The organism is Bacillus sp. CH140a_4T, from assembly GCF_008923725.1.
In the GTDB taxonomy this organism is placed as follows: Bacteria; Bacillota; Bacilli; order Bacillales; family Bacillaceae_G; genus Bacillus_A.
Genome location: NZ_WBPF01000021.1, coordinates 254,748 through 312,418 on the forward strand (window position 1 = coordinate 254,748; position 57,671 = coordinate 312,418).

At 34.4% G+C, this 57,671-nt stretch carries 53 protein-coding genes and 4 pseudogenes (1 of these 57 only partly in view); 12 read left to right on the plus strand and 45 right to left on the minus strand.

What is annotated here, in order from left to right:
- Positions 1–135: the 3' portion of an HU family DNA-binding protein gene (locus F8162_RS23095; protein WP_001043960.1), read on the plus strand. Its footprint begins 138 nt before the window's first position; only the last 135 of its 273 coding nucleotides appear in the window; its start codon lies off the left edge, out of view; its stop codon occupies positions 133–135.
- Positions 136–172: 37 nt separating this feature from the next.
- Here the strand turns inward: F8162_RS23095 and F8162_RS23100 are convergent, their stop codons facing one another.
- The 10 genes from F8162_RS23100 to F8162_RS23145 all read right to left on the minus strand — a co-directional run bounded on the left by F8162_RS23100 (position 173) and on the right by F8162_RS23145 (position 16,789).
- Positions 173–715, minus strand: a complete 543-nt coding sequence (locus F8162_RS23100) for a cold-shock protein (RefSeq protein ID WP_151630316.1) — start codon at positions 713–715, stop codon at positions 173–175.
- Positions 716–750: 35 nt separating this feature from the next.
- Positions 751–1,500 carry a 4'-phosphopantetheinyl transferase Sfp gene (sfp, locus tag F8162_RS23105; protein WP_151630315.1) on the minus strand — a complete coding sequence of 250 codons (750 nt, stop codon included), beginning with the start codon at positions 1,498–1,500 and terminating at the stop codon, positions 751–753.
- Positions 1,501–1,533: 33 nt separating this feature from the next.
- Positions 1,534–2,976 (minus strand): MDR family MFS transporter, encoded by a 1,443-nt coding sequence (locus tag F8162_RS23110; RefSeq protein ID WP_151630314.1) that lies wholly within the window; start codon positions 2,974–2,976, stop codon positions 1,534–1,536.
- A complete protein-coding gene (locus F8162_RS23115; RefSeq protein WP_000184070.1) occupies positions 2,976–3,200 on the minus strand; it encodes an MbtH family protein in 225 nt (74 codons plus the stop codon). Before F8162_RS23115 ends, F8162_RS23110 begins: the two co-directional genes overlap by 1 nt.
- Positions 3,197–10,354, minus strand: a complete 7,158-nt coding sequence (locus F8162_RS23120) for an amino acid adenylation domain-containing protein (RefSeq protein WP_151630313.1) — start codon at positions 10,352–10,354, stop codon at positions 3,197–3,199. Before F8162_RS23120 ends, F8162_RS23115 begins: the two co-directional genes overlap by 4 nt.
- 33 nt (positions 10,355–10,387) lie before the next feature.
- The gene (locus F8162_RS23125; RefSeq protein WP_087980364.1) at positions 10,388–11,281 is read right to left on the minus strand and encodes an isochorismatase family protein; all 894 of its coding nucleotides are present in this window, start codon (positions 11,279–11,281) and stop codon (positions 10,388–10,390) included.
- A gap of 30 nt (positions 11,282–11,311) precedes the next feature.
- A complete protein-coding gene (locus F8162_RS23130; protein ID WP_151630312.1) occupies positions 11,312–12,928 on the minus strand; it encodes a (2,3-dihydroxybenzoyl)adenylate synthase in 1,617 nt (538 codons plus the stop codon).
- 13 nt (positions 12,929–12,941) lie between these two features.
- A complete protein-coding gene (gene dhbC / locus F8162_RS23135) occupies positions 12,942–14,141 on the minus strand; it encodes an isochorismate synthase DhbC (RefSeq protein ID WP_151630311.1) in 1,200 nt (399 codons plus the stop codon).
- 26 nt (positions 14,142–14,167) lie between these two features.
- A complete protein-coding gene (gene dhbA / locus F8162_RS23140; protein ID WP_151630310.1) occupies positions 14,168–14,953 on the minus strand; it encodes a 2,3-dihydro-2,3-dihydroxybenzoate dehydrogenase in 786 nt (261 codons plus the stop codon).
- Between the two features lie 633 nt (positions 14,954–15,586).
- Complete coding sequence (locus F8162_RS23145) at positions 15,587–16,789, minus strand: OFA family MFS transporter (RefSeq protein ID WP_151630309.1); 1,203 nt, start codon at positions 16,787–16,789, stop codon at positions 15,587–15,589.
- Between the two features lie 473 nt (positions 16,790–17,262).
- On the opposite strand from F8162_RS23145, the gene F8162_RS23150 reads away from it, so the two are divergent.
- Positions 17,263–17,448, plus strand: a complete 186-nt coding sequence (locus tag F8162_RS23150; RefSeq protein WP_151630308.1) for a YkvS family protein — start codon at positions 17,263–17,265, stop codon at positions 17,446–17,448.
- Between the two features lie 67 nt (positions 17,449–17,515).
- Here F8162_RS23150 and F8162_RS23155 read toward each other — a convergent pair whose 3' ends face one another.
- From F8162_RS23155 to F8162_RS23175, 5 genes are all read right to left on the minus strand, one after another.
- Positions 17,516–17,815 carry an ArsR/SmtB family transcription factor gene (locus tag F8162_RS23155; protein ID WP_151630307.1) on the minus strand — a complete coding sequence of 100 codons (300 nt, stop codon included), beginning with the start codon at positions 17,813–17,815 and terminating at the stop codon, positions 17,516–17,518.
- 568 nt (positions 17,816–18,383) lie between these two features.
- Complete coding sequence (locus tag F8162_RS23160) at positions 18,384–21,473, minus strand: AAA family ATPase (protein ID WP_151630306.1); 3,090 nt, start codon at positions 21,471–21,473, stop codon at positions 18,384–18,386.
- On the minus strand, positions 21,470–22,627 hold the full coding sequence (locus F8162_RS23165; protein ID WP_151630305.1) for an exonuclease SbcCD subunit D: 1,158 nt from the start codon (positions 22,625–22,627) through the stop codon (positions 21,470–21,472). The genes F8162_RS23160 and F8162_RS23165 overlap by 4 nt, the downstream gene beginning before the upstream one ends.
- Positions 22,628–22,642: 15 nt before the next feature.
- Positions 22,643–22,882: a DUF2584 family protein gene (locus F8162_RS23170; protein ID WP_088096366.1), complete on the minus strand. Its 240-nt coding sequence runs from the start codon at positions 22,880–22,882 to the stop codon at positions 22,643–22,645.
- Between the two features lie 183 nt (positions 22,883–23,065).
- Positions 23,066–23,323: a hypothetical protein gene (locus F8162_RS23175; RefSeq protein ID WP_001119409.1), complete on the minus strand. Its 258-nt coding sequence runs from the start codon at positions 23,321–23,323 to the stop codon at positions 23,066–23,068.
- 316 nt (positions 23,324–23,639) lie between these two features.
- On the opposite strand from F8162_RS23175, the gene F8162_RS23180 reads away from it, so the two are divergent.
- Positions 23,640–24,695 carry an enoyl-CoA hydratase/isomerase family protein gene (locus tag F8162_RS23180; protein WP_151630304.1) on the plus strand — a complete coding sequence of 352 codons (1,056 nt, stop codon included), beginning with the start codon at positions 23,640–23,642 and terminating at the stop codon, positions 24,693–24,695.
- Positions 24,696–24,902: 207 nt separating this feature from the next.
- Positions 24,903–25,535 carry a LysE family translocator gene (locus tag F8162_RS23185; RefSeq protein ID WP_151630303.1) on the plus strand — a complete coding sequence of 211 codons (633 nt, stop codon included), beginning with the start codon at positions 24,903–24,905 and terminating at the stop codon, positions 25,533–25,535.
- A gap of 70 nt (positions 25,536–25,605) precedes the next feature.
- Here F8162_RS23185 and F8162_RS23190 read toward each other — a convergent pair whose 3' ends face one another.
- The 8 genes and pseudogenes from F8162_RS23190 to F8162_RS23225 form a co-directional block, all read right to left on the minus strand.
- Positions 25,606–27,066 carry a CoA-acylating methylmalonate-semialdehyde dehydrogenase gene (locus F8162_RS23190; RefSeq protein WP_151630302.1) on the minus strand — a complete coding sequence of 487 codons (1,461 nt, stop codon included), beginning with the start codon at positions 27,064–27,066 and terminating at the stop codon, positions 25,606–25,608.
- Positions 27,067–27,102: 36 nt separating this feature from the next.
- The gene (locus F8162_RS23195; protein ID WP_120340731.1) at positions 27,103–27,993 is read right to left on the minus strand and encodes an NAD(P)-dependent oxidoreductase; all 891 of its coding nucleotides are present in this window, start codon (positions 27,991–27,993) and stop codon (positions 27,103–27,105) included.
- 16 nt (positions 27,994–28,009) lie between these two features.
- Entirely contained in the window at positions 28,010–29,719 is a 1,710-nt protein-coding gene (locus tag F8162_RS23200) for an acyl-CoA dehydrogenase family protein (protein ID WP_151630301.1), read from the minus strand.
- A gap of 154 nt (positions 29,720–29,873) precedes the next feature.
- Entirely contained in the window at positions 29,874–30,782 is a 909-nt protein-coding gene (prpB, locus tag F8162_RS23205; RefSeq protein WP_151630300.1) for a methylisocitrate lyase, read from the minus strand.
- A gap of 18 nt (positions 30,783–30,800) precedes the next feature.
- Complete coding sequence (gene prpD / locus F8162_RS23210) at positions 30,801–32,237, minus strand: 2-methylcitrate dehydratase (protein WP_151630299.1); 1,437 nt, start codon at positions 32,235–32,237, stop codon at positions 30,801–30,803.
- Between the two features lie 98 nt (positions 32,238–32,335).
- Positions 32,336–33,457 carry a citrate synthase gene (gene mmgD, locus F8162_RS23215; protein WP_151630298.1) on the minus strand — a complete coding sequence of 374 codons (1,122 nt, stop codon included), beginning with the start codon at positions 33,455–33,457 and terminating at the stop codon, positions 32,336–32,338.
- 395 nt (positions 33,458–33,852) lie between these two features.
- Positions 33,853–34,043 (minus strand): annotated as a pseudogene (locus F8162_RS23220) (hypothetical protein); the annotation flags it as partial.
- 68 nt (positions 34,044–34,111) lie between these two features.
- Positions 34,112–35,257, minus strand: a complete 1,146-nt coding sequence (locus F8162_RS23225) for an MFS transporter (protein WP_151630297.1) — start codon at positions 35,255–35,257, stop codon at positions 34,112–34,114.
- A 238-nt stretch (positions 35,258–35,495) separates the two neighbouring features.
- Between F8162_RS23225 and F8162_RS23230 the strand changes: the two genes are divergently transcribed.
- The gene (locus F8162_RS23230; protein WP_151630296.1) at positions 35,496–35,777 is read left to right on the plus strand and encodes a hypothetical protein; all 282 of its coding nucleotides are present in this window, start codon (positions 35,496–35,498) and stop codon (positions 35,775–35,777) included.
- Between the two features lie 237 nt (positions 35,778–36,014).
- On the opposite strand, the gene F8162_RS23235 is transcribed toward F8162_RS23230, so the two are convergent.
- Entirely contained in the window at positions 36,015–38,540 is a 2,526-nt protein-coding gene (locus F8162_RS23235; RefSeq protein ID WP_151630295.1) for a transglycosylase domain-containing protein, read from the minus strand.
- A gap of 466 nt (positions 38,541–39,006) precedes the next feature.
- Here F8162_RS23235 and F8162_RS23240 point away from each other — a divergent pair, with 466 nt between their 5' ends.
- Positions 39,007–39,216 carry a KTSC domain-containing protein gene (locus tag F8162_RS23240; RefSeq protein ID WP_151630294.1) on the plus strand — a complete coding sequence of 70 codons (210 nt, stop codon included), beginning with the start codon at positions 39,007–39,009 and terminating at the stop codon, positions 39,214–39,216.
- A gap of 68 nt (positions 39,217–39,284) precedes the next feature.
- Here the strand turns inward: F8162_RS23240 and F8162_RS23245 are convergent, their stop codons facing one another.
- The 4 genes from F8162_RS23245 to F8162_RS23260 form a co-directional block, all read right to left on the minus strand.
- Complete coding sequence (locus F8162_RS23245; protein WP_151630293.1) at positions 39,285–39,497, minus strand: YqaE/Pmp3 family membrane protein; 213 nt, start codon at positions 39,495–39,497, stop codon at positions 39,285–39,287.
- Between the two features lie 236 nt (positions 39,498–39,733).
- Positions 39,734–40,366, minus strand: coding sequence for a DUF6944 family repetitive protein (locus F8162_RS23250; RefSeq protein WP_151630292.1), 633 nt, complete (start codon positions 40,364–40,366; stop codon positions 39,734–39,736).
- A 186-nt stretch (positions 40,367–40,552) separates the two neighbouring features.
- Positions 40,553–41,260 (minus strand): SDR family oxidoreductase, encoded by a 708-nt coding sequence (locus tag F8162_RS23255; RefSeq protein WP_151630291.1) that lies wholly within the window; start codon positions 41,258–41,260, stop codon positions 40,553–40,555.
- Positions 41,261–41,491: 231 nt separating this feature from the next.
- Positions 41,492–41,827 (minus strand): hypothetical protein, encoded by a 336-nt coding sequence (locus F8162_RS23260; protein WP_073518359.1) that lies wholly within the window; start codon positions 41,825–41,827, stop codon positions 41,492–41,494.
- A gap of 209 nt (positions 41,828–42,036) precedes the next feature.
- Between F8162_RS23260 and gerPF the strand changes: the two genes are divergently transcribed.
- Positions 42,037–42,252: a spore germination protein GerPF gene (gerPF, locus tag F8162_RS23265; RefSeq protein ID WP_001141565.1), complete on the plus strand. Its 216-nt coding sequence runs from the start codon at positions 42,037–42,039 to the stop codon at positions 42,250–42,252.
- Between the two features lie 218 nt (positions 42,253–42,470).
- Here gerPF and F8162_RS23270 read toward each other — a convergent pair whose 3' ends face one another.
- The 4 genes and pseudogenes from F8162_RS23270 to F8162_RS23280 all read right to left on the minus strand — a co-directional run bounded on the left by F8162_RS23270 (position 42,471) and on the right by F8162_RS23280 (position 45,426).
- On the minus strand, positions 42,471–42,806 hold the full coding sequence (locus tag F8162_RS23270; RefSeq protein ID WP_151630290.1) for a YolD-like family protein: 336 nt from the start codon (positions 42,804–42,806) through the stop codon (positions 42,471–42,473).
- A 412-nt stretch (positions 42,807–43,218) separates the two neighbouring features.
- Positions 43,219–43,626: pseudogene (locus F8162_RS29145) on the minus strand (hypothetical protein).
- A 232-nt stretch (positions 43,627–43,858) separates the two neighbouring features.
- Positions 43,859–44,080 carry a hypothetical protein gene (locus F8162_RS23275; protein ID WP_151630289.1) on the minus strand — a complete coding sequence of 74 codons (222 nt, stop codon included), beginning with the start codon at positions 44,078–44,080 and terminating at the stop codon, positions 43,859–43,861.
- A 494-nt stretch (positions 44,081–44,574) separates the two neighbouring features.
- Entirely contained in the window at positions 44,575–45,426 is an 852-nt protein-coding gene (locus F8162_RS23280) for a peptidylprolyl isomerase PrsA (protein ID WP_151630288.1), read from the minus strand.
- A gap of 323 nt (positions 45,427–45,749) precedes the next feature.
- Here F8162_RS23280 and F8162_RS23285 point away from each other — a divergent pair, with 323 nt between their 5' ends.
- A complete protein-coding gene (locus F8162_RS23285) occupies positions 45,750–45,944 on the plus strand; it encodes a hypothetical protein (protein WP_151630287.1) in 195 nt (64 codons plus the stop codon).
- 852 nt (positions 45,945–46,796) lie between these two features.
- Here F8162_RS23285 and F8162_RS23290 read toward each other — a convergent pair.
- From F8162_RS23290 to F8162_RS23320, 6 genes are all read right to left on the minus strand, one after another.
- Positions 46,797–47,333: a C1q-like domain-containing protein gene (locus F8162_RS23290; protein WP_151630286.1), complete on the minus strand. Its 537-nt coding sequence runs from the start codon at positions 47,331–47,333 to the stop codon at positions 46,797–46,799.
- Positions 47,334–47,574: 241 nt separating this feature from the next.
- The gene (locus F8162_RS23300) at positions 47,575–47,886 is read right to left on the minus strand and encodes a hypothetical protein (protein WP_151630284.1); all 312 of its coding nucleotides are present in this window, start codon (positions 47,884–47,886) and stop codon (positions 47,575–47,577) included.
- The gene (locus tag F8162_RS23305; protein ID WP_151630283.1) at positions 47,868–48,890 is read right to left on the minus strand and encodes an anti-sigma factor; all 1,023 of its coding nucleotides are present in this window, start codon (positions 48,888–48,890) and stop codon (positions 47,868–47,870) included. The genes F8162_RS23300 and F8162_RS23305 overlap by 19 nt, the downstream gene beginning before the upstream one ends.
- Complete coding sequence (locus F8162_RS23310) at positions 48,880–49,380, minus strand: sigma-70 family RNA polymerase sigma factor (protein ID WP_151630282.1); 501 nt, start codon at positions 49,378–49,380, stop codon at positions 48,880–48,882. Before F8162_RS23310 ends, F8162_RS23305 begins: the two co-directional genes overlap by 11 nt.
- A gap of 605 nt (positions 49,381–49,985) precedes the next feature.
- A complete protein-coding gene (locus F8162_RS23315) occupies positions 49,986–50,231 on the minus strand; it encodes a DUF3947 family protein (RefSeq protein ID WP_151630281.1) in 246 nt (81 codons plus the stop codon).
- Between the two features lie 341 nt (positions 50,232–50,572).
- Positions 50,573–50,971 carry a CHRD domain-containing protein gene (locus tag F8162_RS23320; RefSeq protein WP_151630280.1) on the minus strand — a complete coding sequence of 133 codons (399 nt, stop codon included), beginning with the start codon at positions 50,969–50,971 and terminating at the stop codon, positions 50,573–50,575.
- Between the two features lie 200 nt (positions 50,972–51,171).
- Between F8162_RS23320 and F8162_RS23325 the strand changes: the two genes are divergently transcribed.
- A complete protein-coding gene (locus tag F8162_RS23325; protein WP_000443219.1) occupies positions 51,172–51,309 on the plus strand; it encodes a DUF3956 family protein in 138 nt (45 codons plus the stop codon).
- A 123-nt stretch (positions 51,310–51,432) separates the two neighbouring features.
- On the opposite strand, the gene F8162_RS23330 is transcribed toward F8162_RS23325, so the two are convergent.
- Positions 51,433–51,708: a hypothetical protein gene (locus F8162_RS23330; protein ID WP_000525902.1), complete on the minus strand. Its 276-nt coding sequence runs from the start codon at positions 51,706–51,708 to the stop codon at positions 51,433–51,435.
- 77 nt (positions 51,709–51,785) lie between these two features.
- Positions 51,786–52,064 (minus strand): hypothetical protein, encoded by a 279-nt coding sequence (locus tag F8162_RS23335; protein WP_151630279.1) that lies wholly within the window; start codon positions 52,062–52,064, stop codon positions 51,786–51,788.
- A gap of 726 nt (positions 52,065–52,790) precedes the next feature.
- Here F8162_RS23335 and F8162_RS23345 point away from each other — a divergent pair.
- Positions 52,791–53,399 (plus strand): hypothetical protein, encoded by a 609-nt coding sequence (locus tag F8162_RS23345; RefSeq protein ID WP_151630277.1) that lies wholly within the window; start codon positions 52,791–52,793, stop codon positions 53,397–53,399.
- A gap of 280 nt (positions 53,400–53,679) precedes the next feature.
- Here F8162_RS23345 and F8162_RS29150 read toward each other — a convergent pair.
- Both F8162_RS29150 and F8162_RS23355 read right to left on the minus strand, forming a co-directional pair.
- Positions 53,680–53,772: pseudogene (locus F8162_RS29150) on the minus strand (recombinase family protein); the annotation flags it as partial.
- 163 nt (positions 53,773–53,935) lie between these two features.
- Positions 53,936–54,169 (minus strand): hypothetical protein, encoded by a 234-nt coding sequence (locus F8162_RS23355; protein ID WP_151630276.1) that lies wholly within the window; start codon positions 54,167–54,169, stop codon positions 53,936–53,938.
- A gap of 353 nt (positions 54,170–54,522) precedes the next feature.
- Between F8162_RS23355 and F8162_RS23360 the strand changes: the two genes are divergently transcribed.
- Positions 54,523–54,660 (plus strand): DUF3956 domain-containing protein, encoded by a 138-nt coding sequence (locus F8162_RS23360; RefSeq protein WP_080377444.1) that lies wholly within the window; start codon positions 54,523–54,525, stop codon positions 54,658–54,660.
- A gap of 119 nt (positions 54,661–54,779) precedes the next feature.
- Here F8162_RS23360 and F8162_RS23370 read toward each other — a convergent pair whose 3' ends face one another.
- The 3 genes and pseudogenes from F8162_RS23370 to F8162_RS23375 form a co-directional block, all read right to left on the minus strand.
- On the minus strand, positions 54,780–55,136 hold the full coding sequence (locus F8162_RS23370; RefSeq protein WP_225990176.1) for a hypothetical protein: 357 nt from the start codon (positions 55,134–55,136) through the stop codon (positions 54,780–54,782).
- Between the two features lie 72 nt (positions 55,137–55,208).
- Entirely contained in the window at positions 55,209–55,463 is a 255-nt protein-coding gene (locus F8162_RS28900) for a hypothetical protein (protein ID WP_192797660.1), read from the minus strand.
- A gap of 753 nt (positions 55,464–56,216) precedes the next feature.
- A pseudogene (locus F8162_RS23375) lies at positions 56,217–56,786 on the minus strand (hypothetical protein).
- Between the two features lie 163 nt (positions 56,787–56,949).
- Here F8162_RS23375 and F8162_RS23380 point away from each other — a divergent pair.
- Positions 56,950–57,534 carry a collagen-like protein gene (locus F8162_RS23380; RefSeq protein WP_151630273.1) on the plus strand — a complete coding sequence of 195 codons (585 nt, stop codon included), beginning with the start codon at positions 56,950–56,952 and terminating at the stop codon, positions 57,532–57,534.
- Positions 57,535–57,671: the final 137 nt, after the last annotated feature.

Here is a 57,671-nt window from a genome sequence, read left to right on the forward strand (position 1 = left end):
TTTGGAACTTTTGAAGTGCGCGAAAGATCTGCTCGTACAGGACGTAACCCGCAAACTGGCGAAGAAATTCAAATCGCTGCTGGTAAAGTTCCAGCATTTAAAGCAGGTAAAGAGTTAAAAGAAGCTGTGAAATAAACAAGAAACCAGCCATTTTATAGGCTGGTTTCTTGTTTTATTTAAGTAATTCCTTTATATTCTCAGCATGATACACTTCACAAATATAAAATATGCATTTGCAATTACTTACAATTTGATATTTTCTAGTTGGATACACATTCGCCGTAACAGAGCATCCATCAAACAATTCAATAATATTCCCAGATGGCTGATATCCTTCGTATAGTACGTTTCTTCTTACTTCCATCTTTTCTATAAGTTTTTCAACTGGAATGTTTCCACTCTCTAACTCACTCTTAATTGTATTTGGTAAAAACGAAGTGTCCGCAAAAATTAGATTCTCAGATAACACTTTTCCTTTATAACTAACATTGGATACACGGTAAAGAAATGTTCCGTTTTTATCAAAGAAATTCTTTGCTTCTTTCGGGATGTACTGTCTATCAATTACCTCTTGTTCGAGAACATCAAACTGAACTGTATCATTCAAAAGCTTTTCTAAAGCATGAATAGACGATATATCTCCAGAAAATAAAATATTTTTAATTGCTTGTACATTATAAGTGAATTCATTTGTTCTATTTTCCGCTACTAACATGAGGAACACCTCTTCTATAAGATATTTTATTAAACCTATTTATAATTTAAAAGCGCTACTGCGTCTAACTGTGTGATTTTAGTTACTTCTTTACTAAATATTGCAATAGAAGCCAAATAATCTATACTTGGTCTTATATCTTCCATCATTGTATGTTCTACTAACTCTTCTCTATCCTTAAAAACCAACAAATTTGGAGGATCATTTGGAGCTGACACGGTAATATCCATTGGTGGAATCATTAGCCCTTCACCTGTTCCTTTTAACACTGCTTCTTTTCGAGTCCAATATGTTAAAAAACCTTCAATTTTCTGTTCATCTCGTAATTTCATAATTTGTGCTATTTCAATGTCCGTTAATATACCCTCTGCCATTTTCATAACATCTACATTTGGATTTATTTGTTCAACATCAACGCCTACAGGTGCAGATTTTGTAAATGCAACAACAACCCACTCACCCGAATGAGAAACAGATAACTGCGGCATGCCTTCTGGTAATTGTGGTCTGCCATGTTGTAACTTACATACTGGGCACATTCGATCAATAGGTACTTGAACTGGCGACATAGAAAGTATCTTTCCAAGGACTAATCTACTAATTACACAACCTATTATAAATCGTGCACGATCTGCCGAATGGTGATATGAATTTGCTTTCTCTCGTTCAACGCCATTTAGTAAATTGTAATGCCATGATTGTAAATCTGAAATTCTTCCCCACCATATTTGACAATCATTCTCATTAAGAGTTGGTATAGAATCTACAACTTTACTTTCTATCATGTAAACTCTCCTTTATACAACGAATATCAATTGTTATTCATTGACAAGTGCTTTCTGTTTTTTTGATACGGATAACATTTTTTCTTTCTTCTTTGACATTACCTCTTTATCAGAAATACGTAAAGAAAATAGTAATGCTACGAGTAAAAATATTGCTGATCCAATTAATGCCGCTTGATAGGGTAAGAAATCTGACTGAGCATTATTTTGTGCACTATTATTTCCAAAACCGGCTAGTATACTAGCTAAAACAGCGACCCCTATTGCAGATCCTAATCGATTTTGCACATTAAATATAGTAGTTGCTCTCCCCATAGAAGGTGGCATGATATTGTTAAATGCAGAAAATTGGACTGCTCCAACAGACTGACCTAAGAAAATACCTATACCAAACAATAATGCCCGTATTTGCCATGGATTCGTATCGTGATTTACAAAACTTAATAAAACGAAGATAACGGCCGTACAAACTAACCCAATAGAGATTACCTTGCGAGCTCCTAATTTCTTATATGACCATGGTACAATCTGTGACGATATCATTAATCCAATCGCCTCAGGGAACGTTGTAAGACCTGATTCCAGTGCGGAAACTCCTATTACATTTTGATACATAAGTGGAAAAATAAACAACATTCCTAGTAAACCAGCGGATGAAAACAATGAAATAAGACTCATTTTTCTAAAGACTGGTTCTTTTAATAAGCGTAAATCTAACATCGGTTGCTTTACTCTAAGTTCTACAATAATAAACAACGCAATGAATACAGTCCCAATTATTCCAGTACTTATAATCTCTGGGGAAGCCCATCCTTTTGACGGCCCTTGACTAAGTGCATAGATTAGCATCGCAAATCCGGGTGCTGAAAGAACAAAACCGAGAGAATCAAAGCGACCAGCTGATTTTTCAATATGCTCTTTTAAAAATAGAAGACCGAATAGTAACGCTACGATTCCAAACGGTAAATTAATATAAAATGCCCAGCGCCAAGACATTTGATCTACAAAGAAACCGCCAATAATCGGTCCTACTGCCGGTGCGACAGCAATTGGCAACACAATAAACCGTGAAATTTTCGGCCTTTCCTCTGGTGAAAATGTTCGAAATAACATCGCCATCCCGACTGGTGTTAAAAGCCCCCCGCCAGCACCTTGCATGATACGAAAAATATTCAATGAAGTAATATCGTTCGCTATTCCACATAATACAGACGCAGTTGTAAATACGAAAAGAGCGGTTAGAAATACCCTTTTCGTACCGAAGCGATCTCCTAGCCAACCAGAAATCGGAAGGAAAACAGCTAAGCTAACTAAATACCCAACATTAACCGTCCCCATTGCAGATGTAGGCACTTGTAGTTCTTTACTTATCGTTTGGAGTGCTACATTCACAATCGTTGCATCCATCGCAGCCATAAACATCGCTGTTATATATACGATACTTACAACTACTTTTGGATTTATTTTTGCCTTCATTATCGTTTTCCTACTAATATTTTTTCGCCAACTTGATTACTTTTTGGATTCAAATCTTTCCAGTTATTTTCAACATATTGTAAACAATCATTCCTACTAGCCTCTTCATGTACGACATTCCAACCAATAGGTACATCAAGAAAGACAGGCCAGAGAGAATACTGGCCCTCCTCATTTTTTAATACTTTATATGTGTAATTATCATTTTCAAACGGATTCGTCATACTGTACTTACCCCTTTCTTATTCTGCAAATATTTCGCTAATACTTGTCCAATTTCTGTAAGTGGTCCTGGTTGACATAAATCTTTATGTCTACAATCAATATCGTGTTGCACAATTTGCCCATCTAAATAATTTAGCCACGTATTTGGAGAAATAGGATCAAACCAGTCTGGTATAACAGTAGATCTAAAGAATAAAATATCTCCGTTATAAACTTTCGGTACATATTTCCCTAACAATCCTACCGAATTTACATATGTTTCTTTCAAGTTCAAAATAGTCTCTTCTTCCAGACTTGCTAATGCACTTCCATCTTTACGAAGTATTTCTACTGCACTTTCCATCGTAAGTGGTTTACCATCCATGTTATCTGGATCGTATCCACCTAAAGCAAGTAATGCGATTAACGCTTCTTCTTCAGTAGGTGCTTCCGTATTCGGTAAGAAGTGACCTGGATAAGAATCTAGCATAACGAGTAATTCTACTTCTTCCCCTTCATTTTGCAGTTGCGCCGCCATTGCATGCACAACATTTCCTCCGAGCGACCAACCGAGTAAACGATATGGTCCGTGAGGCTGTACTTCACGAACGTGTTTTAAATAATCCGCCGCCATCTCCTCTAAACTTTTTGGAAGTTCTTCATTTTTAGCGATACCACGTGCTTGGACACCGTAGATTGGATAATCTGTTCCTAAAGATTTCATAAGTCCTGCATAGCACCAACTTAATCCACCTGCTGGGTGTACACAAAATAGTGGTAATTGGTCTCCGCTTGCTCGTAATGGAAGCAACACATCAAGTGCACTTTGTCCATTTCCCATTTCAAGTCTCTCAGCTAATCCTGCAACGGTTGGTGCTGCAAATAAAGTTCCGATATTTAATTCCACTCCAAGCGCTTCTTTAATTCGGCTCATAAGCTGCACCGCAAGAAGTGAATGACCACCTAAATCAAAGAATCCGTCATCAATTCCAATTTGAGGTACACTTAAAATCTCTGTAAATAAGTCACATAACATTTCTTCTTGCGGTGTTCTTGGTCCACGACTAGAAGATGATGCGATAAATTCTGGAGCTGGCAATGCCTTTCTATCTAATTTACCGTTTGGAGTTAAAGGTAACTCATTTACTACTACAAAAGCATACGGAACCATGTAATCTGGTAAACTACCTCCAGCATACTGACGCATTTCATTCGTATCAATCATTTCATTATTAGATGCGACGATATAAGAAACTAACCGTTTATCCCCTGGTTGATCTTCCCGTACAATAACGGCTACTTGCTGAATTTTAGGGTGTTTCATTATGACCGCTTCTATTTCACCTAATTCAATTCGGAATCCACGAATTTTTATTTGATGATCTGCACGCCCTATATAATCTAGCGTCCCATCTTTACGCCAACGCGCTAAGTCTCCTGTACGATACATTCTTGTACCAGGCTTACCAAACGGATCTGCGATAAAGCGCTCAGCAGTTAATCCTGCTCTTCCTAAATACCCACGAGCAAGCCCTGCACCAGCAACATACATTTCTCCAACTACTCCAGGTGGCACTGGTTGTAAGTAGTTGTCTAATACGTATACTTTAAGGTCTGGTATACTGCAACCAATTAAGCTATTCGCGCGTAAAGAAACAATATTCTCATCTAACTCAATATAACTAACATGTACTGTCGTCTCTGTAATACCGTACATATTAATAAGCTTCGGTGCATTTTGAGGATGTCGACTATACCAATCTTCTAATCGACTTAGCTCAAGTGCTTCTCCTCCAAAAACAACATATCGTAAAGATAATGTTTGACCAATCTCTTCATTTTCACGATCTGCTTGCATCAATTGATAGAACGCTGATGGAGTTTGGTTTAAAACAGTAACCTTTTCCTTAACAAGAAGTTGTAAAAATTCTTTCGGTGAACGACTTACAGTATGTGGTACCACGACTAGACGCCCTCCATATAATAAAGGCCCCCAAATTTCCCAAACTGAGAAATCAAAAGCGTATGAATGGAACATCGTCCAAACATCGTCTGCGTCAAATTGGAACCAATGATCAGTTGCTCCTAAAAGTCTTACTACGTTTTGATGAGGTATCATAACGCCTTTCGGTCTACCTGTTGAGCCTGACGTATAAATAACGTAAGCAATATGTGATGGAGTTAACGGCTTCACACGCTCCATTTCATCAATATTATCTTCACTATATTTCTCAATTTCTTTTATTACTTTTTCATCATCAACTAAAATTTTCAGTTCTTCATCACATTCAACTTCCACATCTGAATTTGTTAAAACACATGATGGTTTCGCATCGTGGAGCATAAATGAAATACGATCAGATGGGTAATCTGGATCTAATGGAAGATAACCTGCTCCTGCTTTAAGAACCGCGAGTAAACTCACAACCATATTTAAAGATCTCGGCATTGCTAAAGCAACGAGTTGATCAGGACCAATTCCTTTTGCTATTAACAAACGAGCTATTTTATTCGCTTTTTTATTTAACTCTTCATAAGTTAACTTTTCATCTTCAAAGACGACAGCAATAGCATTTGGATTTATATGAGCCTGCTTTTCAAATAATTGTGATAATGTCATTTCTGGTACAATTTGAAAACCACCATTCCACTTTTCTAACACTGTATTTTTCTCTGCTAACGTTAAAATTTCTAATCTACCAATTGATTGATCCGGATTCTCTACTGCATCATCTAATAACAAAATGTATCGTTCTATTAATTTTTGCACCGTTTCACGTTTATATAAATCCGTACTAAACTCTAATAATCCGTGTAAGCCGTTTGGAGTACCATCAACGCCGTTACTCTCGCTAATTTCAAATGTTAGATCAAATTTTGCAGAGCCGACGCTTTGAATTTCAAGTTTCGCTTCTGTATCAGGAGCATCAAAGGTTGCTTCTGGCGTATTTTGGAAAGCTAACATAACTTGAAACAGCGGATGACTATTTCGAGTACGTACTGGGTTTAACACTTCAACAAGTCGTTCAAATGGCACATCTTGATTTTCATAAGCTGCAAGATTTACTTGCTTCACTCTATTCAATAATTCTTTAAAACTTGGATCTCCTGCTGTATTTGTACGCAACACTAATGTATTTACAAATAAACCGACTATGTCAGAGAGTGCATCATCGTTCCTTCCAGCAATCGGACTACCGATTGGTATGTCAGTACCTGCACCTAATCTTGTAAATAACGCACTAAGTCCTGCTTGCAACACCATAAACAAACTAACTCCGTTTTTCCGTGCAAGTTCTACTAACCTACTATGCATACCCGCATCTATTTGAAAATGAATTGTTTCTCCTCGATAACTCGTTTCAATTGGACGCTGGTAATCTGTAGGTAACTCCAATTGATCTGGTAACCCCTTTAGCTCTTTCTTCCAAAACTCTAATTGTGTTGAAATGAGACTCTTTTCTGTAGTTTCATCACCTAACAATTGCTGTTGCCAAAGTGCATAATCTGCGTATTGAACTGGAAGTGTCTCCAGCTGCGCTCTTTCACCTTGACATCGCGCTTTATATGCCGTTGTAAAATCTCTCGTTAACGGTTGTAATGACCAGCCATCCCCTACAATATGATGCAATAGTATTAGTAATACATGTTCGTTTTCATTCACTGTAAATAGATGCAAACGAACTGCTGGTTCAACATCGAGGTTAAAGCTATATCTTACCGCCTCAGCAAGCACACTTTCTAATTCCTCTTTACATGTTTTTGTTTTAATCATTTCTAGATTTAAATTTTCCATATCTAAAATTTTCTGATAGGAACTACCTAATACGTTAGGGAAAATTGTTCTCAGTGTTTCATGTTTCTCGACTACATCATAAAAAGCACCTTGCAATGCTTCCTCGTTCAACTTTCCATACAAACGAATGACTAACGGGATATTATATGTAGGGCTTGGGCCTTCTAAACAATTTAAGAACCATAACCTACGCTGTGCAAATGAAAGTGGAACTTCATTTGGTCTATTTACTTTCTTAATTGCTGGCCTTGCACTTTTCGCTTGATCTAATTGTTCCGCTAGTTCAGCAACAGTTGGCGATTCAAATAGTTTTCCAATTCCTAATTCCACACTTAACGTTTCACGAATTCTTGCCATTAAACGAGATGCAAGAAGCGAATGGCCTCCCATTTCAAAGAAATTATCATCAATGCTAATGCGAGAAACACCAAGTACTTCTGCAAATAAGTCACATAATATTTCTTCTTTCGGATTTCTAGCAACTCTCTCCTTGTTCATTTCATTAAAATCAGGAGCTGGTAATTTCTTTCTATCAACCTTTCCATTCGGTGTTAATGGTAATTCTTCTAACAACACAAACGCTGATGGTACCATATAATTCGCTAAACTTTCTGAAACATAAGATCGAATTTCTGCAATGTTAATTTTATCCTTCTCTTCAGCAACGATATACGCAATAATTCGTTTATCATTTGGGCGATCTTCTCGCACCATTACTACAGCTTGTTGAATATACTCATGTCGTTGTAAAACCATTTCAATTTCAGCTAATTCAATTCGGAAACCACGGATTTTTATTTGATGATCTGCTCGGCTCATGTATTCCAGCACACCATCGTTACGCCATTTCACAAGATCACCTGTGCGGTACATGCGCTTCCCTCGTTCTCCAAAAGGATTTGCTACAAATCGTTCAGCCGTTAACTCTGGTTTTCCTAAATAGCCGTTCGCAAGTCCTTCTCCTGCAATATATAGTTCGCCAATTACTCCAGGTGGTACTGGTTGTAATCCTGCATCTAATACATACACATCTGTACTCCAAATCGGTTTTCCAATAGGGGGTATACCAATTTCATTTTCGTCGATGTTCTTGAAAGTAGACCAAATCGTCGTTTCAGTAGGTCCATATAAGTTTGTAATAGAGCAACCTAATTCTTTTAATGTATTTGCTAAATGAGCTGGAAGAGCTTCACCACCAACGAGCGCTTTTAGCCCTTTTAGTCTCTCTGGATATTCCGTTACTAACGCCTGCCAAAGCGTCGGTGTAGCTTGCATAATTGTCGCTCTTTCTTCTTGTAACAATGCAGTTAACACAGAAGGTTCTTGAATTACTTCTTTTTGTGCGATTGTTAAACTTGCACCACTAATAAGAGGTAAATAAATTTCTAGTGCAGAAATATCAAACGCAAACGTTGTAACTGCTACTAAATGATCGTTTTCATTTAGTGAAAACATATCGTCCATAGCCAATAAAAAGTTACTTAAAGCTTTCATAGGAACAACTACACCTTTTGGATTTCCCGTTGAGCCTGAAGTGTAAATTGTATAAGCTGAGTTTAAAAGTGATTCATCATTTCTTAATGGTATATTCATATGAGAATATGCTTTTAACGCTTGTTCTGTTTCTTCACGATCTAATTCAATTTTTTTCATATCATTTTCTATAAATAAAGTTGATGTAACAGATGAATGCGTTATAATACAAGCTGGTTTTGCATCATTTACTATATAATTGATTCGCTCGTCTGGATATTCTGGATCTATTGGTAAATACGCTGCACCAGCCTTTAAGACTGCTAGCATACTAACTACCATTTCCGTTGATCTTGGAAATACTAAAGCTACAAACTGATTTGGCCCTATTCCTTCTTCTACTAAATAGTGTGCTAGTTCATTCGCTCGTTCATTTAGCTCTTTATACGTAAGATTTATTCCATTACAAGTAACTGCTATTTTATTTGGATTTTTTTGTACTTGTTTTTCAAATAATATAGGTAGAGAAATTAGCTCTTCAGCTTCTTTAGTTTCATTCCATTCGAATAAAACTTTTTGATTTTCTTCAGGAAGAGTAATGTTTATGCTTCCAATCGACGCGTCTTTTTCATAATCATTTATCACTAATTCTAATACATTCATAAATCTTTCTTTATGCAATGCTAGTTCCGAGCCATTATATACTTCCGGGTTCGCATCAAAATGAATCATTAGCTCATTTTCATCGAAACGTTTATAAACATTTATCGATAAATCATCGACCGGTCCTGCTGATAAATTATTTGTAATACCACGATTCCCAGCAAAGTTAAGCCCGTAATCAAAAGGCATCACATTCACTAACGGCCCGAATAACCTTTGATTTTCACCTAGTAACTTTAAATCTCTTCTTAATTCCTCATGACGGTATTTATGATGACGACGTACGTCTCGGATTTCTTTAGAAACTTGCTGTAATAATTCCGTAATAGTTATATTTGGAGTTACAGTGAGACGAAGTGGTACTAAATTCATTACCATACTCGGTGTATGAATTGATGCAGTACCTAGACGCCCCATCATCGGTAAACCTAAAACAATATCGTTTGCACCTGTTAACTTATGCATATAAATACTTGTTACAGCGACGATAAATTCTGGCCAACTTGTTAACGAAATATTAATATCTTCTAGTAAAGTTTTCGTGCTAGAACTGGATAAATAAGCTGTTTCTCGTAAAAATCCATTTGATGTTCTCGGCGCTCTTTCTGCTAAGCTTACAACTTCTGGTTCATCTGCAAACTTTTCTAACCAAAAAGCGCGATCTTCCAGAAATTGTTTAGAATCACGATACTCAATATCTTCTTGTACAATCTTTGAAAGAGTACCAAATGGTTTCTCTGTCTTATTTGTTTCTTCTATAAGTTTTGTATACTCTCTCGCTACCTTTTGGCTAAGAAGTGAAAATCCATAGCCATCCATCACAATGTGATGGATGCGCTGATACCAAAAGAACCGATTTTTTTCCACTTGAATAAGTGCTTCAGTAAATAATTTATCCTCTTTTAAATCCACGGGCATAGATAAATCATTTTTCATCCATACTTTAGCAGCTTCTTCAGGGTTTTCTTCTTTACGAACATCAATAAAATGCATATGAAACTGTAATTCTTCAATAACTTGCCATGGGCCCATTTCATCCTCTTCGAAACGAACATGTAGTGCTTCTGCTTCTGTTACAGCTTTACGTACTGCTAATTCGAAAATTTCTTGATTAATATTTCCGTTTATTTCAACATATTCTCCAGTATTATAAATCGGATTTAGCGGATCTAATTGCTGTGCAAACCACATACCAGTCTGCGCAGATGATAACGAATGACGAACCTTTTGACTATTAGGCATTCTTTACTACCCCTTTATTATGTAGTCTATTTGTTACAGCACCTGTGCTGTCTGTGAAGATAGTAAACTGTACCAATCGGAAACAGTTGGACGTTCTGCTAAATCTGCAAAAGTTATTTCTTTCCCTTCGCGACGCCACTTCTCTACTAAACTCATAATTCTGACCGAATCAAGTCCTCTATTTAGTAAGTCCTCATCAATATCAATACTCTCTACTGGCTCACGAAGTAGTTGTGCAACTAGTTCATGCACTTCCTGTATAGTGATTCCTTCACTCTCATCACTTTTTACACTTTGTAAATCTTTTAACAGTATGTTTGTTGATGTCGTTACTGCACATCTATTAGATGCATACTCCAATGCTTGTTTATGATGCTCTAATGAAAAATCAGCAACTGCATCTGCTACAAAGAACGGCTCTATACCATCCATAAATGCTTCGCAAGCTGTTAAAAGGCAGCCGATATGCGCATAAATACCGCAAATAATAAGTTGATCTCTTCCCTGTTCATTTAAAATTTCTAATAGATTTGTCTTTTTAAATGCACTATATCTCCATTTTGTTAAGAATATATCATCCTCATCAGGAGTAAGTTCACCGACAATTTTCTTTTTATCTGGTCCAGCAGGAATACCGTCCCCCCAGAAATCTTGTAATAACCCTCGTTGTTCTAACGTTTGTCCACCTGGTTGTGCTGTATAAACAACTGGTATACCAAGTTCCTTACATTTTTCTCTTATCACCTTAATATTTGAAATAAGTTCTACTTTTGGTGATTCTTTATCGCTATATGCATCAAGAAAATATTCTTGCATGTCATGGATTAGAAGAACCGCACGTTTCGGATCTGGTGTCCAGTTCACTTTATTTTTTGGTAGTTCTGATTCAACTGGCATTTTGTATACTGAAATAGATGGGATAGCCATCTAATCACTTCCTTCCAATTTTTATATTTTTTATTGTTTTACCGTAATAAGTTTTTCAGTAATGACTTTACGTAACTCTTTTTTGCTTACCTTTCCAACACCTGTTTGCGGGAATGATTCAATAAATTCAATTCGATCTGGAATCTTATAAGCTGCTATACCGCGTTTTCTTAAAAACATTTTTAATTCGCTTATTGTTGGAGCTTGTCCTCGAGCTATAACAAAGGCACAAGTACGTTCTCCTAAATAATCATCAGGCATTGATACAATGGCTACATCATGTACTGCATCATGTGCTAATAGATGATTTTCAACTTCTTCCGCAGCAACTTTCTCACCACCACGGTTAATTTGATCTTTATCTCTACCTTCTACAATGATGTAACCTTGTTCATTTACTTTTACAAGATCACCAGTGCGATAAAATCCATCCTTTGTAAATGATCGTGCATTATGCTCTTCTGCTTTATAATAGCCACGAATTGTATAGGGCCCTCTTGTTAATAAACTACCCACTTCACCAGGTTTTACATCGTTATCATTTTCATCAACAACCCGTACTTCATCGAATGTAGACATCGGTCTCCCTTGTGTATGAATAATGATTTCTTCCGGATCATTTAATCTCGTGTAATTTACTAACCCTTCTGCCATACCAAACACTTGCTGTAACGTACATCCAAATGTAGGGCGAATACGCTTCGCAACTTCGGCACTAAATTTCGCACCACCTACTTGAATCACTTGCAAGCTCGATAAATCGTTATTACGGGAAGAGGCAGCATCAAGCCAAATCATTGCTAATGGTGGAACGAGCGCTGTAATCGTTACTTTTTCTTTTTCTATAAGAGCAAATGCCTCATCTGGACTCCCTCCAGTTGCTAACACTACTTTTCCACCCGCATAGAAAGTTCCAAATGTCCCTGGAGAACTCATCGGGTAATTGTGTGCTACTGGAAGAACTGCCATATAGACGCTATCCGTATTCAAATTACAAATTTCAGCGCTAACACGTAAACTATAAATATAGTCATCATGTGTTCTAGGAATTAATTTAGAAAGTCCTGTTGTCCCTCCTGATAATTGAAGAAACGCAACATCACTTGGCTGAACTTCTGGTAATGGAACGGGATCTATATACAGATCACTTATGTTCACAAACTCTTCTTCTTCTCCCACTACAATTACATGTTGTAAAGTTGGTACTTTCTCTTTCACTTCTCTTGCTAGTTTTCGATAATCAAAGCCGAGAGCCTTATCTGAAATAACGTAAGCACTCGCCTCACCAAACTCACAAAAATAACTAATTTCACTGCTTCGATGTGGAGGTAGTGCAAAAACAGGAAGTGCTCCAATTCGAAATAGCGCAAAACATATTTCGAAAAACTCGATAATGTTAGGTAATTGGATTACAACTCGATCTTCTTGCTTTATTCCTAAATTCAGTAAACCTGATGCTAAGCGATCTACTTTTTTATCAAGCTCACTATATGTCATATGCGAATTACCACTTACAACTGCAATTTGATCTCCATATTTTTCAGCACGTTCTCTTAACATCTCGCCAAATGTTTCACCAAGCCAACACCCTTCTTCTCGATAGCGATCAGTGAATTCTTTTGGCCATTCCGTATAACCTGTTACCATTCTTTCTTCCCCCCTATTTTTCATTCAGCGAATTATTTCTTAACCCTAGAGCCTTCAGCATTGTTTGGAACTTAGCTGATGTTTCTGCTAACTCATCTTCTGGTTTTGACTCAGCAATAACTCCCGCCCCTGCATATAAACGAAGTGTATTTTCTTGCACTTCAGCACAGCGAATTGTAACAATCCATTCACCATCTCCATTTAAATCGCTCCATCCTAGCATTCCTGTAAAGAATTCACGGTCAAATGGTTCAATTTGTTGAATCGCCTCTCTTGCTTCTTCCATCGGTGTTCCGCAAACTGCTGGCGTAGGATGAAGAGCAATTGCTAATTCCAAAGAAGAAGTTTTTGGATCCTTTAGTTCACCTTTCACTTCAGTGGACAAATGCCACATCGCTTCACTATGAATAACGGATGGTTTTTCTGGAACGTGTAGTGTATGACAATATGGACGTAGTGCAGCGGCAACCGCTTCAACTACTACCGCATGTTCATGTAAATCTTTTGGAGAAGAAAGTAATTCCTCTGCTCTTCTTTTATCTTCTACTGGATCATCACTACGTGGTCTTGAACCAGCTAACGGATTAGAAATAACTTGCATACCATTACGGGAAACGAGTAATTCAGGACTTGCTCCAATTAATGTCTTACTATTTTCGTTTTCATCTTTTGGTAAATTAACAGCAAATGTATAACCGTGCTTATTATGCTCTGCTAATTCTCGAAGAAGTTTTTGCTTATCAATCTTTTCGGAAGATTCAACATCTAACGATCTGGATAGAACGATTTTCTTTAAATCGCCGTCCTGTATTTTTTTAATCCCTTGCTTTACACCATCCATATAAACTTTAGGATCTGGTACAGGCGTCATTTCAAATGTTAAGTTCTCATGTGTTTCAAGCTGATTTGTTGTATCCAATTGTAAACGCTCAGAAATTCTGCTATATTCTGGGACGATAAGTTGAACTTCTTTTCTACGATCAAATGGCAAAGCACCAACAACGATAGGATTCGGATTTCCAGCTTGTTTCGCATTACTTAATACCGCATTTACAAGCTCTGGGAAACTTTCAATTTCACGATGCTTTACTGTAGTAAACTCCCCTTCTGTCAATATTGTTCGAGTTGGTGAAGCGAAAAAGAAAGAAGATTCAGTCTTATATTCTTCTAATAATTTTTCTGACAGTTCCTTTACAGCCGTAAATTCATTCATAGTATAGTAGCCCCCTAATTTTTTTATTAAACTCCTAATGTAGCTCCGCCATCGACACATAAATTGTGCATTGTAATATGACTTGCTTTATTTGAAGCTAAAAACAATACTGCTTCAGCAACTTCTGAAGGCTGTGCAATTTTTTGTAACGGTATACCGAGTCTATATGTACTTTGAGAACCAGCAATAATATTTTTTGCTCCATTCTCATCAGCCCATAGTAACCTTTGCATTTCAGTTTCAGTAGAACCTGGAGAAACTAAGTTACAGCGAATGTTGTACGCTGCAAGTTCTAAACCTAAACACTTCATAAACATCGTCGTTGCAGCTTTTGATGCGGCGTACGCTGCCATCTCCATTCTCGGAGTATTTGCTGCATTTGAACCAACTGTAACAATTGCCCCAGACTTTCTTTGCATCATATGTTTACTTACTGCTCGGGACATATAGAAAACTCCTGTAGAATTTACAGAGAATGTTTTATTCCAATCTTCATCACTTAAAGAGTGAATCGCTCCCATACGTAAAACCCCAGCAACATTTACTAATACATCTATTGGTGCTATATCATTTTCGATACGGTTTACTATATCTTCAACAGATGTGCTATTACTCACATCTAAATGAAACGTTTTCATACGTGTTTCATTTAATTCATTTTGATTTAAGAGTACTTTTAACTCCTCTTCATTTTGATCCACCGCAATAACTGTAGCTCCTCTTTCTAAAAACATTTTGGCAACAACACTACCTATACCTTGGGCTGCACCTGTTACTAAAACCGTTTTCCCATCAAATTCCCCTAAGTTCATTTCCTCTATCCTTTCATTTGAAAATTAATCTAATTAAACAAATAATGATAATGATTATCATTATCGATGTAAAAAATAATACACTTACTAAACTAATTGGTCAAGTGTACTTTTCATTAAAATATTATTCATTGATAATGTTTTTCATTTAATATTCTTACATCGAAATGATAATCTTTCTCAATATACTTGTCAACCTATTTTTATTTTTCAGACAAAATATTTTAGTGATTCTCAATACAATTACACCTAAAAGCAATAATAAGTGCCTACATTACACATTTAAACTCCTTTTTTGTAAAATTGAAGAAGATAAACTGTAGATACCTTCATTTACAAAGCCTTATCAAAAGCTCAAGTATATATTTTCTCAACATTTTTCTGAAAATACCGAGAAAATATATCTTGCAATTACTGATGTATGTCTTGTTTATAATTTAAGATTTAATACGTATTTCGAATATAATGTATCACTTTTAATATTCCAATATAATCCAAATGATTGTTTCACTCACTTTTTTTGTCTCAAATGGTTCCAAAGATTATATAACCTCGTTACAATAATTCATAAAAAAAGCACCCTATTTAACAGGATGCTTTTCGTAACCATAGTGTTATAGAAGATTTATATACTTATGCTACGCTGCGATACTCTTCTTCTTGTTCTTTTTTCTGTTTAGGTGCTTGAATTACAATTGCGATAATAAATGATACGACACATAATACGCCGATCACCATGAATGTTGGTTTGAATCCACCTAGAAGTGCACCGATAAAGGAACCTGCAAGCGCTCCAAATCCAAATCCTTGATACACCATTCCGTAGTTTTTACTATGGTTTTTCATACCGTAGAAATCACCAACGATAGCTGGGAAAATAGTGATATTTCCACCAAAGCAAAACGCTACACTTGCTACACATACGAAGTAGATACCATAATTTAAATCTACGAAACTTAGAACTAAGACTGAACTAGCCATAACAACAAAAGTACCAGTAACGATTTTTAAACGACCGATTTTATCTGATAACGGTCCTAGAATAATACGACCTAATGTATTGAAGATTGCAACCATAGCCACCGCATTAGCTGCTGTCGCTGCGCTAAGTCCTACAAGTTGAACACCAATGTCTTTTACCATACCAATTAAGTATAAGCCACTCATACATGATGTAAATAACATTATAAATAATAAGTATACTTGTTTTGTACCTAACATTTCTTTCGTTGTATATTCATAAGTTTTTGTTTCATGAACTGCACCTTGATCAGCAGCTTGATGGATTAAACAAGCTCCAAGGACAATCATAGCTGTAACAATTAAACCCCAGTATATAAATGCTTGTGATACACCAACTGATTCAATTAACTGTGCGTTAACGTATTTAAAGATTAAGCTACCCGAACCATATGCAGAGACAGAAATTCCAGCAATTAAACCTTTACGCTTTGGAAACCACTTTATTAAATTGGATAGTGAAGTGATATATGCTGTACCATCTGCATAACCTACAACAACCCCTGCTAGTACATAAAGCAATATTAACGAAGACGCTTGTGAACTAAGTACTAATCCTAGTCCTAATGCTAACCCAGCTATCATAATAAGCTTACGAAGTCCCCATTTTTCTTGCAATTTACTCGCAAATAAAGTTGAAAATGCTAAGGAAAGACTCGTAATTGAGAAGGTTATAGCAACTGCGTTAAGACTCCAACCGTATTTACTAACTAAAGGCTGATTAAATAAACTCCATGTATATATCGTTCCAAGTCCCATTTGAACTATGACTGTACCAAGGACAACAAGCCATGGATTAACATTTGATTTTTTCATACCTTTCCGCCTCCTCTTTCTATTTCAATGCTTTTCGCTAAGTTTTCTTTTTTTTATGTTCATATTGACCACCTCTTTTGATTTAACACCTTCATTGTATAAGATGTTCCCTGTTATGTAAGCACTTACAATATAGAGCGTCAAAAATATGGAATCAGTTACAGAAAACGAAGGACGAAATACAAAAAACTACTTATTAAATACGAAAGCAGCTTTTATAATGTTTTGTTTCCATAAGACTTACAGCTGTTTTATCATCTTTTTTATAAAAATTATGACTCATGTTATACAATTGCAAGATTTTAATTTTCCTATACAAACAGAAAATAACCTGTTTACACTAAGATGCACTTTATTTTTTATAAAATAAAAAAATATTTTATTGATAAACAAAACTAAATATTCACTAATATATCTATACGTGGTTTAATATATATAATAAAAAATATTTCTGTCTTTAATGAGGAGGTACTATGAAAGCAAACGTAGGGGATACTATACTTTTTCAACGAAATAATTTAAAGATTACAGGGTCTGTACTAAAACTTTATACTGAATCGGTCTTAGTTGAAGTTACAGATGTAAGCGGTGGTACTTTTGAATTCGATCGAACAATTGTAAATCATAAAAACTATAAAATTTTAAATACGAATACATAAAGTGAAACAAACAACACAAAATAGCCCCTGCTCACCAGCAGCGGCTATTTTATATGAAAATACTTCATTAGTTAATATATCCTAAAACACTTACAATCTTACTCGCCTTTAAATTATTAATGTGATAATAAATTTCTAAGCCCCTTCTCTCAGCTCGTAACACTTTACCTTTCATTTTTGATAAATGTTGCGAAACAGTAGATTGTGGAATATTCAGTAATTCTGTTAATTGTGTTACATTGCAAGTTTTTCTCGTACTTAATTCATTTACAATTTGTAATCGGATTGGGTGCGCCATAATTTTTAAAATATCTACATCTTCTTCTGAAACTACACCTTTTCTCATTTCACTCGTATATGTTGTCATAAGACATTCCCCTTTTATGTGAATTTCTCTTATTTAGATCTATTTCCAAAATATTTAAAACTCCGATGTGAAACCTTTATATAAAAATAATAGAATTTTAAATTTTTAAAAACAGAATGAAATACAATTCACTTTATTTATTTGGTACATATACATAATACAATGTTAATATGTGCTCTATGTGAAGTTAGCATAAATTTATAATGAAGATTTTTCAAATAATTCACATGTAACTATCCACTTACCCATAACACTGTCCAGTGATTTTAACATATTTTAGGCGTTTGTATATATTATCTACAAAATAAATGTTGATTATGTCAGCCGTATCATATTAGTCTGTGGATCGGCTTTATTTTTAGTAGGTGGCGTTATCTCGGCAATTTCGGCCTTTAGAACGTATAATCGTTTGGAAAATACACCTCCTTCTACAGATAACTCATAAATACATTGTCTAATTCTGAAAAACAAACAAATGCCACCTCTAAAAAGAGATGGCATTTGTTTTATCATAAACTCCATACTAGAAGAACGTAAACAATACTTTGATTATGAATTACAATTGTACTTACTTCACCACAAACCTCGTCTGACTACACCCATCCTTCTGTTTCGTTACTTCTAATACAGCTGGCATTGCGTTTTTCAGCTCTTGAACGTGTGAAATGACACCGATAAATCGGCCTGATTTTTGTAAGTCAATTAAAGCGTCAACTGCTTTTGTTAATGACTCTTCATCTAGTGAACCAAAACCTTCGTCGATAAACATCGTTTCGATGGAAATTCCACCTTCATACGCTTGAATGACGTCTGCCATTCCAAGCGCTAAGCAAAGCGATGCATTAAATTTCTCGCCGCCAGATAATGTTTTTACATCGCGTGTTTGGCCAGTGTATGCGTCGTATACATCTAAGCCTAATCCACTCTGACGATTTCTCTTTTCAACTCGTTCACTTCGTTTTAAATAAAATTGTCCATTTGATAATTTACGTAATCGTTCGTTTGCAATTTGAACAATTTGTTCTAAATACTCAATTAAGATGTAACGTTCAAATGATATACGGCTTTCGTTATCACCTTTCATTACTTCATATAAATCAACAAGTTCTTGGAAAGCTTTTTCTTCCTCATGAATTTGCTCATCAATACGTCTAATATTTTCATGTAATTCAGAAATATATGTTACCGCATTTTGCGCACGTTGACGTTTTTCTTTAATTATATCGAGATTAATTTGTAATTCTGTTATGTGTTCACCTAACGCCGTAATATCCATATACTCTTTATCTTTTAATTCAGCATGTAATTCTTCAATTTGTTTTGCAAGTACTTCAAGAGATGAATAATAGCTTTGAATTTCTTTTTGTAACAGCTCCATCTCGATATCACTTAATTTAGCTTCTTTATACGTGATTTGATCTGTAAATCCGCTCTGTTCAAGCTCTTTCATAAAGCGCATGAAAGTCTCTTCTTTCTTCAATTTTGCACTTTCAAATTGATTAGAAGCACCTTCCTGTTCTGCTTGAATACGTATATTTTCATTTTGCCAATGTTGATACGCTTCCTGTACTTTCTTCCATTCGTCCTCCATCAATCTGAGTTCGTGCATAGCTTGGTCAAACTGGACTTTCCAAGCTTGTACTGTTTGTAAGTTTTCAGGAATATTTTTCTTATCATGTTCATATGACGTACGAAGCTGCATACACTCCATTTCTGTACGGTGCTGCTCTGTTTCTACCTCACGCTTTTGTTTCTGAAGTGCATCTACTTTTTCTTCTACGCTTTTTATATTCACAGCAGTTTGCTTACGCGTTTCTTCGCTTGCTTTTAACGTATTTACTTCAGTTGCTAATTGTTTTCCTTTTTGAACAAGCGCACTATATGTTTCAACTAATTCTTCCGAGCAATAGCCTCGCTTTTTAACCTCTTCTATTATCTGCTCATATTGAAGATGATAGAAATTCCATTTCTCCTCTAATTGAACATGTAATTTTTCAGCAATATTTTTCTTGTCTCTTAAATCATTTAACTCTTTTTCATCGATTGCATCACTTTGCTCTGTAGCTTTTTTCGGATGGTTCGTACTCCCACATACTGGGCAAGATTCACCATCATGTAAATGAAGAGCTAATATACCAGCTTGTTCACTTAACCAGCGACGTTCCATATTTTCATATGCGTTCACTGCCAATTGCATCTTATTATATGCCGCTTCTTTTTCTTTCTCGAATTTTTGTTTTTCTTGCCAAACATCAAATGCTTGCTTTAAAATTTTTGCATCTTCTCGCATATTCGTTAGTTCTTCTACTTTATCTACATATTCCTCAAGTGCTCGTTCTAACTGTTGTAACTCACCAGACATTAGCTGTTTTTGATTTGTATGCTCCTCTAATTGTCGATCTAAGTTTTGCATACTTTCTTTTAATTTCCCTATTTGAATTTCTGCATTTTGTAAATTCAACTGTTTCTCAGCTATTGATGCAATAATCGGTTGTAACTCTTCTAATCTTTGAACGAGTTTTTTTGCATTTTCTCTCTCAGGTTCTTTATTCTTTACTGCTTCATATTTCTCCTGAGCAAGTTCAAAGCTATTCGTTATATGTTCTTTTTTGGCGATTATTTGTTTTAACAAACTTTCAGCCTTCTGCTCATTTTGCATTGCTTCTTCATACCATTGTTCAAATGGTAATAAACGCTTCGCTTGTTCCGCATGTTTAAAAGATTTTTCTTTCATTTCAATAACTGTACGGTTTTCTTCTAAAGCATTATATTTCTCATTCCTTTGTTGTAAATCTATAAACTTCTCATTTACAGATTTCGCTGCATGAAAACGTGTTTCAGCATCCTTTAATTGCTTCGTTTGAACATCTTGTTCTACTTGTAATTGCTCAACCTCTGCCTTATACACAGCTGTTTCTTGTTCTAATGCTTCTACTACTTGATGCGTATTTACATGTTCTTGTTCCACTAATGTCTCTAATAATGCTCCATCGCGGATTGGTAATTTAAATACATTACGGAAGTATAGCTCTCGCTCTTTCTGCTTTTCTTGTAAGACGTCTTTCCATTGTTTACGTTTTTGATCAAGTAACTCACGCATTAACTTATAACGATCCGTTTTAAAAATACGACGCAAAATTTCTTCTTTGTTTTCTGTCTCAGATGTTAATAGTTTTCGGAATTCCCCTTGCGGTAACATAACAATTTGGCTAAATTGATGTTTACTTAAACCAATTAAATCTTCCACTTTTTTATTTACATCCGTTACATGAAAACGATCAACAGCTGGAACATTCTCTTCATTAATTACTTCATATAGTTCTACTGCCTGTCCCGTGATCGTCTTGTTCCCTTGTTTTTTATGCCCAAGTTGTCGTTTTATTTCATAACGCTTTCCTTTTAACTGAAAGATTAGTTCTACACTTGTATACATATTGTCATCAGCAAATTGACTGCGAAGCATGCTCGTATCACTACGTTCTTCGCCGCTTGCCTCACCATATAACACATAACAAATCGCATCAAAAATCGTTGTCTTTCCAGCTCCTGTATTCCCAGAAATGGCGAAAATACGATGATCTCCAAGATCGTTAAAATCGATTACTTCTTTCTGTTTATATGGGCCAAATGCTGTCATAATTAACTGAATCGGTCTCATCCTCGTTCACCTTCCCGTTCTTGCACTGTTTGTAGTACCTCTACAAATAGACGTTCTTTCTCTTCTGATAAATCTAAGCCTTTCATTTCTTTATAAAAAGCCTTTAATAGGGATAAATCATCCGTTTTATGTCTTGAAACAGTTACTTCATTTGACTCTGTGAGCGCTCGTCTTTGAATCGATCTTTCAACATGCATTGCATTTGGATATACAGAACGTATTTTTTCCATTGGCTGCAAGACAGGATTTTCATCTAATAATTTTACAAACACGTAATCTTCACTTACTGGATGTTGTAACAATTCATCTATTTTCGCTTCTACTGTTCGCATTTTACGACGTGGTGTAAGTAACCTTTTTTCAATTGATACTTCACCTTGTTCGTCCAGTTCCACAATATAATATCCTTTTTTATGTTTTTCTTCAGAAATAGAATATGCAAGTGGCGAACCTGAATATCGAATTGTCTCATTACGTACAAAATGCGCTTGATGTAAATGTCCAAGCGCTGTGTAATGAAACTTATCAAAATAATGACTATTTACATATTCAGCACCACCAATTGAAAGTGGTCGTTCTGCATCACTTGTATTCTCTTCTGCTTCTCCCGCAGAAGTTACAAATGCATGACCAACAAATACGTGTCTTGCTTCTTTATCCATCGTTTCAGAAAGCTCATTCATAAAAATACGCATCGCATCATCATGAGAACGTACATCTTCGTTTTTCAATACATGTCTAACTATGCTTGGATCCGCATATGGAACGAGATGGAAGTGAACCTCTCCATATTCATCATTTAATATAATTGGCTCATATGGAAATTGAAATTGTCCCACAATAAATAATCCTTGTTTCTTCATTAAACTACTTCCAAAATGAATACGATCTGGACTATCATGGTTTCCTGCAACCGCAATAACTGGTGTTTGTAAATCAATCACTATTTTTTGTAAAACATCATTTAATAAGTCTACTGCTTCTGTAGGTGGAATTGCTCGGTCGTATAAATCCCCTGCAATCATTACGGCATCTGGTTTTTCTTCCTCAACAGCTTGTACAAACTGATCTAATACAATCTTTTGATCTTCAGTCATATACACGCCATGAACGAGCTTTCCTAAATGCCAATCCGCTGTATGAAATAACTTCATAGTTTCCTGCTCCTTTTAATTTACTGATTTTAGTGATACGAGTTGATAGTTTATTGTAGTTTTTCCGTTTTCCCACTCTAACTTTTGTATCATTGCACTACCAATTCTTTCTTCATTTGATTTATATAAAGGCAATATTTCTTGAAGTGTAAATAAGTGATAACCATCCAATTTTAATTGAAATATGTTTTCTTCTATATGTAATCTTACTTCTTTTTCATTTGAAATAATTTTTGTGTGCATCTCAAATTTCATGACAGATACAACCCCTTTTTCTATTCTCTACATTATTAATAGTATATTGGCTATGCAAGATTGACAAGTAAATACACGGCAAAGTACATACTTTTCTATTGCTATATGTTTTTTATTTTTACATATATTACGGTATGTGAAATTTTATTTATTTTAAAAATAAAAATGTCTCATGTGACATCTTTATTTTTGTATAAAGTCTTTCATTACATAATATAAAACTGTAATTAAAACGATCGCTACAAAGAATGAAAATACAGCGACTATGTACCCATCCTTATTTAATAGAATGCAAAAAGAAATAGATATGATAAAAATCGGAAATACAAGTCGTACTTTATCCTTCACTTCCTCTGTCGTATCTGTATGATGAAAATACTGCGTTATCCCTATCATTAAAGAAGACAAAATAATCACCGACAATAGTAAAGGTCCTGGCATCCCGATTTCTCCTTTCTCTATTTCTAATGAAATGCAATTTTTCTTTCATCATAATCACTTCAAATACTCTTTTTGAAGTGATTATGCACAATTTACACATATATAATAGCGTGTTTACCATGATAACTTCAAATAATTACAATTACAGTAATGTTGTAATATTCATTTTCAACCTCAGAAATCCTGCAAATATATCTCGTCAAAATATGCGGTGTACAAATTAACATGTACCGTCAACTTTAGACAAAATTTATAAAGGACATTTCAATACGTATCAAGAATTAAGAATAAGAAGATATGTAAGGGAGGATGAATTATGACTGAACACGTTTTATTTTCTGTTAGTGAAAACGGCGTTGCATCAATTACTTTAAACCGCCCAAAAGCACTTAATTCTTTATCTTATGACATGTTACAACCAATTGGGCAAAAACTGAAAGAGTGGGAAAATGATGAGCGAATTGCGCTTATCGTATTAAAAGGAGCTGGCACAAAAGGTTTTTGTGCAGGCGGCGACATTAAAACTCTTTATGAAGCGCGTTCAAATGAAACTGCATTGCAGCATGCGGAACGTTTCTTTGAAGAAGAGTATGAAATTGATACATATATTTATCAATATAAAAAACCAATCATTGCTTGTTTAGATGGAATTGTAATGGGTGGTGGTGTCGGTCTTACAAATGGTGCGAAATATCGAATTGTAACTGAGCGTACGAAATGGGCAATGCCAGAGATGAATATTGGCTTCTTCCCAGACGTCGGTGCTGCTTATTTTTTAAATAAAGCTCCAGGGTTTACTGGCCGATATGTTGCTTTAACGGCATCTATTTTAAAAGCTTCTGACGTATTATTTATAAACGCTGCTGATTACTTTATGACATCTGATTCATTACCAAATTTCCTCACTGAGCTTGAAAATGTAAATTGGCATAAAGAAGATGATGTACATACTAATTTAAAAGAAGTCATTCGTACATTTGCAACTGCTCCAAACTTAGAAAGCGAGCTTGCTCCTTTATTAGAAGAAATTAATTCACATTTTGCATTCGATACAATTGAAGAGATCACCCATTCATTGGAGAAAGCTCAAAGTTCCTTTGCTTTAAAAACAAAAGAAACGCTATTATCAAAATCCCCTATTTCATTAAAAGTAACATTAAAACAATTTATTGATGGACAAGATAAATCCGTTGAAGAATGTTTCGCTACCGACCTTGTACTTGCTAAAAATTTCATGAGACATGCAGATTTCTTCGAAGGAGTACGTTCTGTTGTCGTTGATAAAGATCAAAATCCGAATTATAAATATAAGCAGTTAAGTGATGTTTCAGAAGAAGATGTAAATCGATTCTTTAACTTACTTAATGCATAAAGTGAAACTTTCATAAGTGGTGGGTTTCCGCTCTCCAATCGCCCGTTTATACGGGATAAACCTGAGGCTATATAGTCGTGTAATGTCACGACTATATAGCCTCTTTATTATTTAATAATTTTTAATAAAATTTAATTTTATTAAATCAAAATATGTGCTACACTATTTTTAATCAAATATTCTAAAAATAAAAAAGGAGGAGCGACTATGATTGAAAATTTTTTTCTTTTCATCATTATGTCTATTTGTCTTATTATTTTACCCGGTCCTGATACTGCAATGGCGACGAAAAATACATTGGTTGCCGGTAAGGTGGGCGGAGTAAAAACAGTGTTCGGTACATGTGTTGCACTTTTGATTCATACTTTAGCAGCAGTAATCGGACTTTCCGCAATTATTGTAAAGTCAGCGCTTTTATTTTCTATTTTCAAGTACGTTGGAGCTCTATATTTAATTTATATTGGCATTAAAGCCCTTTTAGCGGTAAGAAACAAAGAAGGCGTTGATACGAACGATATATCTTTAAATAATGAAGATGAACATACTTCTTGCTTTCGTCAAGGGTTTCTTACGAATTTATTAAACCCTAAGGTTGCAGTCTTCTTTTTAACCTTTTTACCGCAATTTTTAAATCCAAATCATAATACGTTTATCCAACTTCTCGTAATGGGTCTTACTTACCTCGTTTTAACCGTCATTTGGTTCGCTTTTTATATATTTTTAATTGATAAAATTAGCGCTTTTATGAAAAAACCGAAGACGCAACGTTATATTCAAGGGTTAACAGGAATCGTCTTAATTGGTTTTGGTATTAAACTTGCTTTTGAAAAAAGTAATTAACAAGACGAAAACCACCACTATTCCTAGTGGTGGTTTTCATTTAATAACTGATTTGGCTGTCTACTCTATATTAAAACCAGCGCTCAGTTACAACTTTTTTACGCGTATAGAATTGAACGCCATCTGTACCATTTGTACCTAGATCACCAAAGAATGAAGCTTTATTTCCTGCAAATGCGAAGAATGCCATTGGAGCTGGAACATTTACGTTTACACCGATCATACCAGCATCGATGTTATCTCGGAACATTTGTGCATGTTTACCATTTGACGTATAAATAACCGCACCATTTGCAAATTTAGATTGATTTGTTAGTTTAATACCTTCTTCTAAATCTTTAACACGTACAATGCTTAATACTGGAGCGAAAATCTCATCTTGCCAAATTTTCATTTCTTGATTTACACCATCAAAGATTGTCGCACCTACAAAGTAACCTTCGCCAACTTCTTCTTTAATTTTACGGCCATCTACTAATAAAGTAGCTCCATCTGCTACACCGCTATTAATATAGCCTAATACACGCTCTTTATGAGATTCACGAATTAATGGTCCAACATAGTTATCTTCGTGGAAACCGTCACCTACTTTTAACTTCTTCGTCTCTGCTACTAGTACGTCGATGAATTCATCAGCAATTTCATCTACTACCGCTACTACTGAACATGCCATGCAACGCTCTCCACTACTTGCAAATGCAGAGCCAATTACACCTTGTACTGTTTTCTCAAGATTGCAATCTGGCATTACGATCGCATGGTTTTTCGCACCAGCTAACGCTTGTACACGTTTCCCGTGTTTCGTACCTGTTTCATAAACGTAACGAGCTACCGGCTCAGAGCCAACGAACGAAACAGCTTGAATATCTTTATTTTCTAAAATGCTATTTACAACATCTTTTCCGCCTTGTACTAAATTTAATACTCCTTTTGGAAAACCAGCTTCATAGAATAACTCTACAAGTCGCTCTGCTAAAAGTGGCGTTCTTTCAGATGTTTTTAATACGAATGTATTACCGCAAGCAATTGCAAGTGGGAACATCCATAATGGAATCATCATTGGGAAGTTAAATGGCGTAATACCAGCAACAACTCCAATTGGATAGCGCCAAATCGATCCATCAATGCCGCTAGCAATATTCGGTAGAGCTTGTCCCATCATTAAATTTGGTGCTGATGTTGCAAGTTCTACCGCTTCAATACCACGCTGTACTTCACCAGTTGCATCCGTTAATGTTTTACCATTTTCGAGCGTAATGATTTTTGCAAGCTCTTCTTTGTTTTCTTGTAAAAGCTGTAAATATTTATACAATTGTCTTGAACGGTTCGGAACTGGTACTTTAGACCATGTTTCATATGCTGCTTTTGCCGCTTCAACAGCTTTTTCAACATCTTCTTTCGGAGATAGCGGAACGTAAGCGATAATTTTTCCAGTCGCCGGATTCGGAACTGCTTCTACTTCTGTACCAGTAGATTCTACCCACTCACCATTAATATGATTTTTTACTCGTTTAATTTCAGTTGTAATCATTATATTCTCTCCTTTTTTATGATGTATATAAGTCTATTATTTTTGATTAGAAATTAATTGTTCACTAACTTTCTTATATAAAGCAGCCATATCGTTTTCACCATATCCAGCTTCACTTGCTTCTTCATATACGTTTAATAGCATTTCGCTTACTGGTAAGTGAAGTTCGCTTTCTTTCGCTAAATCTACTGCAAATCCTAAATCTTTCTTTAATAAATTCACAGTAAAGCCTGGATCGTAGTTTTCAGTTGCAATGAAACTTTTATAATTACGCTCATAAATTCTACTTTGACCGTAACTTACATTTAAAATATCAAACATTTTATCTAAATCCATATTATTCTTTTTCGCTAATGTTAAAGCTTCACTCACACCAGCTGTATAAAAACCAATTAATAGGTTATTAATTAATTTAACTGTTGTACCACTATCAATCTGCTCACTAACATGGAAAACATTCGCGCCTAGTACGCCCATGATAGATTCCGTTTTCTCATATACTTCTTTCGATCCACCAACCATAAACGTTAATGTACGGTTTTCGGCTCCAATTACCCCACCACTAACAGGTGCTGCTAAAAAGTCTACTTTCTTTTCCTTTGCAGCTTCCTCTAACTGTTTGTTTAATTGTGGAGATACAGTACTTGTATCAATTAAAACTACATTCGAGTGACTATTTTCAAATAATCCTTCTTCCCCAAAATACACCGCTTCAACAGCTCGAGGTGAAGGTAAACTTGTAAAAATTACATCGCATGTTTCTGCTAGTTTTGAAATTGATAAGCCGATAATTCCTCCTTCACTTTCAAAGGAAGCTTCAGCCTCTTTATTTAAATCCACGCCATACACTGTGTAACTCGATTTAACTAAATTTTTAGACATTGGAAGACCCATGTTACCTAAACCGATAAAACCAATCTTTTTCATATCGCTTTCCTCCTATTTACACAATATACTTTCCGCGATTTATAATAGCTTTCGCAATTTCTCTCTTTTTTGTAAATACGTTCGTGTATAAAGGCACTAATAATTGACGAATTTCAGTTAAAATCACGTGTCTATCTTGTTCTTCTGTGACAGCCGCTGAAAGGATAGAAATCGCTGCTTCTTCTACTTTGCGGTAGCCTTCTTCACAAATAACGTCAGTTATCATTTGTTTCGTACGCTCTTTCTCTTCACCATTTTTACTAATTGCTTTACTCGTACGTAAAAATGCTGATTCCATGACGTACACGTCAGTTAACATATTTGATAGTACACGTGAATATTCTTGCTCTTGATCAATTTTTAACCCTGGAGTTTTAGAGAGCGTTTTCAAAGATTGTTTTAACAATTTTTTCGCTAATAAAATGTAACGATGGTTTCTCTCGACATTTGCTACATCGGTCTCTACTTCTGTATCTTCAATTTGTTCCATTTGCTTCATTAACATTTTAGCAACTGTTAATCTATTAATTTCGTTCGTTCCTTCAAAAATACGACTAATTCTAGCGTCACGATATAATCGTTCTACCTCGTACTCTTGCATATAACCGTAACCACCATGAATTTGCACAGCTTCATCTACAATATGACCAAGTGTTTCAGAAGCATTTACTTTATTAAGTGCACATTCAATTGCAAATTGAGACATTTTCTTCATTAGATCTTCATCACTCTCATGAATTGCTTCATCAATTACACCTGCTGTACGGTAGGCTGCACTTTCTGCTCCATATGTAGCAATGGTCATATTTGCAATTTTCTCTTGAATCATCGTAAAGTCTACTAATTCCGTTTGGAACTGTTTTCTCTCTTTTCCATATTGAACCGACAAACCAATTGCTTGTTTTGCTGTTCCAATATTTCCAAAAGCAAGCTTTAGTCTAGCAAAATTTAGAATATTAAGAGCTACGTGATGCCCTTTGCCAACTTCTCCCAAAACATTTTCAGCAGGGATGACAACATCTTCTAAAATAAGGGTAGCCGTTGAAGAACCTTTAATCCCCATTTTCTTTTCTTCTAGTCCAATAGATACACCTTCACATGTTCTTTCGACAATAAACGCTGTCATTCCTTTATTTGTCTTCGCAAAAACAACGTATACATCTGCCATATGAGCATTTGTAATCCACTGCTTCTCACCATTTAACTTCCAAGCAGTACCATCTTCATTTAATACTGCACTCGTTTTTGCACTTAAAGCATCAGAACCAGCATTTGGCTCAGTTAAAGCATAAGCCCCAATCCATTCTCCAGACGCAATTTTCGGCAAATATTTTTCTTTTTGTTCTTTCGTTCCGTAATATATGTAAGGCAATGTACCTACACCAGCGTGTATATTAAAGGAAACGCTAAATGCACCAGCATATCCCATTTTTTCTGCTACAAGCCCTGAAACTGCCTTTCCTAACTCAAACCCGCCAAACTCTTCTGGGACCTCGATACTTAATAATCCAAGTTCTCCAGCTTTCTCAAATAATTGACGAGAAATTTTATAGTTATGTTGTTCAATATTCTCCATTTGTGGAACAATTTCTTGTTTAACGAATTGTTCTGTCGTTTTTGCGATTAAATCTTCATCTCCTGAAAAATCTTCTGGCGTAAAGAAAGTATGATTCACATCTTTATTAAGTGAAAAAAATTCATCCCACGGTAACTTTGTTTTCTCCATCTGAATCCCCCTATCATTTCGGCCTTACTTGCTACTACATATGCTCGTCTACGATGAGTGGAATTTCTTACTTTTGAAAACAGAAGGCGATGAATTTTCACATCAAGCAGTTCGTTTTGCCAAAGATGTATTCTCATCGCCTTAGTTGTTTTATCTATTGATCCTCTGATAATACTGTTTTTGCAATTCCAGTATCTAATTGTTCAAAGTCATGATATGAAATTGTTTCATATAACTCACTTCTCGTTTGCATACTTGAAAGTGCATCTTTTTGAGAACCTGTTTCCTTAATTAAAGTAAACACATTCTCATATGCTTTCGCTGCAACGCGAAGTGAAGTTACAGGATAAATAACCATTTGGAAGCCCATATTCGCAAATTCCTCTGCACTATAATAAGGCGTTTTCCCAAACTCAGTCATATTCGCAAGTAATGGTGCATTTACTTTACTATTAAATAAACGGAACTCTTCTTCTGATTGAAGTGCTTCAGGGAATATCGCATCTGCACCTGCTTTTACATAAGCGTTCGCTCTTTCGATCGCTTCATCTAAGCCTTCTACACCACGAGCATCTGTACGTGCCACAATATATAAGCTTGGTGCAACTTCTTTAATCGCTTTAATCTTTTGAACTAATTCTTCTGTCGTAACGAGTTTCTTACCATTTAAATGTCCACATTTTTTTGGTAATTGCTGATCTTCAATTTGAACAGCTGCTACTTTTGCTTCCACCATTTCTACCGCTGTTCTCGCTACGTTTAAAACACCGCCAAATCCTGTATCAATGTCAACAAGAACTGGTAAATCTGTAGCTCTTACTAGATCCCTTGCTCTCTCTGCTACTTCAGTAGACGTCACGATTCCTAAATCAGGTAGCCCTTTACTTGCAGTATAAGCAGCTCCTGATAAATAAAGAGCTGAGAATCCTGTATTTCTGGCAACTAAAGCTGCCATTGCGTCATGAGCACCTGGAATTTGCAAAATTTCATTTGCTTCTACTAAAGCTCGGAAGTGATTCGCAAGCTCTTCTTGTGTTGACTGTTTATCCACAACCCAAGCCATTCTAAATTCCCCCTATTATTAAATTAAGAATAGATCTACAAATTCGTTTACATTCATATTTTCTAATTTTTCTTCATTTAAACAAACTTCATGAATTTGTTCTTGTTGCTTATTAGAATAATGACCTGCCATATTCGCAGTGAATTTTTGAACAACTTTTGGAATCGCTTCGTCTCTACGGAAACGGTGACCAAGTGGATATTCACATTCCACGCTTTCTGTTACAGTGCCATCCTTGAAATGAACTTGAACAGCGTTGGCGATTGAGCGCTTGTTCGGGTCAAGGTAATCTAAACTGTACTGTTTGTTTTCAACAACAACCATCTTATTACGTAATTCATCTACACGTGGATCATTTGCTACTGCATCCTCATAGTCATCCGCAACGATATCTCCTTTTAATAAACCAATTGCCGTAATGTATTGTAAGCAATGATCACGATCAGCTGGATTATTTAATGGACCTTCTTTATCAATAATACGGATTGCTGATTCATGCGTTGTAATTGTAATACGGTCAATTTCATCTAATCTTTCTTTAATTTCCGGATGTAATTTCACAGCACATTCTGCAGCAGTTTGTGCATGGAATTCTGCTGGATATGAAACTTTAAATAATACATTTTCCATTACATAAGACTCAAGTGGTCTCGCTAATTTTAATTCTTGTTTATTGAATAATACATCTTGGAATCCCCAGCCTGGTGCAGATAAAGCTGTTGGATAGCCCATTTCACCTTTTAGAGCAGTCATTGCAAGATGAACACCGCGGCTTGTTGCATCACCTGCTGCCCATGATTTACGCGACCCTGTATTTGGAGCATGACGATATGTACGAAGACTAGAATTATCAATCCACGCATGTGATAATGCATTAAAGATTTCTTCACGTGTTCCGCCAAGCATTTTTGCAACTACAGCAGTTGTTGCTACTTTTACGTATAATACGTGGTCAAGACCGACACGGTTTAAGCTGTTTTCTAAAGCAAGTACACCTTGAATTTCATGTGCTTTAATCATCATTTCTAATACTTCACGTACTTTTAGCGGTTCTTTTCCTTCTGAAATACGAACACGGCTAATATAATCAGCAACCGCTAAAATTCCGCCTAAGTTATCAGATGGATGTCCCCACTCTGCTGCAAGCCAAGTATCGTTATAGTCTAACCAACGGATCATACATCCGATATTAAATGCACCTTTCACTGGATCAAGCACATATGACGTACCTGGTACACGTGTACCATTCGGCACAACCGTTCCTGGTACAACTGGTCCTAGTAATTTCGTACACTCTGGATATTGTAGTGCTAAAATTCCGCATCCAAGTGTATCAAGTAATACGTAACGAGCAGTACTGAATGCTTCTGCGCTAGTTACCTCTTTATTTAATACATAATCCGCAATCTCTTCTAATAATGCATCTTTTTGTTTAATTTCATTTGTTTTAATCATACTATTCTTCCCTTTCTGTCGAAAATTCGTTATTATTAATGATGGGTGTCGGTCAAACACCCATCTGGCGGGCGGCGCTAACAACTCCCCAGTTGTTCTTATTTACTAAGTACATGTCGCTCGCCAACATAATTTACACGTGGACGGAACAATCGATTGTTCGCATGTTGCTCAATTACGTGCGCACATAGTCCTACTGTTCTAGAGCTAAAGAAGATTGGTGTGTAAAGTTGAATTGGAATACCAAGCATCCAATATACTGGAGCTGCATAATAATCAAGGTTCGGATAAATTCCTTTTTCCTTCTCCATAATTTTTTCTCCAGCTTCACACATTTCATATAGTGTATAATCACCTTTTACATCACATAACTGCTTTAAAGCTTCCTTCATCATCAGTGCTCTTGGATCCATCTTCTTCATGTACACACGATGTCCAAAGCCCATAATTTTTTCTTTGTTATATAGTTTCTTCTGTAACAACTCTTCAAACTTCTCAACATTGCCAGCTTCTAAAAGCATGTACATAACTGCTTCGTTTGCACCGCCGTGTAAGCTGCCTTTTAAAGATGCAACTGCACCTGTTAAAGCACCAAATAAGTCGGATTGCGTTGATGCAATAACGCGCGCTGTAAATGTAGAGTTTGGCATTTCATGTTCACTATATAAAACAAGGGAACGATCAAAGATCTTCTCCTCAAGTTCAGTTGGTTTTTTACCTGTTAACATATAAAAGAAATTCGCGCTATATGATAATTCCTTAAGAGGTTCGATTGGGTCTTCATTATTTAAAATATGATAGCTATTCGCTACAATGTTTGGTACTTTACTCAATAATTTGTACCCACGGCTTTTGTTTACTTCTAACGAGCGGTTTTCGATATCATTATCGTAACCAGCTAATGCGGACACACCTGTACGCAATCCATCCATAGGGTGCGTTTCTTTCGGCAATGCTTTTAATACGTTAAATACACCTTCTGGTACTGCGTATTCTTCTTTTAATTTCTTTTCAAGTGTTACTTTTTCATCCTCATTCGGTAGATGTTCTTCCAATAAAAGGTGCACAATGTCTAAATACTCTTTTGTTTTTGAGAGTTCGATTAAATCATACCCTTGAATTACAATTTCACCTTTCACTGTGTCAAGAAACGATATCTTCGTCTCCGCTGCCACTATACCATCTAATCCCGGGGAAAATTTTTCTTCAGCTTTCATCATTATTTCCTCCAATCCTAATAGATCTTCGTGCACATAACTGTAAGCCTTTACAACATTGTGAAACTACATTTCTATTTCAATGTATCAGAGTTTTTAGAAGATTTCAATTTATTTTATAATGATAAGTTTCCTACACTTTTACCGATGTAACAATACAATTTTTCAAAAATAATTTTCATATTTTATAAAGAAAGGACAGACTTCTTTACACGTCTTATTAAAACAAAATATAAGGATGATTCATAAAATCCCGTTGAATATATCATTCTTGCAGTTTTCTTAAGAGAATAAAAAAAACGAGCTGTACACATATACAACTCGTTTCTCCATGATATATATTTCACTATCTCTTCAATATAATTCTTATATAAAACTTATTTATTTTCAAAAAATTATTATTTTACATAATTCAATTGAATTTCTTCCGTTTCCTCATAGTAGCATTCAACTAAATGATAGTTTTTACAGTACCAAAGATTATAAACATCTCCCAAAATAGAATGTCTTCTTTCTCAACCGATACGATTTCCCAATCTGATTTCTCAGAAACTACCCCTAAAGAATAGTCCGGCTGAATTGAACTATTAATATGTTATCCTTTAACCATTGCAAATCGGTAAGTTCAATTGAAATTTCCATCTTTGTTCCTCTCGTTTACGCAAATTCTTTTTTACCTAATCGCTGTTTTACAAAAATGACAAAAACTATTAAAGCGATTAGTCCTGAAATTGCACTACCTGCAAATAAAATACGGTAACCAAACATTTGCGAAACAACTCCAAGTAAAATCGCACCAAGTCCAATCCCTAAATCAAATGCGGTAAAGAATGAGGCGTTGGCAACCCCTCTTTTACTCGGATCAACAATTGTAAGCATCGCGGCTTGCAGTGCAGGTTGTGCTGAACCGAATCCAACACCGTATAATGCAGCTGCGATAACTACACCCATTAAACTATTTGAAATCGTTAATACAACTATCGCTATAATCGTAATACATAGTGCCGGGAGTATAATAAATACTTCTCCATACTTATCTAATAGTTTTCCTGAAATTGGCCTTACAATCGTTAAGGCAACTGCATATACAAGAAAGAACGTCCCAGGATTCACATCAATTGACGATGCAAATAGCGGTAAAAACGTCGTAATTCCTCCATATGCAAATGATAAAAAGAAAACAACAATCGTAATGGATAGAACGGACTTTTCAAACAGTTGTATTTTTCCTTTTTCTTTTTGTGATGTGAATGGCATTTTCGTCATGAACGATAATAAGACTGCCATAAAGGATAAAAGGGTTGCTAACAAGAATAAGCCGTGAAATGAATAATGTTGTACAACCGATAATCCAACCATCGGGCCGATCGCCATTGCAATTGTCATAGCCATCCCGTACCATCCCATACCTTCACCACGGCGTGAATCTGGAATAATATCAGTTATCGCTGTTCCAACGGCTGTTGTAGAAACAGCCCATGTTACTCCATGAATAACCCGCAAAACAGCTAAAAGGACAATAGTCGACGCTAAATTATAAGAATACATCGTTACCCCAAAAAAGATGAGTCCTAAAATTATAAAGGATCTTCTACCATATTGATCTAACATTCCTCCGATAATCGGTCGTATTACAACTGCAGCTATTGTAAACAGTCCCATCATGAGTCCTACTTGCGATTCATTACCACCTATCTCTTTAATAAAGAGAGGGAGCGTTGGTACAAGTAAATAAAATCCTGTAAATAAAAATAACATCGCGAAAGTCATTTGAATAAATGATTTCGTCCATAATCGTTCCATTAAAATTCCTCCATAAACACGTAAGTTATTGCAATTAACACCTCCATTTTACATTTTCTCGGCCCCTTTTCCCTCCGTAAATAGACGTATCTTTTTATAATAAATGGTCCACCATCAATCTAAATTGGTCTTACGACTTTATATGTGTGTTTTAGCCTAAAGTCCTATCTATATGTACCTTTATATGTGTGAATAGAATATACTATTTTATTATTGAAACTTAGGAGTGATCATTACTATGTGGGTATTACCAAGAATAACTGCAGCGGTTCCATCCGTTCCCTCCATACACGTTCCAGCGGTCCATACGGCAAGTTCGGATGTTGGCATTGAACTCCCTGCAACTTGGCAACAATATCAAATTCCCGGTCAAGTTACTCCCTCATTTTGGCATCATGGCGCACATCCAAGTAGTACCACCTTTCATAGCCAAAGTTATCCTCCACTACCTCAGGCTCAAGTTTTTTATCATTTCCCTTCTATTTATTTTCAAAATTTCTATGGTACTTTTAACATTTAAATTCATCATTGCATAGCTGCTGCATTATAACGAAAATAATACTTCAAATAAAAAATATTTAGTAATTTCACATTACAACTATTTAATCCTAATCCCCTATAAACTGCTTACAATAGAATTTTCTGTAGGAAATCAATAATTAACATTTTAATTTTCTAATTTAAACGATAAAAAAGCACTTAAGATTGTAATTTTTTACAAAACTCAAGTGCTTTTTTATATTTTTATAAAATTTCCTTACTGTCCATTATTAACAGGGGCCTCTCCTGCATTTCCACCAGCATCTGGTTGTGTGGTCGCTGGTGGTGTTGTATTTCCTTGATCTCCTCCATTATTTGCTGGAGGTGTTGTTCCTTGGCCTCCTCCATTATTCGCTGGTGGTGTTGTATTTCCTTGGCCTCCTCCGTTATTTGCTGGAGGTGTTGTATTTCCTTGACCTCCTCCGTTATTTGCTGGAGGTGTTGTATTTCCTTGGCCTCCTCCGTTATTTGCTGGAGGTGTCGTTCCTTGGCCATCCCCATTATTTTGTTCATTTTGTTTCTTTTCTTCTTCTTGTTTCTTTTGCTCTTCTAGTTTCTTTTGTTCTTCTAGTTTCTTTTGTTCTTCTTGCTTCTTAAGCTCCTCTTGTTTCTTTTGTTCTTCTTGTTTTTTTAGTTCTTCTTGTTTCTTTAACTCTTCTTGCTTTTTCTCTTCTTCAGTCTTTTGCTGTTGACCTTGTTTCGGTTGTTCTGTTGTATCCTGTACACTCGTATTTGGAGAAGAATCACGTTTTTCCCCTTTTATACGTAGCTCACTACCTTCTTGGACAACACTATTTGGTATTTTAAAGCGTGATTTGTCAGTAGCAAACTTACTCATCATTTCTTTAAAGATCAACTGTGCAATTTTCGTATTTTTACTACTAATATACTCGTCTTTACCATCTTTCATATATCCAGTCCATACCGCCATCGTATATTGCGACGTATAACCTGCAAACCAACTATCTCTGGTTGCACTTTCTGGAATGTTATATTTCGCTAGTTGTTTTGAATCATAGTTTGTTGTACCTGTTTTACCAGCTACATCTAAAGAACTTATATTTGCTGCTGTACCAGTACCTGATGTTACTACTGAACGGAGCATATCAGTAATCATATATGCTGTTGAGTCAGCTATAACTTGTTTTGGTTTTTGCTCAAAACTTTGTGACTTGCCGTCTGGATAAACTACTTTCTTAACAAAATGCGGTTTTGCATACTTTCCACCATTACCAAATGTCGCATAAGCACCCGCCATTTCAGTTGGTGATACTTCGTTTGTACCAATAGCTGTAGATTCCATCGGTGTTTTATTAAATGTAATACCTAATTTCTCAGAGAATTCCTTCGATTTATTAAGTCCTACTTCTTTTGCAGTTTTAACTGCTGGAACGTTACGCGACATTTTTAACGCTTCACGCATAGTAATTGGACCTAAATGACTTCTGTCCGCATTTCGAAGTTCTTGTCCAGTTGAATATTTAAATGGAGAATCATCAATTTGATGATACGTAGCCCATTTTAAGTATTCAATTGCAGGACCGTAATCAAAGATTGGCTTCATCGTTGAACCAGCTGCACGATCTAATTCAATTGCCATATTATGCCCTTTAAATACTGCTTTATTTTCACCGCGCCCACTACCTATAGCACGAACCTCACCGGTTTTCGTATCCATAAATGTGAAAGCCCCTTGGAATTTATCATTTGGATAATTAATAAGATTTTCATTTAAAATCTTATCCGCAAATTCCTGTGCTTTCGGGTCTAATGTTGTATAGATCTCTAAACCATCTGATCCAATATTAACATCTGGTATTTCCTTTTCTACTTCTTTCACTACTGCATCCATAAATGCAGTATGTGGCATTGCTTGAAGTTCCGTTGCTGTCTTAAGTCCATCTGTTACTTTAACTTTCGAAGCTTCTTCCATTTCTGCCTTCGTAATATAACCATGTCGATTCATTAATTTTAATACAACATCTCTTCTTTCTGTTGCTCTTTGAATATTGTCCGTTTTCGTTGGATCATAGTTATTCGGTGCTTTCGGTAAACCTGCAAGCATCGCAACTTCTGGTAATGTTAACTCTTTTAATTCTTTACCGTAGTAGTTTTGTGCTGCTGTTGCGATACCATATGAACGGTTTCCTAAGTTAATTTTATTTAAATACATTTCTAAAATTTCATGTTTAGAATACTGTTGTTCTAGCTTATACGCTAAATATATTTCCTGAACTTTACGTTTTGATGTTTTTTCCATCGATAAGAAGTAGTTTTTAATAACCTGCTGCGTTATTGTACTTCCACCTTGAGAACCGTAATCTCCTTTAAGACTCACCAAAACTGCACGGGCAGTACCTTTAAAGTCTACTCCGCTATGCTCATAAAAACGTGCATCTTCTGTTGCTAAAAATGCATTTTCTACTAATTTAGGAATTTGATCATACGTAACATTCGTCCGTTTCTCTTTCCCATATTCATATACCAAATCGCCATTTTTATCATAAATTTTTGAGGATAACGGATTAACAAGTTTTGCTTTCTCAAGTTTAGGTGCGTCCTTAATCATTACGAAGAAGGTAGCAACCCCCGCCACTAAACCAACAATACCAAGTAATAAACAAGTAATTAAAAACTTACGAAAGAATGAAGTTTTCCCTTTTGGTTTTTGTGTTTTAGAAGCTGGCTGTTTTTTCTTTTTAACTTGTCGTCGCTCCTCTCGAGAACGATAATTTTCTGACATGTTACTTTCTCCTGCCTTTCAATTCTCCCGTTGATTTACTTAAAAATATTGAGGTCACTTTCTAAACTGAATTTAATTAAGAAAGTATATTGACCTGGAGCATTCAATATTTTCCTAATTCACAGATTATAAATTTTAGAATACTTCTTATACAAACTATTTTCACTTCTATTTTTCCTAATAATGCTGCCCCTTTAAGCATAGGATGTAAAAAGTGAATTTTTCATACCTCGTATAAATAATATACCTTTTTTTCAAATGGTCAATATTTTCTTATTTATAAATCAAAGGTGAAATAAAAATAGCACAACGATATGTACTTCGTGTGAACTTCCTTATAATTACGTATAACGAACATTTAATATATTGCATATAAGTATAATACCTCTTTAATTATATGGATTTCAACACCACAACCTCAACATCTACAAGAAATAATAAAAAATGAAAAGTGAGGAGTTGCGTAATGATGGAGCTATCTCCCGTGATTTCAAAAAATATAGTTGCTGTTGGCTATAATCCTTTTTCTATGATTTTACGCATTCAATTAAAGAATGGAATGTATGATTTCTTTAACGTGCCTGAAAACATTTACACCGGTTTATTAAGCGCACAATCTAAAACTAATTATCACAATACTTATATTAAAAATTCTTACCGCTATACTAAAATTTAAACTTAAACAGAATGAAAAAAAGAAAGGAGGTGGTCCCCCTTTCTTTTTACAATCATTCCACGACTTAGCTATCTTCTATCCCTCTTATTCATTTGATCATATGCTTGAATTTGTTTTTTTAATCTCCGGTCTGCTTTTTTATCATGTACAACTAATATCGCATGTATAACGCCTGGAACCCAAAAAATTAATGTTAATATGAAGTTAATGATTGCTTGAAATGGTTTTCCACAAATTAATACGGCTACAGGTGGTAGTAGAATTGCCAATAAATACATCATCTCTTAAAAACCCCTTGTTTTGTATTTTTTTATCTCTCTTCTTTTCATACGCTAACAAAACCAATTATTTTTATATTTCATACATTCCAATTAAGTATGAAAAACTTTTCTACTCTTATATATTCTATTCAAATGCCTAAAAACCTACTACTTCAATCTTACCACGTATGTAAAATTGAAATTCCCCTTCCTTTATCAAATGTGTATTTTCATATTTTTATTTTTTCTAAACTTTCTTATTTTTCTATTATAGTTAATCCAATCGCAGAAATAGCAGTTCCTATCGCTTGTATCCAAACACCAATGAGTGCTATTATCTTCTCATTCTTTTTATCAATCATACTGTCTCCCTTTTCTATTCCATTCTTCGATACATTAATAATACCTTGATACGCTTGAAGTCCAGCACCTAAACTTTGCAAAGAATTACCTAGTATTATAATTCTCTGTATTGCTTTCATCTGAAGCAAAGCTGCTTCTACTCCTAAAAAAGCACCGATCGATTGTAAACTGTTCCCGACAATTATGAGATAATCATTCTCTTTCAATTGTTCATTTATATTAAAATATGTTCCTATTACATTTGATATATTCCCTAATGCTAATAACTCAATGCCCATTTTATCGAGCATTTCACTTTTATTTTCCAAACACATATTTTGGTTTTCTCTTTCAGCTTCATCTTCGGTATCATTACTCGCTATAATTTGTAATATATACCCGAGGGCTTGTAATGAGCTTCCTACAATTACAAGATCTGATTCAACTTTCTTTTCTCCAATAAACCCTCTTGTCGTCCCAATAGCCGCCGTAAGATTTCCTCCTACTTGAAACCATGCTCCCGTCACTTTTAAACCGCTTGGATTCATTCTTATCACCTATTTAGAAATTTTCTACTGCTTTCGAAATACATAAATGGCATCCTCTTTCTCATATTTATTTTCCACATGTAATTTTGTGCATTCTATAATGTGTTAAAAATACAAAAAAGCACCTTTAAGGTACTTTTTCATACAAAGTGTGTATCACCGAAAACATGCTAATTCAATACATATTTACATACATTCTGGGCATGTCAATGAAGCTCCATTTTTATCTATTGTTATATTTAATATATATTGAATCGCATTATGTGACCACATTTCAGGTGTGGGTGATTCATTTACATACTGTGGTGCACATGAATACAGCATTGGGGTTCTGATACTTCCGCCCGGATCTAAAGCAACAACAGCCATACCATAAGGCAATTCAAGTGCCATAGATTTCGTGATACCTTCAATTGCAAACTTTGAGGCACAATATGGCGCCAGCTCAGCTTCCCCTTCTCGGCCCCAACTAGAACTCATATTAATAATCATTCCTTCTTTCCTAGCTACCATGGCTGGGACAAATGCCCGAATTACATTTACTACACCATTTACGTTTACATTCATTATATTTTCGAATTCTTGAGCGGTTACTTTCCACAGTGGTGCATTTTTATTAACAATCGACGCATTATTTATTAACAAATCTGGTGCTCTATTTTTATGAAGTATATAATTTGCCCAACTACTTACTTGCTGAGAGTCTGAAACATCAATTATTTGAAAATCATGTATATTACCGTAATATTTTTTCAATTCTTCAATTTTTTCTTTTGAACGTCCACATCCATATATATTCCATCCCAATTCATGAAATCGATCAACCATTACACGTCCTAATCCTTGCGTCACTCCTGTAATCATTACAATTTTTCCAATTTCGTTTCGCTTCATGTACCTCTCCTCCTTTACAACATTTTACACCCTTCCTATTCATTCAGCCATTTACTAAAGTATCAACTCATTTCATACTTTAGAAGGAGTTTTTATGTAAACAAAAAGAGTAACCATAACAGTTACTCTTGCTTATATCTCAAAAAATCATTATTTATTTCGTTATTGTTCTTATATTTCAGCTTCTCTCTCCCGCATTTCTCACACCGATACATATAAGCTACACCTAGATTACCTACTTTTATTTAAATTCTCAATCTCATTTTGCAACTTTTTAAATTGCTCAAAATGCATAGTGATAGATTGACTGTTACCATAATCAACACTATGCTTCACAAATAAAACACCAGTGTCATGAAAAATTGCTTCCAGTTCTTTTCTAATGGATACTTTCATTATATGCGCTGTTTTAATAGCCGATAAAATTGCAATTTCATTAAACTTTAATTTTATTTCATTTGGACAAAATGCTTCTTCAACCAAAATAACTTCATTGCTATAAATAAGCGCAACAAGATTACTTGATTTTGCATCTGTTAAATCTACTTTTTTTATAACATTATTCATTACATTTTGCCTCCTTTAATTTCGTATATATCAATTATACAATTGTTATTTTTAATTACTCAACCTTACATTAATTTTAACATACTTTTATTGCGGTATTAAGCTACACTTCAAACATTTTACTATTCCGCAATTTTTGTTACATGAACCATTTGGACTATAAGACCATATAGTATTGTTAACAAATGATTGTAAAGCGGGTGAAAACTATGCCCTCAGTTGTAGGGAATTTAGTTGTACAAAATAGTAACGGTTCATTTAACTTAGGTGATTTCTACAACGTTTCTCCGAAAGAAAATACGAAGGCTTATAATGGATCTGGTGCTTCAAACGTTGGTTTTGTTGTTAATACTTTTAATGGCGTGAGCGCGACTAATACGTTTGATTCTGACCTTGCAGATCAAAACCAAGTGGGTACAGCCTAGTCCTATTTTTTTCATCGTTCTGTTTAAGAATTTTAAATTTGTCTATACTATAATCAGGCTGTTACACAGCTATTGTTGATTTTTGGAGTACCCTATCTTTTTCTCCCTTTCCCTGGGGCTTAGCAGCTAGTATGGAGCTAGCTGCTTTTTCGTTTCATTATATATATCCCTCATCTAACATAACGTAAAGGAAGCTAAAATTTAAATTTCAGCTTCCTTTACGTTATTTCAATAATATCCGCAGTATTAAATACATATGTTTTATAAAAAGCGTCAGTACATATTACAATGCACTTTAGTGGGTTTATATGTACAACTGTCATATAGCTTGTTAGTATGTATCCATCTTCAAAATATGTCACTAATATTTCTTTCTCAGACAATAACGACGTTAATAATTTTTCTGAAATTTTCTCTTTCGCTTCGTTTGTTAAAAGCGTTTTTTTTACTTTAAACTTCTCTCCAATAACCTTTCGCATACTTAACAACTGTTCCGACATTACTGTAAATGGAACCCATTCTCTTTCTTCTTTTTGCACCTTTATATTATTCATTTCTTAATCTCCTTGATCATTTATCCATTTTATTTCATACATATTGTTCTTCGATTATTCTTTCATAATTTCTTGGCTCATATTTATGCCACATTAACAGACAGTAAAGCTCATACCTCAATATTCGCTACAGGCGAGAAAAGTAAATTGAAAATCAACTGTCCGTAAATAATGTTTCACATTCTTTCTAAACCTTATATTATACATACCACAAGAACATTCGTTCTAATTATACACGAACCTACGTTCTTTTGAGAAGAGATATATTTATATTTTTATAATTTAAATCATTTATTTTTTCTTCATCAAATGAGCTTTTCACTTCTTATTTAATAGGACGTTCACAAATCAACTAAAAAAGCGACTTCATACAAAGTGAAGTCGCTTTTTCTAATAACGTATATTTCTATATTTATTTTTCTATTCTGACAAGAGTTCTTTCTGGAATACAAATTTCATCTACATTGAAATGATTTATTTTTAATTTTAACTCTCCCGCTCGTTCTTTACCTTCATCACCAACCCAACAACTGAATAATTCAAAATAGTCCCCATCATTTAAATAGCCTTCCATAATCGAGCATAAAGCTAATAGCTTTTTTTTAGCTTCTTTCTTCTCCCTTGCACTTTGACACTCAACGAGCTCAATGCCCCAACTCGTTGAAACTTCATACGTGTAACTTGTTTGAAATTGAAACTCTTATACAATTTCACGCATACTTTCATCTGAAAAGCACGATCCAAAAACAATTACATCATTAGAATCTGGATCTGTTAACGGAATTTCTACATTGCAACCTATATAACTTGCTAAACTCATTTTTACTTCTCCAATATTCTTATAAAAAACAATTTATATGAACATTTATCTACTCAAATATAAAATGCCTGCCTAAACTAAAAAGTTTTAATTTTCAAGTTTATTAACCATCCATAAACGAAAGCATATATTATAAAGAACGAACTCACAAAATTTCTATGAAAAGAGAGCAATTTAAATACTCTCTTTTCATACATACTGTATAAAACTACTCAAAAATAATTGGCCCTTATTATTCAATAAATTTTGGTTGTACTATTATATGTAACTCTCTCTCTGTTACTGCTTTTTTCGGATTACGAAAATACTCTAATTCGTATTTTAATACTTCATACTCAACCATCCCGATCTTAATCCCTTTCGTTTCATATAAAATCGCTAATAAGTTACTTATATCTTCATCATACGATTCAAAAATTTTCCCTCCGCCTTCTCTTTGAAAGATTACTTTCACATGTTCTCCTCCTACGTAACATATTTATCTATTCAATAATCCATGTAAAAATGTTCATTCTTCCTCTGAAAATTCCATACTAAAAAGAACATCCATTTTATTAGAATGCTCTACTTTCCCCTTCATATAACATCAATATTATTGTATGTTTCATTCTGCAAATTATGTTTATTAACACCAATAAAGTAAAACTTAAATCAATTCAAGTTTTGTTCATTCCCGGCTAATAATTAGCCCACGCAAATCATACTGCTTACAAATAGTGAAATACAATTAATAAATTAACTTTATATTTAATGAAATTAAACAAATAAAACATTATAATATCAATATTCTATGAAGTAATGATTAATCACCTTTATAAGAATTACATAAATTCCCATTGTAATTCTTAATATTTAAATGTAATATTGTATTGTCTTACTATCTATTTATAACTCACACACTAACTAGAAAAGGGAACCTATAAAGGTTCCCTTTTCTAATTACAGTCATTATTTCTTTTCTAGAAATTCAAATGTATTTTTAAAGTCTTTATCATTCACCTTAATATCAGCATCTTTCAATAAATCATTGACTACTTGTTGTTTCCATTTACCTGTTGTATCTTGTAGTCTTTGCTGTTCTAAATCTTTACGAATTTGATCTTTTACTTCATCAAATGGCTTCAATTCTTTTTTATCTGTCACTTTAATAATATGATAACCGTAAGTTGTCTTTACCGGATCACTTACTTGTCCTGCATCTAATTTATATGCAGCTTCCTCAAATTCTTTCACCGTTTGCCCTGGAGCAAAACCAGTTATATCTCCGCCTTGTTCTTTTGAACCAGTATCCTCTGAATATTGCTTCGCTAAAGCCGCAAAGTCTTCACCGTTACTTACTTTTTCTTTCACTTCTTTAGCAGTCTTTTCATCTTTCACTAAAATGTGACTTACCTTCATCTCTGGTTTATAGTTATCTTTTACATCTTTTTCTGTAACAGTCGATTTAATTGCTTTCTCAAATGCGATTTCTGGCTTCATTTTTTCTTTTAATTCATCTTCATTTTTCAATCCAACTTGCTCTAAAGTCGATTTGAAGTTGTCACCCATTTTATCTTTTGCTTCTTCTACTTGTTTTTTTGCTTCCTCATCTGAAACTTTATATTTATCTAGCAACGCCTTACTTAACACCATTTGGTATAAAGTACTTTCCCCATATTTTTGTCTTAATTCCTTACTTAACTCTTTCTCTGTAACATTTCCTACTTTTGATGTTACTACGTTGTCTGAGGAACCACATGCCGATAATGCCAGTACTACGCATGAAATAATTGTTCCTAAAAATAGCTTTTTCTTTTTCAATTCAAAATACCTCACTTTTATTATTATATAAGAATAACTATACAGTATACTTGTGTTAACAATGTGTTTTCCACATGTAATTCATTTCATTTGAAAAAACTATGTATCATGTTCTTTTTGTTCAAATATTACAGGGGATCGATATTTTTTTCAAAATATACAATTTACCAGTTATACTTCTACTAATTTGCTACATAATGATCACGCTATAAAGCTCCATATCATTATCAACTCAACTAAAATTTCATATTATATATTAATAAGACTTTATAATTGAAACAAAAAAATGCAGTATACAATACTGCATCTTAGGAGCTGATTTCATGAAAAAAAAACCGATCGTGGTCAAAGTTCCACCAAATTCCAAACTAAAAATTACATTCTTCGGCCCTTGTAACGAGGTAATTACCAATGTTTCTATAATTAATCAACTTTCCACACCTAAGTGTCAAACTATTACGCAATATCCAGACTATAAGAAATACGAAACGGAAGTGCGATCACTATCTGGTTGTTAATCTGTACTATTCATAATCCTAACTATTTAGTTAGCTAAACAACTTCGGTAAATACCACAATTACTCATTTCATGATATTCCATTGATAATCTATTGATTTTTCACACGTTTTTATTAACCGAGCATATATTATCGTATGGAGATTATCCACTCATAAAACCTATCTTTCTTTAGAGCGTACCATTTGTGTATGCTCTTTTTTATTTATCCCTCATCCTGTACATATAAACCTGTTCACTTTTATATTTCACGTGTGATAAATCCACCTGCTCTTTATAAACAATTTAATCAAGGTGTACCGAGCAATACTCCTTTATTAATTATACTCTCACTCCTCTGTTACATTAGTATATTTATTCAAACGTGATTCATCTAAAACATTTCCCTTCTAAATTGACCATAGATGAATTAAAATCTTTATATACTCAAGGAGGTCAAACATGTTCAAGTTGCATCCAATACTACTCATCTTAGGATTTATTTTATTTTTATATAGTGTAATTTCCTTACTGTTATTCCTTTCCATACAATAACAGTACCTACACAAACCTACGTTAAATATGTAATTTCTATATAGTAAAGAAAAAAGACGTAAAATAACTAGCAAATGTAATGGTAAAGAACTTTCACCATCATGTTACTAGTTTCGTTGTACTCTTTTTATTATCTATAGAAAATATAATACTCAAAATAAGATAGCTCTTTCCCCCTTACTTCCTATCATCCGAAATGCTGCTGAAATAAACTAGATTTAACCTATTTACTTATATATTTTAGAAAAACAATAATAATCCCCTACCATTTGGTAAAGGGGATTCACTAAACCTACTGAAAATTATTTTATTCTCTTCTTTATTTAATTGGAGAAGGGAATCTTGCCGCTTCAAAATGTGAACCGTCTTCTGAAGGACTTAAAACTCCGTCTATGCTACTTTGCGCATAAACCTCAACTTGATCTCCTTCATTCAATTGAATGATTGTCGAAACACTTACTACATTTCCAAAACTGATTGGACCGAAAAAGTCATTATCTATAGCTATTGCTGCGTTTCCATTCACACGAATTTCTACACGAGCTCTATAATTTAAGGTAGGATCGTTTGGAAAGAAACCAATCGTTCCAATAATAGAGTAAACCCCTCTAGTCTTCGGAATAAAAATAGAAGTTGCGGGATTATACTCATTTGCCAAATCAAATTGTTCATTTTGGAACAATACCTTTACAAAAGTATTGGCAGGAACCGTTTGATCCACCGTATTTCTAGCTCTAAATGCTGATACCCTAACAAACTTATCCTTATTGTCATTACACTTACTCGTGTTCTTACAACAATCATGCTGTTCCTTTTTATACTCTTTACAATACTTACAGTAGTAATAGCAATACATACTAGTTCCCCCTTCATGCTTATTACTACATATTATGTAAAAGGAATTCGTGATGATTGGACGAGCTATTGTTTTAGCATTATACTAGTCGCCTATTTATATACACTTGAGAGGAAATCATATTAATAAAAACACAACCTAGATGTATAGTGCAATCCATTCAAATTTAATGGATTCTTCTCTTATCTATTTTACTTTCAATACAAAAAGAGCGAATCTACATTCGCTCTTCCCCACATATTTATGGCCCAAAGCTTATCATCCAACCTAACATAAATCCAAATACAGCAAACAGCAGCATAAAAACAAATAAACTACATGCCCACAATGCATATTTTCGACTTTTGCTTTTTGTAATCATACCTACAACTGAGCACACCACTCCAATCCCAACTATTTGCAGAAAACCTTTACCTATGAATGTTTCTTGAATAAGCAATATAATGTTCAAATACAATAACGCTAGAAAGGCAATAATTAATGAAATAGTCCCCATCCACGTTTCCTGTTTATAAATATAATTCTTTCTTTTTTTTAAGAATGCCAATTCCATAACCTCACTTCACCTACTTTCAAGTTTCTAACTTTTTCATGGCTCATCAATTTTTCAATTTCTACTTTAGGCCCAGTTACAACTGCCCCGTATGTTTTTACCCCATTTTTTTCAAGGAAAGAAATACGCTTTGACAACTCTAATACTTTCGCTCTAGATAGCTTCACTGCTAAATTTTCATGCTTCTGTAATGACTTTAAAACATCAATGAATTGTTCCTCATGAGATGAATCACTTGCAAAAGCACCACTTGGCATTGAAATTATATCTGCTGGAAAACCAATCGGGGCTACATACATCCCCTCATTATTCATTTGCTTCTCCTCTAATCCTGTATTAACGGCATACCACACAATATCAATAGTAGAAAACATATCTGTTACCTCTTGTACACTTAATAATTCCCTAAAAGATACAAATGCTTCTACAACAGATTCTTGCGGAAGGCCTTTTAATACTTGCGCTTCATCGCTACTATTGTACGACGTATTATAGTTATTAGGGTGAGACAACACCTCGTTATCTGCATATAGGATTTCTGGAATTTTTTCATCTGTTGTATATTCACGACTTACTTTTGTCGCTCTACTAAATACATAATCTGTTTTCTCTTCCCCTATTCGAATATCTTTCTTGCCTACTCTTTTATACAAATCAAAATGCAATTGCAAACTAAGAGGTAACAATGTTTGCTCCATATCCCTATCTTTCAAAAATACATTTGGTTCTGTTACACTTAACGTTTGATTTACTACATTCCGTATCTCCATTGCGTTTGTAGGTGCCAATGTATAATATAAGAGTGTAGATATATATAAAATAGGTTGAATAAGTAATAAAAAAGTAAATACAATTAAAACATTCGTAATACGTGCTCTTTTTTTACCTATTTTCAACACTTGCTCCTGTTTTCCATCAGGAAGTGAAGCCGATCTTTGATGAAGAGCTTCTTGTAACAATTCTTTATAATCATCTTGTTCAGAATGAGATTTATCATTTGTCATTTTGACTCTTTTCCTCCTTTAACAATTCTTTTAATCTCTTTCTCCCACGAAATACGTGACTTTTATACGTGTTTAACTTTAAATCTAATACAGACGCACCCTCTTCGTACGTTAATTGATGTACGTCACATAATAAAATAGCTTGTGCCTCCACCACCGGCAAAGTATGAATAATCTGAATTAATTTTTCGTAACTATTTTTTGCGACTACGTACTCTTCTGTAGATTCCCCCGCTTGTATTGTCTCTAATTCCTCTGTTCCTACAAAAGTTTCTTTTTTCTCTTTCCTAACAAAATCAATAAACGTATGATATGCCACTTTAAAAAGCCACGATTTTACCTTTTGATTTTCATAGTCTTCTAAATAAAGATACGCTCGATAAAAAGTCTCTTGCATCAAGTCCTCCGCTACGTGATGACTGCGAGAAAGGGAAAATAAATACCGATACACATCGTTTATATAAACCTTATATATTTCTTCAATCTCCATCCCCCTCCTCCTTTCATATATAACACGAATAAGCAAAATAAAAAGTTGCATTATTTTTCCTTTTTTCTTTTTATTTATAAAAAAGAAACATCATTTATACATTTCAATAACTATTTACAATTATAAACAATATATGTGATGTTATGACTATATATATCCTTCAAAATCAGTAAAAAACAGTTCTGATGTTCGCCTGTTCTTGTATTTTAATAATCATAGGATAATCGTACTGCATGATATACTTCGTTGTTGCGTCTCGACCTGATTCGCATAAGTATATGTTCATATATCCTTTCATAAAGAGCCATTAACCATCATTTGTCATGATAAAATAATTCACATTCTTTTTTAATCGGTATCTTCTCATCAAAAAACTCCATTTATAGTATGTACGGAGATTATCACATCGGTTATTTCCAATTAGTAGGTGGGGACTATTTGACGCCTGCATATACACCTCGCCATTTACGAGTAATAAGACCCATCCAAAATAATTCGGCACATGCGAGAAAGTTAGGTAGGAGCCGGGTTACCCATATATGTCCAATTGATGAGGACTAATAATCAATTTGGGATACCTGCCCCCTACTAATTAAACTTTCAATTTATAGATTAAATACAGTTCCATATGGGATAGTAAGAAAAGAACTTCCATACGGTGTGATTTGATGCACTGGGTAAAAATACTCCATAGATGAATAATACGGCTGGATACCTTGTTGCTGCATTTGTTGTTGCATTTGTAACGCTTGTTGAACAGCTTGAACTGTACTTTGTGCTCCGCTAAACGTTATTGATGTACCATACGCTGGTCGTATACCTGCTGGAGAAGCAAAATATGAATAAAACATTATTTTCAGCTCACTTCCGTAAAAGTAATTACAATTTATGTTATGATTCTTTATTTCAGTGGGTGCCGAGAGTTAATCTATTAGATTTGATTAGGTTTAAAGATTTTTATTATCTGTTACACTTTCATATTTCATTTACAAGGTTCCTCTACTAATACTAATTTAAATTTTGGAGGGGCATTTCATTAACAAGTTTCTGATAATTACTTTTTAAATTCGACTACTTTCGAAATTATGGAAATGAATGTTCAAGATTACTAAAAGTAGATTACTTATCTATACACCCACCACAAAATAAAAACACCCTAAACGGATGTTTTATTTTTCACTACTTTAATTCATTAACAATAATTCAATTGTCCTCGAATTTCACCATTAGGATGTTGTACTGTATGAACATTAATATATATGTTTCCAGAGATGATTTCATTTACAAGGTTACCTAATGTTTGACCCGCTAACGGCCCAATCAAATCATCTTGAGTAATCATTCCTGTGAGGGTTGCACAATCTATTGAAACTGGATTTGTTATAGGTCCAAATAAAAAAGCTACAACAGGACCGTTCGTTCCTGTTGATCCAAGATGCAGATGAGCAACTACTACATCCTCTATATCGAATAAATCTAATTTGAATTTTAGGCTAAGCTTGTCCAGGTTTAATTTAAAGAAAGCCTCTCCTCGAGCATCTGTTTCTACTGGTGGAACTTCATTCCTACCGCGTAACTTTGCAAAGAACATATTTACCACTCCTACGTTTTTATATACTCCTAATATATTCTTGCCCTTCATAAATGGTGTTAATAAATCAGCTGTTACTCTACTTAAATTTTTTATACCATAGGTTAAATTATCAATTCTATTAAATTCAACAATCCTAATATTATGTATTAAAGTTTTATCCGTATACTATATTAGATTACTCGAAAGGAGGCGTAAGTATGGAAAGTTGTGTTTTGTTCGTTAATGGACAACCTCTTTTAGTGGTCTCAGTCGCTGGAATCGAAATTGCTAGATTAGAACTTTCTCTTCAAGTAGCATTGACCCTAATAGCATTGGGAATTCCAATCTGTGCATAAACGTTAAGTATCTATTCAAAAGAGAGCTTAGGCTCTCTTTTTTATTTATATCTTTCCTTCACAACAAAAAAGACGCCACTAAAATCACGGCATCGCGTAAAATAATTGCTATTTATTTAATCATTACTTCACTAGCAACCCTAATTCATATAGAATTTCTGAGAACGAATAGCCATATGCAAAACCTACAATACGAATCCCTGGAATCCATCTATGTTCTAAATTTTCATTGTATGTTTTCTTATAATACTTTAATTTAGAATCTATACTGTATTTGTCGTTAATAATTACTTCATCGCTATGAAATCCATCCATTTCAATCTGAACAGCTACGTACTCTGCTCCTTCAATAAAGGCTTTATTATAACACTTTTCTAATTCTTCTAATGTCATCCCCATTATTAACCTCCTATTCATCACCTTCTAAATTCCTTTGCAAAATAAAAAAGCAGCTGTTATGCTACTTTACATTCATTTTAGCTCCAAGAGAAATGATATATATATTCCCTCGTTATACTTTGATTAATCCCAGTTATTCTTGCAAACCGCATTAAGTCCGCCCCTTGAAGAAAATACATCGCAAGCATTACTGGCACTTGCGACCACATAAACTGATAAAGCTCCTCGACTCTCAGGTTTGTCGAAACAATTAAATCATTTACAGGTCCTTGATTCCATACAGAAGTTCTAACTGAACTAAACGGAAGATCTTTCCCATTAACCACTATTCGTGCCATACTTTGAGTTATATCCACATCAATTCCTCCATCATTACAAAAATCGGACCTGTGTATTTACTCCTATTGTTATAAATATTCTTGACTTTCATAAATGACTAAGGCAAACCTCTATTTTTCGTTTCTATTCAAATGAATTTATTTCATACAGTAAATAGCTAAATGAAATTTTAGTATTACTCTCCCGCAACTTCCGTATTATTTAGATATTTTATACCCTTGTTCACTTTTTACAACCGGTATGCAAAATTACATATCTTATTATCTCAATATCACTTTATTAACTACAATTCGATAGAGATCTATTTCAATCACCTGACAAATCAGCATTTGTCATTTAATTCCTTATTTAAAATTCCACCTCTTTATTTTTAAACACTATATTCGAATAATTATATTGGAATTTCTTGTTGTATACACATCTATCTTTTTCAGGTATTATATACGAGAAGAGTAAGGTAAGAGTTACTCTTTGCCATTTTAGGAAAGGTCCTGTTGGAAACAACAGGACCTTTTTTCGTATAATTGCATTTCCGTTTATTTCCACCTTATAACCATTTATCAAAAACACTTTGCTCACGTCACACACATCTGTAAATCAATGAATATGCATGCGCTTTATAAAGAAAATAAAAAAGCACGTTATTCGTCATTTTAACGATAGCGCGCTTCACTCACCTCCTTAAAAATGCAGGATTTCCCTTTCCAATATCGAATTAGTAATGTTTGGAAAGGGGGTGTACCATGGCGGAAATTAAAGTGGGACTTACACAATTTTTAGACTTCACCTTGAAAAGTAGTGCAGCTAAAACAAATTTTGTAAAGAATATAAAATCTCAACCTGAATATCACCCGGTTTTTGATTACTGGAAACAATTGCGAGAAACTGTTATTAAATTTCATAAAAACAAACTACCTTTTGACTGTTTTGATACATTAGTACAAACTGTTGACCAGAAGAAAAAGCAAAACTACATTGATGTTATAAGGCAGTACAAAAAATTTATTAAAAACAAAGACGTCTCTTGGTTTGATCCAGGTAAATCACATTGGTTATCAGATAATTTAATCGTCCGCTCGTCACCTGAACTCGGTTTGCTCATTAATGATGAGCCGCATCTTATTAAACTGTTTTTCAAAGGAAAAAAAGAGCGAATTGATAAATATAACATCAACTCAACACTAACATTATTAAATGAATCAACATTTTCAAATGAATATAAAGATGTGAATTATACAGTCCTTAACATCCAAAAGAACAGAATGTATACGAATAACTCTATTAATAATGATCATTTAATAGCTCTTGAATCAGAAGCCCACCAACTTTCTTATTTATGGAATAAGGTGTAAAAGAGTATAGTTATCTATTTCAATACCTTGTTCATGCGTAATTAGGGCACAATTTCCACAAATCTAATTCGTTTCTTTTAAGTGAAGCTCACCTTCTTGTTTCTCACAAACAATGCAGGGTGGGCTTTTTTTGAATACAGTTTCTTTATCCATTTCAACATCCTAATTATCCCCCTCTGAAAGAATAATATAATGATCTTTTTCTACCACATCTGCATTAGCCCCCTGACTTCTTAACCGCTAAGTAATTCGTAAGATGTTCTTATGATCCCTTTCCAACTAACTGGTTAGCACCCGCCATGACAGTGAGCAGAAAAGTACTGTATGGGTTATCACTAGTCGTATCAATCTAAGTATCTTTCATCGATTTAATTAAATTCCGATTACTCTATTATATCCATATAAGGTAGAGCCATTCGGGACATTGTTTTCGTTTGTTTTGTTAAATGACAAATAAAATCGAAACTGCATCCTTCTAGTTAATAAGTACTAATTAAAAAAGAGTGCTATTAAGATAAGCACTCTTTCAAAAGACTTTACCAATCTCGATGTTCACCATGATCATGATTACGTCTACAACGACACTCGTCACGATCGCGGTCATGATTACGTCTACGACGACACTTGTCACAATCGCAGTCATGATTACGTCTACAATGACATTCGTTAAAATCGTTTCTTCTGTGTCTACGACCGCATCCACAAAATACCAAATCATCCCAAAAACTTTTACAATCTCGAGAATGCCCAAAATTATTATTCCATCCCATAGATATGATTCCCTCCTCTAAAAATAGAATTCATCATATTCTATGATTAAAAGGTGAAAACAGCTTGTTTACTAGTCTATGTTTTATGTTTTATGTTTTATGTTTTATGTTTTATGTTTTATGTTTTATGTTTTATGTTTTATGTTTTATGTTTTATGTTTTATGTTTTATGTTTTAGACTAATAATATTTCAATTTGCAAGTCTATCCCACTCCTCTATTTTCAATAGTTGTGTTCGTTTGTTTTGTTTAAATGGGCTAATCTATTAATTTTTTTAAATCAATTAATCCGACTATTACATATTAAAATTTAATCCATATACTATAGTAGATTGCTAGAAAGGAGGCGTAACCATGGATAGTTGCGTTTTGTTTGTAAATGGACAACCTTTTTTAGTTCTTTCAGTAGCTGGTATTGAAATTGCTAGATTAGAGATTTCTCTTCAAGTAGCATTAGCTTTAAGAGTGCTCGGGATACCAATCTGCGATTAATTACCGTACCGCTAAAAAAGAGAGCATTAGCTCTCTTTTTTATTTTCCCCTTATCTTTCCTTAACAACAAACAAGACGTCACCAAGATCACGGTATCGCCTACGATAATTGCTATTTGTTTAATCATTTTGATATGATCTAACTCTTGCTAACTGAGCCATTTCCTTACTTACCATACTCACAACATCATCTGCAGCTTCATAAGTCTTTTTGAATATATCTGCTTTACATGGATAAATCTCACCATTAACACCTTTAATGATGTAATCTCCACCTTTACCAATCATTACACCTTCTAAAGTTTGTATTTCACAATAAGCTTCGTCAATTCCGTATCTTTTGTAATTGCAATTATGAAGAACAATAGCATTAGATGATACTTTATCCATAAACCAATCTGGTATAGAGTCTACATAAAACTTAAATGCTTCTATTACTACTGGCTTCTTTTTATGCTCCACCACATAAATGTCCATTTTGTCCATCTTCATGTTTAATGTGTAATTTCTATATAACAAAGAAAAAAGCACCCGTTTTGGATGCTTTTTTTAGTAAACTCTCTTTACGATGTATACCACTTTCCGGTTAACCTGATGGCTATAATCATAATGTGTATGCGAATATGTATCTAATCTATTAAAAATTTTATATTTATCTTCACTGTTCATATCGAATGAACGATTTTGATCACAAAGAACCATTATATTATCTCGAGCATTATCCATAAAAATAGCTAATTCTCTTCCCGTATAAACTTTTTCAACTTCTAATTCTTTTCTAACCTCATTATCGTAGTATGACATTTCTCCATCTCTCCTTAATATTCTTTTATATCCCCAGGTTACATTTAGAATACCACGATAAAAATCCAACACTCAAACTGTCTGGTTTCATCTAAAAAAATAAAAAAAGCCACCACCGGAGTGATAGCTTTCTTTCAAGGGGATAGGAATTAATCCTTAATAACACATTTGTACTCAATAGATAGGTAAATGAACTAGCCTAGTGGCAACAAACAATATTCAAAAGCTATTTTCAGATTCATAACCAATTTTAAGTACTTCTTTTAATATTACTAGCGTCTAATGATTTGAGCAGTTAGCTTTTGCTAGCTGTTCTTTTACTTTGTGAAAACGTACCAAACTCGCAGTAGATACATATAATATTCTGTGTTCCTATCTTTATAAATTGAAATAGTCATTACAAAATAAATCTCGTCACGAGAGCACTTTATTAAGTGCTCTTTTTGGTTTTAAACTAACAAAAAATGAATTTTTTACCACATGGGTAATTGTTACATATCTAACGCATATGCATTATAATTGAATAGGTATTGTGTATTGGCATTAAGAGGAGCACCCTGGTCAAGTGCTTCTCTTTTTTATAAAATAGCATTTTTGTTCAAAATGATGACCTTATTTATTTGGACGCATTTACCAGTACTTTTACCAAAAAATTCATGATATCGTTAATTAGTCGAGTACGTCATTACTTGACGATTACCCTTAGGAGCCCCGCAGACAATCGGGGTTTCTTTTATTTAAATAAGGATTTTGCTATAAAGTCACTGCTTCTGCTGCAGGTTTGTTTTTTTCTAATTGTTCAATGGCCATTTGTAATCCCAACCAGTAGCCAATTAAACGACGCGGCAATCTTTTACCAAAATCCAATAAATCTTCTAGTGCTTCCGAATCTAATGAGCTATTATGATAAACATCATTTAACCAAAAATGGTAACTTTCCATAGATGTACTCTCACCAATGGCTGAAATAATTCCATCGTATATTTCTTGTCCGTCCTCCCTTTCGTTTATATCATATTCTTTCCAATATTCATCAAGTTCCTTTTTAGCCTTTTCTTCATCGAAATTCCAACGCCCCTCACAAAATGCCGTTAACTTTCCAGTGAAATATCCTAAATTGAATCCTTTAATATTTTCTAATGTTGCTGGACATGTAAGGTTATACACCGCTTCACCAATATCACCAGAAACAAACACGTTGTATCCAGAAAGGACAAATTTAGTGCGATAGATTCCTGTTCAAGGCTTGCCCCAATAAATAACCTGCAACCCTTCTTCACCTTGAATTTCGGCTACATGATCTTCAAACCAATTCTCTTTAATATCTTATGGAGCAGTTAGACTGGGCTAACTGCTCTTTTATTTATGACAAAATGAAATTTTTGTTGTAAAACTCAGTACAAATGGACAAGCATACAAGCTGATAAAATTTAAAATTCATAAAATAATTTATGCTATTAAAATTTTATATAAATGAGGTGATATTTTGGATTCACATAAAAAACGGCGCTCATGCAAAGAACGATCTCACTATACTACTGGGCCTACCGGAGCTACCGGGTCTACTGGAATCACCGGGCCTACTGGTATCACTGGGCCTACTGGTATCACCGGGCCTACTGGTATCACTGGGCCTACTGGTCCGGGAGCTATAGAATCTGCATTTAGGGCAAATTCAGCAGTTGACCCCCAATTTTTTACTTCTTTTGATTATCATACGGTGAATTATCCAAATGTACTTTTTGATATTAATAATGAATATGATGGTATAAATACTTTTACAGCCAAACAGGAAGGTTTATACCAAATTAATGCAAATTTTGCATTTGACACTGTAAACTCCAGTATTTCTTATTTTGCGATGTTTGATATATTTGTGAATAGTGATTCCGTTTGTAAAGATGTAATTAGAACTACTGGTTATGCTGGTTTTAGCTTATCCACTATATACCATTTAAATCCAGGTGATACCGTACGTGTAGCATTTGTCGCTTCAATAGATGGCAAAACTACAAGTTTCGCAGAACCAGCATCGTATAGTTTTTCTGCAGCAAGACTCCCATTACCTTAAGTTCTTACCAGTTCCTATACCCATACTCATAAATGAAGGGGAATTTTTAATAATATAAATTATATAAACAAAAATTCCCTTTCTATATTTTAGAAAGCCTGTTTAAAACTTTTAAATACATTTAGCAATAAAATAAC

Coding starts and splice junctions, on each gene's coding strand:
- prpB (WP_151630300.1), bottom strand. CDS start 30,782: ATGGCTTGGGTTGTGGATAAACAGTCAACACAAGAAGAGCTTGCGAAT.
- F8162_RS23330 (WP_000525902.1), bottom strand. CDS start 51,708: ATGGGGATGACATTAGAAGAATTAGAAAAGTGTTATAATAAAGCCTTT.
- sfp (WP_151630315.1), bottom strand. CDS start 1,500: ATGATAGAAAGTAAAGTTGTAGATTCTATACCAACTCTTAATGAGAAT.
- F8162_RS23345 (WP_151630277.1), top strand. CDS start 52,791: ATGGCGGAAATTAAAGTGGGACTTACACAATTTTTAGACTTCACCTTG.
- dhbA (WP_151630310.1), bottom strand. CDS start 14,953: ATGAACTTAGGGGAATTTGATGGGAAAACGGTTTTAGTAACAGGTGCA.
- F8162_RS23315 (WP_151630281.1), bottom strand. CDS start 50,231: ATGTTTTATTCATATTTTGCTTCTCCAGCAGGTATACGACCAGCGTAT.
- F8162_RS23145 (WP_151630309.1), bottom strand. CDS start 16,789: ATGAAAAAATCAAATGTTAATCCATGGCTTGTTGTCCTTGGTACAGTC.
- F8162_RS23155 (WP_151630307.1), bottom strand. CDS start 17,815: ATGACAACATATACGAGTGAAATGAGAAAAGGTGTAGTTTCAGAAGAA.
- F8162_RS23115 (WP_000184070.1), bottom strand. CDS start 3,200: ATGACGAATCCGTTTGAAAATGATAATTACACATATAAAGTATTAAAA.
- F8162_RS23110 (WP_151630314.1), bottom strand. CDS start 2,976: ATGAAGGCAAAAATAAATCCAAAAGTAGTTGTAAGTATCGTATATATA.
- F8162_RS23180 (WP_151630304.1), top strand. CDS start 23,640: ATGACTGAACACGTTTTATTTTCTGTTAGTGAAAACGGCGTTGCATCA.
- F8162_RS28900 (WP_192797660.1), bottom strand. CDS start 55,463: ATGTCATACTACGATAATGAGGTTAGAAAAGAATTAGAAGTTGAAAAA.
- F8162_RS23305 (WP_151630283.1), bottom strand. CDS start 48,890: ATGACAAATGATAAATCTCATTCTGAACAAGATGATTATAAAGAATTG.
- F8162_RS23300 (WP_151630284.1), bottom strand. CDS start 47,886: ATGGAATTGGCATTCTTAAAAAAAAGAAAGAATTATATTTATAAACAG.
- F8162_RS23355 (WP_151630276.1), bottom strand. CDS start 54,169: ATGGGATGGAATAATAATTTTGGGCATTCTCGAGATTGTAAAAGTTTT.
- F8162_RS23245 (WP_151630293.1), bottom strand. CDS start 39,497: ATGATGTATTTATTGGCAATTCTACTACCACCTGTAGCCGTATTAATT.
- F8162_RS23260 (WP_073518359.1), bottom strand. CDS start 41,827: ATGAATAATGTTATAAAAAAAGTAGATTTAACAGATGCAAAATCAAGT.
- F8162_RS23170 (WP_088096366.1), bottom strand. CDS start 22,882: ATGAAATTTGAGATGCACACAAAAATTATTTCAAATGAAAAAGAAGTA.
- F8162_RS23120 (WP_151630313.1), bottom strand. CDS start 10,354: ATGCCTAATAGTCAAAAGGTTCGTCATTCGTTATCATCTGCGCAGACT.
- F8162_RS23250 (WP_151630292.1), bottom strand. CDS start 40,366: ATGAATCCAAGCGGTTTAAAAGTGACGGGAGCATGGTTTCAAGTAGGA.
- mmgD (WP_151630298.1), bottom strand. CDS start 33,457: ATGATGAAAGCTGAAGAAAAATTTTCCCCGGGATTAGATGGTATAGTG.
- F8162_RS23255 (WP_151630291.1), bottom strand. CDS start 41,260: ATGAAGCGAAACGAAATTGGAAAAATTGTAATGATTACAGGAGTGACG.
- dhbC (WP_151630311.1), bottom strand. CDS start 14,141: ATGAATGAATTTACGGCTGTAAAGGAACTGTCAGAAAAATTATTAGAA.
- F8162_RS23125 (WP_087980364.1), bottom strand. CDS start 11,281: ATGGCTATCCCATCTATTTCAGTATACAAAATGCCAGTTGAATCAGAA.
- F8162_RS23160 (WP_151630306.1), bottom strand. CDS start 21,473: ATGAGACCGATTCAGTTAATTATGACAGCATTTGGCCCATATAAACAG.
- F8162_RS23225 (WP_151630297.1), bottom strand. CDS start 35,257: ATGGAACGATTATGGACGAAATCATTTATTCAAATGACTTTCGCGATG.
- F8162_RS23310 (WP_151630282.1), bottom strand. CDS start 49,380: ATGGAGATTGAAGAAATATATAAGGTTTATATAAACGATGTGTATCGG.
- gerPF (WP_001141565.1), top strand. CDS start 42,037: ATGCCCTCAGTTGTAGGGAATTTAGTTGTACAAAATAGTAACGGTTCA.
- F8162_RS23185 (WP_151630303.1), top strand. CDS start 24,903: ATGATTGAAAATTTTTTTCTTTTCATCATTATGTCTATTTGTCTTATT.
- F8162_RS23360 (WP_080377444.1), top strand. CDS start 54,523: ATGGATAGTTGCGTTTTGTTTGTAAATGGACAACCTTTTTTAGTTCTT.
- F8162_RS23190 (WP_151630302.1), bottom strand. CDS start 27,066: ATGATTACAACTGAAATTAAACGAGTAAAAAATCATATTAATGGTGAG.
- prpD (WP_151630299.1), bottom strand. CDS start 32,237: ATGATTAAAACAAATGAAATTAAACAAAAAGATGCATTATTAGAAGAG.
- F8162_RS23175 (WP_001119409.1), bottom strand. CDS start 23,323: ATGCCAGGACCTTTACTATTGTCGGTGATTATTTTGTCTTCTTTAATG.
- F8162_RS23195 (WP_120340731.1), bottom strand. CDS start 27,993: ATGAAAAAGATTGGTTTTATCGGTTTAGGTAACATGGGTCTTCCAATG.
- F8162_RS23235 (WP_151630295.1), bottom strand. CDS start 38,540: ATGTCAGAAAATTATCGTTCTCGAGAGGAGCGACGACAAGTTAAAAAG.
- F8162_RS23285 (WP_151630287.1), top strand. CDS start 45,750: ATGAAAAAAAAACCGATCGTGGTCAAAGTTCCACCAAATTCCAAACTA.
- F8162_RS23100 (WP_151630316.1), bottom strand. CDS start 715: ATGTTAGTAGCGGAAAATAGAACAAATGAATTCACTTATAATGTACAA.
- F8162_RS23370 (WP_225990176.1), bottom strand. CDS start 55,136: ATGGACATTTATGTGGTGGAGCATAAAAAGAAGCCAGTAGTAATAGAA.
- F8162_RS23230 (WP_151630296.1), top strand. CDS start 35,496: ATGTGGGTATTACCAAGAATAACTGCAGCGGTTCCATCCGTTCCCTCC.
- F8162_RS23130 (WP_151630312.1), bottom strand. CDS start 12,928: ATGGTAACAGGTTATACGGAATGGCCAAAAGAATTCACTGATCGCTAT.
- F8162_RS23325 (WP_000443219.1), top strand. CDS start 51,172: ATGGAAAGTTGTGTTTTGTTCGTTAATGGACAACCTCTTTTAGTGGTC.
- F8162_RS23270 (WP_151630290.1), bottom strand. CDS start 42,806: ATGAATAATATAAAGGTGCAAAAAGAAGAAAGAGAATGGGTTCCATTT.
- F8162_RS23240 (WP_151630294.1), top strand. CDS start 39,007: ATGATGGAGCTATCTCCCGTGATTTCAAAAAATATAGTTGCTGTTGGC.
- F8162_RS23290 (WP_151630286.1), bottom strand. CDS start 47,333: ATGTATTGCTATTACTACTGTAAGTATTGTAAAGAGTATAAAAAGGAA.
- F8162_RS23200 (WP_151630301.1), bottom strand. CDS start 29,719: ATGGAGAAAACAAAGTTACCGTGGGATGAATTTTTTTCACTTAATAAA.
- F8162_RS23150 (WP_151630308.1), top strand. CDS start 17,263: ATGAAAGCAAACGTAGGGGATACTATACTTTTTCAACGAAATAATTTA.
- F8162_RS23165 (WP_151630305.1), bottom strand. CDS start 22,627: ATGAAGTTATTTCATACAGCGGATTGGCATTTAGGAAAGCTCGTTCAT.
- F8162_RS23320 (WP_151630280.1), bottom strand. CDS start 50,971: ATGTTCTTTGCAAAGTTACGCGGTAGGAATGAAGTTCCACCAGTAGAA.